Raw genomic sequence first — 55,151 nt, 5'->3', positions numbered from 1 at the left:
CATCGTATTGTTCCTCTGCCTCATGAAGAGCATCAATCAGGTCCCCTTCGTGGTTTGATTGAAAAAAAGTCAATTCAATCTGAATGCCTTCGGCAAATTGAAAAAGTTTTTGCTCCAAATCCGTTAATGTGTCTGTACCGTATACATCGGGTTCGCGTTTTCCAAGCCGGTTTAAATTCGGTCCGTTCAATATTAAAATATGCGGCAACTCTGCCTCCCCCTTCTCATCACGCAAAAAAATGTCCACTTACAGTGAACATTTTATCATATTGCTTCCTGATCAGACACTATTCTCTTGTTTCTCCAAGGGCCCGCGTCAGCTTTTCAGAATTGAGCTCATTGTATTCAAACGAAATCGAATAGCCGACGAATAAACCGTAAAGCAGGTAAATGCAAAGCGTCGTCACAACCGTTTCCCTCTTTAATTCAGCCACAGTCTGAACATCTGGGAACATCGGATTGAACAGGTAAAACACGACTGCCCACAAAACGGCTCCATATACAATGCCTGCCCACATGCCTTTGACCTGCTTCAAAGTGCCGTAGTAAAGCAGGGCAGCCCCAATGGAAATAACTCCGATCAGCAGGATGCTGATAAACGTCCCGAGAAATCCGTTTTTCCAATCGCCGATGACAAAAGGCTGGAGAATCATGTTTGCATTGACTTCGGAGAACTTAAAAAGGTACGCCAGTTCACCGAGTGCACTCCAAAGCACTCCGCCGACAAAGCCAGTCGTGATCACCCTTCCGATGAAAGTCATCGGAGCTTCACGCTTATTTTGCTCAAGCTCTTCCGGCTGTTTTTGATTGTCTTCATTACCCATACAGTCCAGATCACCTCCATTTCCAGTATGTCCAAAAACAGCCTCGCCAACATCCGCTTTCCCGGATTTTTAAGATCCGAGTGTAAAAAGCATGAAAAAGGGTATACTTTAATTAGATTTGGCATTGTAAGAGGTTCGATTTTCTTAAATTTTTGAGCCCGTCAATCTAGAGGTTTCAGCGTTTTTCCTGTACAATAGGTGTAAGGAAATGGTTAATGTACTCATAGATTGATACAGATAGGTTGATGCAAATGTCAAATCAAACAAAACAGCCCGCATACGGAGGGCAGGCTGTCGTCGAAGGCGTTATGTTCGGCGGCAGGCGCCATTATGTAACCGCGATCCGCAGAAAAGACGGAAGCATTGAATTTTTCAAGCTGCCTCGGAAAACCAATCCGGCGCTTGAAAAATTAAAGAAAATTCCTTTTCTCAGAGGGATTATCGCGATTATTGAAGCAAGCGCGAACGGCATCAAGCACTTGAATTTTTCGAGCGAACGCTATGACCTCGATCCTTCTTTAGACGATCAATTGAAAGAAGAGAAGCCGTCCAAGCTGACGATGATTTTTGGCCTCGCCGCAGTCGGCGTCCTGTCTTTTTTGTTCAGCAAGTTTATTTTTACGCTCGTGCCCGTTTTTTTAGCGGAGCTCACCCGTCCGGTCTTTCAGTCGGACGTCGCGCAGATTATGATCGAAAGCTTTTTTAAGCTGCTCCTTCTCTTAAGCTATATTTACGCCATATCTTGCACTCCTTTTATTAAAAGAGTTTTTCAATATCACGGAGCAGAACACAAGGTCATAAACTGTTACGAGCAAAATCTGCCGGTCACGGTTGAAAACGTTCAGCGGCAGTCAAGACTGCACTACCGATGCGGAAGCAGCTTTATTCTATTCACCGTCATCGTGGGCATGTTTGTTTACTTGCTTGTTCCTACTGACCCTCTCTGGGTACGTATTTTGAATAGACTCGCACTGATACCCGTCGTTCTCGGCATTTCATTTGAAGTTCTGCAGCTGACAAACAAACTGAGAGACATCCCCGTATTGAAGGTGCTCGGCTATCCGGGTTTGTGGCTGCAGCTTTTAACAACGAAAGAGCCGTCTGACGATCAGGTGGAAGTGGCCATCGCAAGTTTCAATGAGCTTCTTCATATGGAGACCAAAGCAGAGGACGAACAGAAGGAACCTTCTAATATCGTAATGTAATGCAACGAATTGGTTAATTTTTTGGGAGGTGGACAGTTATGAAGCAACGCGTACATCCTGTCTCAGCTTTAATTATTGCGTTTGGAATTTTTGGGTTTGTCTATTTCGCCGTCACAAGTCCGGGCCGCCTGCTCCAATACTTGGTTGTTTTTGCAGCGGTCGGCGCCATCATTTATTTCGTGATCAGGCGCATTTCCAATCGCGATATGGGCAGTGAAGGAGCCGCTTTTAAGAAAGCAGCCAAGCAATCCAACAAGCGTTTTCAGGATCACAAAAAACGCTCTGTAAAAGGCAAGGTTAATCATCTGAGAAGCGTACCGTCTATCAATAAATCGAAGCCGGTATTGGTGAAGAAAAAAAGCCAGACTCAGCTGACAGTGATTGAAGGCAAAAAAAGCAAAAAGAAAAACAGGGCTTTCTTTTAAAACGTCCACTGTTTCAAAAATAATTCTGTTCGTTTTTTTCCTAGCTCGATTAGAGCTAGTTTTTTTTCTGCCGACATCGCGAATTCAGTCGACAGGACTTCCTCCACAGGTAAAAAAATGATGTTCCGCTCATGTTTTGTGGCAATGTGCCTGGCGTCATGTGCCTCTTTCATCGTCTCAAACAGCGCCCCGAACAGTTCGAACGCATTTTTAATCGTTTTCTTCGGCCTTTCTTTTTCATTGGGCATCAGCGTGATGCCCAATACCGGCCGTTTTTTTTCTGTTGTAAACAGCCACATCGGAAAATTGCTCAGAACTCCGCCGTCTACGACAACGCTGATGCCGCTGGAGGACTTGAGCTTCACCGGCTCAAAAAAATAAGGAATGCTGCAGCTCATCCGGACCGCCCTGGCAACGGAAAAACGTCTTGGATTTAAGCCGTACCTGTTTAAATCGTCAGGCAGCACAAGCATCTTGCCATTCGATAAGTCGGAGGCGATCAACTTCAGTTTTCCCTGTTCAAGATCCCCGAACACTGAAATGCCCTTCGCTTTCAACTTTTCGGAAATCCAGTTTTCCAGTTTATCTCCTTTATATAAACCGAGCCGCCAATAAATCGATGCCCATTGCAGCATTTTCAAAGGCAAGAGTGAAAATCTTGGGTCAAGGAGCTCGCTTTCATTTAATTCTTCCATCATTTGACGGATCTCCGCGCTTGTATAGCCGGCCGCGATAAACGAGGCAATAATCGAACCGGCACTCGTTCCGGCCAGCCTTTTAAATCGGAAGCCCCGTTTCTCAAGCGCCTCGTACGCTCCCACGAGTGCAATCCCTTTCATGCCGCCGCCTGAAAAAACCCCGTCGATGTACATCGCGATCTCCCTCCCTTAAAAGATGGCTTTACACCATTTTAAGAAACGGCCCGAAAAAAAAGACCATGAGACAAAGCGGCAGACGGAAAAACTGACACTGAAAGAGAAAAGCCGCCGATACCCGGCGGCTTTTATTGATTTTCCTGTTCGTTTCTTTTTTGGACGCTTCTCAAATCGTCGATTCTTTTGCTGTCGTCTTCAAAATACTGCACGAGATCTCCGACACGATCAATGCTGTTCCAGCTTAAATGATGCTCGATTCCTTCCACATCATCATAAATTTTCTCTTCGTCAACACCAATGATTCGTAAAAACTGCTCCAATAATTCATGTCTGTATACTAAACGCTTGCCTATTTTCTTCCCTTTAGGCGTCAGCACGAGGCCGCGATACTTTTCATAAATCAAATATTCGTCTTTATCGAGTTTTTGAACCATTTTTGTAACCGAGGAGGGATGGACGGCCAGAGCTTCGGCTATATCTGAGACCCTTGCATATCCTTTTTCTTCAATCAGCATATAAATTTGTTCTATGTAATCTTCCATACTCGGTGTTGTCATCAAATCCCTCCAAATCACACCTATTCAAATCATAACAAGTTTACACTATGTGCATGTAAAAAACAAGCAACGGGATAACGTTTTCACCCGATTACCTTCTATAATTCCATTCATCTGCCGCATACTTCGTCATGGCGAGATCGGCGACAAATGCCGTTTCCTCTTCTGTCAGTTCATAAGGCTCCAAATGAATGTTAAGCCCTTTTTCGAACCCTTTTTTAAAAGCTTCGCTCGCTTCTTCAATCGTGACTTTTTCTTTTGCCAGCTCATTGATGGCGACCGCTTTTTGTTTGAAGTTTCTCTGCATACGCTCTCTGAGGCGGTCATTTTTGTAAATAAACAAATCAAAGAGCTTGTCCTCATCCAGATCAAGAAGGATCGAACCGTGCTGGAGAATGACTCCTTTCTGCCTCGTCTGGGCGCTTCCGGCCACCTTTCTGCCTTCGACAACGAGCTCGTACCACGACGGCGCGTCAAAACAAACGGAAGATCTCGGGTTTTTCAGGCTCTGTTTCTCTTTTTCTGTTCTTGGGATGGCGAAATACGCATCAAGTCCCAGCTCTCTGAAGCCTTCAAGAATACCTTCTGAGATGACCCGGTACGCTTCCGTCACCGTCTTCGGCATTTCCGGGTGTTCTTCAGACACAATAACACTGTAGGTCAGCTCTTGATCATGGAGCACGCCTCTTCCGCCGGTCGGCCTTCTCACAAAGCCTAAACCGTGTTTTTTGACGGCATCCAGATTGATTTCTTTTTCGATATTTTGGAAATAGCCGACTGAAAGCGTCGGCGGATTCCAGCCGTAAAAGCGGATGGTCGGCGGAATCTTATTTTCGCTGTGCCAATAAAGGAGCGCCTCGTCAAGCGCCATATTAAAAGCGGGATCCTGTCGTCCCGAATCGATAAAACGCCATATTTCTTTTTCCATAACCTACCCTCTTTTTCTTTGGTATAAAATAAGTCTACCATTCCCTCTTAAAATTGAAAATAAATTCGGCGAATCAGATGACAGATTTCTGAGGCTTTACTATAATAGTATTTGTCTTAACATATCGTTAAAAATCTCCCGCTTAACAGACGGGATGAATTCAAAAAGGAGTCGGATCAGATTGTCTACCAGCAGCATTATCATTCTCTTGATTTGCGCCGCGCTCATCATCTACGCGGTCGTTTCATACATCTATCAGCAGCGCATTATGAAAACCTTGACAGAAGAAGAATTCCGGGCCGGCTATCGCAAAGCGCAGCTCATCGATGTGCGCGAGCCGAACGAGTATGAAGGCGGCCACATTTTGGGCGCGAGAAACATTCCGCTTTCACAGCTTAAGCAAAGAAAAAGCGAAATCCGTCCTGACAAACCGGTTTACCTGTACTGCCAAAACAACGTCAGGAGCGGAAGAGCCGCCCAAACGCTCCGCAAACACGGCTGTAAGGAGATTTACAACCTGAAAGGCGGGTTCAAAAAATGGGGCGGGAAAATTAAAACGAAAAATTAATAACCGCAGCTGTCTCCAGTTGCAGCCAACATCCTAAAGCGTCTTCACGTTTTAGGATGTTTTTTTAGCATATCCGGCAGTCAATCAAAACAGGCGGGGGCGGTTGACGTTTCAGATAAAAATAAGCCGGCGAAATGGTTTCGCCGGCTTTGTTCGTTATTTTTTCAAGTCTTCGATTGAATTGACATCTTTCATGTATGTCGGAACGACAAGGCCAATTTTTACGCCTGTCATGCTTGTACCGATATCTTCGTATTTGCCTTTATATTTTTCAGCATATGTTTTATGTGTTTGCGGCAGCCATGCAGCAAGTGAAGCATCGACGCTTCCATTTGCAATTCCAGTCCACATCGGGCCTGCTTCTACTTGGCTGAGCGTCACGTTGTAACCTAAGTCTTCAAGAACTTTTGCGATGACATTCGTGCTCGCAATTTCACTGTCCCATGCTACATAGCCGAGCTTAATTTTTTCGCCGTCCGCTTTATCGACGCCTTTTGTCCATTTCTTAACAAGGTCTTGATGTTTTTTTACGAAATCTGCTGCAGCTTCCTCCGCTTTTTTGCCTTCCTGAACGGCAAGCATGACTTCTCCCATATCATCCTCTGTCCAGCTGAATTGGCTGAGCAGCTTGTGTGCGCCCGGATGGTCGTCCTTGAATCCTTTGCGCGTAACAGTATGGATTTCTTCGGCATCGCCGTAAGAACCTTTTGGATCTTTCAAGTATTTGAGATCGTATTTTGCAAACATCCAATGCGGTGTCCAGCCCGTAATGATGATCGGATCTTTTTTATCGTAAGCTTTTTTCAATGCGGCTGTCATCGCTGAGCTTGAGCCTGATGTTACAGTCCACTTGCTGAGATCGTAATCCTTAAGCGCCTGGTCCGTTGCATTCATAATGCCCGCTCCAGGATCAATGCCGGTAATTTTATAACCGACTTGATCGCCAACTGACGCGTTTTTATCATTATTGCTGCTTCCGCAGGCAGCCAGACCCAATGTCAGTACTGCCGCAGTGCCGATTCCCGCTATCTTATTCCACATTATGCATTCCCCCTGCTTTTTTTCAATTTTATATTTTGTGTAACCCGGTCAAGTACGATCGCAATAATAACAATCGCAAGCCCGGTTTCTACACCGGTACCCGTTTGCAGCTGTGTAACAGCCCGGTAAACTTCTTCTCCAAGTCCAGGTGCACCTACCATGGATGCAATAACGACCATTGACAACGCAAGCATGATGCTTTGATTGATACCGGCCAGAATGGTTTTTGTCGCGAGCGGCAGCTGCACTTTAAAGAGCCGCTGGCTTGTCGTTGAACCAAATGCTTCTGTAGCTTCAATCAGATCTTCCGGCACCTGCTGTATTCCTAAGATCGTCATCCGGATTGTCGGAGGCATCGCAAAGATAACGGAAGCGACAACACCCGGCACAACCCCGATATTGAAAAAGAAGATGGCCGGAAGCAAATAAACGAATGCCGGCATCGTCTGCATTAAGTCAAGGATGGGCGTAACGATTCTCCGAACCGTTTTCTTTTGTGAGCCCCAGATTCCGACCGGAATGCCGATAATGACAGAAATCAGAACGGATGTGACGACAAGCGCCAATGTCTGGAGCATGGCGTCCCAATATCCTAAATAATCAATGATTAAAAATCCGATTAAAGTAAACAGCGCAATGCCTCTTTTGCTGATCAGCCAGACGAGCGCGGCAAAGATAACGGTTAAAATAACCGGCGGAACAATACCCAGGCCTTGGACAATCGCATCAACAAACGATTCCACTCCGCTGGCAATTCCGTTAAATACCCCGCCGAACGACACCGTCAGCCAGTCAACAAACTGATCGATCCAATCGGCTAAAGGAATGCGGGGAAGCGATGATAAAGTAAACATTATCTCACCTCCTGAACAACAGTTTCATGAGCTGGTTCATGATCTGAATGTGCATTAATATACCGGTCATTTCCGGCAAGCGCTCCGATTAACGCGCCTTTGACGATGATCCCTTTCATCCGCTGTTTTTCATCGACGACAGCAATCGGGATGCTGGCATCAGAGACCAATTCAAAAATATCCGTCAGGACCGCATTCTCTTCCACGGTTGTAATGTCTCTTGAGATGACGCTCTCCAGCGTCTGGCTTTTTTCGGCTGCTTTTTTAGCTGTTTCAGCATCAACGGAGCCGAGGAGCCTATTGTGTTTGTCAACGGCATAAATCGAGGAAATCCCCAGGTTTTTCATCAGCGTCAGAGCGACGCGCGGCCCTTTGTCTGCGCGTACGGTTTCAGCGCGTTTCATAATATGGCCGGCTGTCAGCACTTTAGACAAGTCGACATCTTCAACGAATTTTTCAACATATTCGTTTGACGGGTTCATTAAGATCTCTTCCGGCGTACCGATTTGAACGATGTTTCCGTCTTTCATCAATGCGATTCGATCGCCGATTCTCAGCGCTTCATCAAGATCATGAGTGATGAAAATAATCGTTTTGCCTACTGATTCATGCAAATCGAGGAGTTCATCCTGCATATCCTTGCGAATCAGCGGGTCAAGCGCGCTGAACGCTTCGTCCATCAGCAGAATGTCCGGATCATTCGTCAATGCGCGGGCAAGCCCGACGCGCTGCTGCATTCCGCCGCTCAGCTGATCCGGATATTGCTGTTCATATCCTTCAAGACCGACAAGCTTTAATGATTCCATAGCTCTTATCCGGCGTTTACTTTTATCGACTTTTTGCAGTTCCAATCCGTACTCTGTGTTTTCAAGAATCGTTTTGTGCGGAAACAGAGCGAACTTTTGAAAGACCATGCTGATTTTTTTCCGGCGTATTTCCCGAAGCTGGTCTTTGGACATATTTGTTATCATGTCACCATCTATGTACACATGTCCTGCAGTCGGTTCAATCAGCCGGTTTAAAAGCCGCACCAAGGTTGATTTACCGCTCCCTGATAGACCCATGATGACAAATATCTCACCTTCATACACGCTAAAATCCGCTTGGTTCACCCCGACGGTCGCCCCGGTTTCTTTCAGAATTTCTTTTTTGGTTTTGCCATCGGCAAGCAGCTGCGTTGCTTTCTTTGCATTTTTCCCAAAAACTTTGGACACTTTTTCTACTTTTATCTTGATTGGATTTTCGTCTGAATTCATATTTCTCCTCCCGTATGAAGCAATCTAATATACCGTAACATTTATGTAACATATGAGACAAACGGCATATTCGCTGTCATTTTGTATCATACCTTCATATTCATCGTTATCACTCTCTACCCTTGTGAATCCTTCTAAATGCTCCATAATCCTCTTCTTTCAAGGTAAATTAAACCATTATCTTTCAATAAAACATTGAAACTATCACGTTTTGCAATGTAATTTTTATTTTCAATTTTAAATTTGATGAATTTACTATTTAATACGGGAGAAATCCTTCTCATTCAATTAGTTAATCGCTTACATAAAGATGTTATGTTTCACAATAAAAAAACCGGCGACATCGATCCGCCGGCTTCTCATCATTTTTCATAACGCAGCACGGGCTTCCGCGCGGCTTTTGTTTCATCCATGCGTTTTACAACGGTTGAATGCGGTGCTTCCTGAACGACTTCAGGCGTTTCCTCCGCTTCTTTTGCGATCTGGATCATCGTATCGATAAACGCATCGAGCGTTTCTTTCGACTCTGTTTCTGTCGGTTCAATCATGATGCATTCCTCGACATTGAGCGGGAAATAGATGGTTGGCGGATGGAAGCCGAAGTCCAAAAGCCGCTTTGCGATGTCAAGCGTCCTGACTCCCAGCTTTTTTTGGCGCCTTCCCGACAGCACAAATTCGTGCTTACAGTGCCGGTCAAACGGCAGATCGTAGTATGGAGCAAGCTTTCTCATCATATAATTGGCATTTAAAACGGCGTTTTCCGTTACTTCTTTGAGCCCGTCCGGCCCCATTGAACGAATGTACGTATAAGCTCTCACATTGATCCCGAAGTTTCCGTAGTAAGGTTTCACCCTGCCGATCGAATGCGGACGGTCATGGTCAAAGGTATAGCGGCCGTCTCTTTTCACCAGCACCGGCTTCGGCAAATACGGAATCAATTCCTTCTTGACGCCGACAGGGCCTGATCCAGGTCCTCCGCCTCCGTGCGGTCCTGTAAAGGTTTTGTGAAGGTTCAAATGGACGACGTCAAATCCCATGTCACCCGGCCTTGCTTTGCTGAGTACGGCGTTTAGATTCGCTCCGTCATAGTACAGCTTTCCTCCGGCTTTATGGACGATTTCAGCCATTTCTAAAATATTTTCTTCAAAAAGGCCGAGCGTGTTTGGATTGGTCAGCATTAACGCGGCTGTTTCTTCATCTACGACACGCTTTAAATCTTCGAGATCAACAAGGCCGTCGTCATTCGATTTGACGGTGACCGTTTCAAATCCGGCAACAGTCGCAGACGCCGGATTTGTGCCGTGGGCCGAATCAGGAACAATGACCTTCGTCCTTTTATGATCGCCGTTTGCCTCATGGAACGCGCGGATCATCATCAGCCCGGTCCACTCGCCGTGCGCACCTGCAGCCGGCTGAAGGGTGACTTCATCCATCCCCGTGATCTCTTCCAAATGCTCGCTCAAGTCGTACAAGAGTTCCAGCGCTCCCTGCACGGTCCGTTCATCCTGGAGCGGATGGATCGCAGAAAAACCCGGGATTCTCGCGATTTTTTCGTTAATCTTCGGATTGTACTTCATCGTGCATGAACCGAGCGGATAAAAGCCCGAATCCACTCCGTGGTTGCGCCTTGATAAAGCTGTATAATGGCGCATAATATCAAGCTCAGACACTTCGGGGAGATCTGCCGGTTCGTCTCTGAGATACGCTTCATCAAGGACATCTGTCACATCTGTTTCAGGGATGTCAAGCTCAGGAAGGCTGTAGCCGACCCGCCCTTCTTTTGATACTTCAAAAATAAGCGATTGATCCTGTTTATTCATGGCGATCCCCCAATTCATTCATGAGTGTATCTATTTCCTCTCTTGTTCTGAGCTCTGTCACGGCAATCAGCATGTGCTGTTTTAAATCCGGATATGAAGCGCCGAGATCGTAGCCTCCGATCATATTTTTCTCAAGCAGGCGTTCATTCGCTTTTTCGACAGGTTCATTGAGCCTGACGACAAACTCGTTGAACATCGGCCCGTCAAACACGACTTCAAGACCGGCCCGTTTAGCTGCTTCTTTTGCATAAGCCGCTTTTTGCAGGTTCTGCCATGCGATTTCCTTGACGCCTTTTTTGCCGAGCGCCGTCATGGCGACTGATGCGGCAAGTGCATTGAGCGCCTGATTGGAGCATATATTTGATGTTGCTTTATCCCGTCTGATATGCTGCTCGCGTGCCTGCAAAGTGAGAACGAATCCCCTTTTCCCGTTTTCATCTTCCGTCTGACCGACGAGACGGCCAGGCACTTTTCTCATCAATTTTTTGGTGACGGCAAAGAATCCGCAGTGCGGACCGCCGAAAGCGGCCGGTATTCCGAACGGCTGGGCATCCCCGACAACGATGTCAGCTCCCAATGCCCCGGGCGGTGTTAAAAGCCCGAGAGCCAGCGGATTGGCGGAAACGATGAACATGCTTTTCCCTTTATGGGCGATCGGTTCAATGTCTTTCAGCGGCTCGATTCGCCCGAAAAAGTTAGGGTATTGGACGATCACTGCTGCTGTATCTTCGCAGACGGCTTCATCAAGAGCCGCAAGATCTGTTGTTCCGTTTTTGGCAGGGACTTCTACCACGTCGATGTACTGTCCTTTCGCATACGTTACTAAAACCTCGCGCGATTCGGGATGGACGGTTTCCGAAACGACGATTTTTTTCTTTTTTGTATGTCCTGAAGCAAGCATTGCCGCTTCGGCTAATGCCGTTCCCCCGTCATACATCGACGAGTTGCTGATATCCATGCCCGTCAGCTCGCAAATCATCGTTTGAAATTCAAAGATCGCCTGGAGCTCCCCTTGAGAAATTTCAGGCTGATACGGTGTATAAGCCGTGTAAAATTCCGACCGCGAAATCACGTGGTCCACGATGACGGGCTGGTAATGATCGTATACGCCCGCTCCCAAAAAAGAGGCGTACGTCACTGTATCTTTATTTTTAGCCGCGAGTTTCGTCAGCTCTTTTGTGAGTTCAGTCTCGGACTTCGCCTTTTTAATCTGGTATTCCCCTTTAAATCTGACGCTTTCGGGTATATCGGAAAATAGCTCGTCGATCTTCTCGACTCCAATTGCCTCAAGCATCTCCTTTTTATCCTGATCTGTAGCTGGCAGGTAACGGTGCTTCATCTTCAGTCTCCTTTCACGGCCTTGGCAAACTTACGGCTGCCGTTTGTAAAATGGGGTTTTCACGATTTTCGCTTTCAAACGCTTATTTCTGATTTCCACTTCAACGACGGTGTCGAGGGCGCAGGCTTCTTTTTTCAGCAATGCGAGGCCGACGTTTTTCTTTAAGGTCGGCGACTGTGTGCCGGTTGTCACCTCGCCTGCTTGTTCGCCTTGATAATAGACGGCGTATCCGTGCCTTGGAATGCCTTTATCGATCATTTCGAGGCCGACGAGCTTTCTGTCCGCTCCATGTTCCTTTTGGCTTGCCAGGACGGCTTTTCCGAAGAAATCCCAGGCTTTGTTTGTTTTGACGGCGAATCCGATGCCGGCTTCGATCGGTGTAATGTCTTTTGAGAGCTCCTGTCCGTACAGCGGCAGCTTCGCTTCAAACCTCAGCGTATCCCTCGCCCCGAGGCCGCACGGCACCAATCCCGAATCCTTGCCCGTTTCAAGGAGCAGCTTCCAAATGTAGGATGCATCTTCACTCCGGCAGTAAATCTCAAAGCCGTCCTCTCCCGTGTATCCCGTTCTGGACACAAGCGCCTGCACGCTGCCGATCGCCGCATCATCCCTGAACGTAAACGGCTTTAACCCGGCAAGATCGCTATCTGCGACCTGTTTTAAAATCGCTTCGGCCTTCGGTCCTTGAAGGGCAAGCAGCGCAACCTCGTCAGACACGTTTCGAACCGAAACGTCTCCTTCTTGGTGCTTGTTCATCCACTCGACGTCTTTGTCGATATTGGCTGCGTTAATGACGAGCATGTAGACATTGGCCGCTTTTTTATAGACGAGGAGATCGTCGATCGTTCCGCCGTCTTCATAGCACATGGCCGTATACTGGGCACCGCCTTCTTTCAGCGTCGAAACATCGTTTGTCAACAGTTTTTGCAAAAACGGAAGGCTGTCTGTTCCTGTGATTTCGACCTCCCCCATGTGTGAGACGTCAAAAAGCCCCGCTTTCGTCCTGACGGCTTCATGCTCCTCTTTAATTGAAGAAAATTGAACAGGCAGTTCCCAGCCGCCAAAATCAATCGTTTTTCCGCCATATTCCTTATAAAGGTCAAATAAAGGCGTTCGTTTAAGCATTCTGCTTCCCCCTTCGCTTTTCAAACTAAAAACAAGTTTGCCAATCATCAGAAAACAAGAAAGATTCCAACGCCATCCGGATGGTTCCGCCGCTTTGGACGGCACAAAAAAGGACAGAGAAGCCCCTTTGTCAGTTCTGAGGCTCTCTGTCCTGGCACCTGAAAGTTTACTTTGCATCAAAAGCAAAGATGTCCCCTTTGGTGGTTTGCTAAAACATCATATGATACAAACTCTCTCCAGAGTTGCGTCAAGCAAGAGTTCTTTTGCCTGAGAGATTCACTGTTTCCCCAGCTTGCTCCTTCGGCGCCGCTTTTAGGTTTCCCGCTACCGGTCTCTCCCCTTGCTGTCATTCGCTCATATTCATTTCTTTTCATGGACATACTATATAAAGCTTATGATTTTTTTACTGATGATCTACAAATATCCTACCATCATCACAACAATTGGGCAACAGGAAAAATCATTAACAATTTATTATTTCAAAATAAGAATGTTCGTGTTTTGTTTATTTGTTAGCAAAATCCGTTTTTTTCACGCAAGATTTTCTTTTAAAAAAGAACATTTGAACCTCAGAAGAGAAAGGCGGCATTAGTGATGAGACCAGACATTCATTTCGACAACGAGTGGCCGGAACAGTTCAAAAAGCACCTTGATGAAGACGGACCGTGGGCGAATTGGGAGCTTTACAAGCTTTCCTGTGAAGTGCAGAAAAGGCTTGCGATTCCGACGTTTGAAGGCTTGCAGGCCCCTTATCACCTCCCAGGCTTCACCCCGCTTCCCCATCAGCTTGAAGTCGCCCGGAAGGTAGTCGAGCAGATGAACGGAAAAGCCATCTTGGCGGATGAAGTGGGCCTCGGCAAAACGGTCGAGGCTGGGCTGATATTAAAAGAATACATGATTCGCGGGCTGGCCAAGAAAATCTTAATCCTCGTCCCCGCCTCGCTCGTCTCGCAATGGGTGAAGGAACTTCGGGAAAAATTTTTAATTCCGGCCGTGGAACAGAAAAAAAGCTATGTCTGGGAGCAGTGCGATGTTGTCGTCTCCTCCCTTGACACGGCAAAGCGGTCGCCGCACAGGGAGACAGTTTTGTCGATCCAGTATGATGTGGTGATTATTGATGAAGCTCATAAACTGAAAAACAATAAAACAAAAAATTACGAGTTTGTCCGCAGCTTAAAGAAAAAATATTGCCTGATGCTGACGGCGACGCCAATCCAAAACAAGATCGACGAAATATTTAATCTCGTTTCCCTGCTAAAACCCGGACACTTGGGAAATGAAAGCAACTTCAACAAAGATTATACAAAACAGATCAATTCAGCTGAAGCGCATGAACGCTTGAAATCCCTTATCAATAAAGTCATGATCAGAAACAGACGGCATGATACCGGCATTACCTGGACGAAGCGCCATGTCGAAACCGTGCCCATTTCCTTTTCTCCTACAGAACAGGCTTTGTATGACGAGATTAAAAAGCTGAAGACAAGTCATCAGCATTCATCAAGCATGTTCTCAATCATGACATTGGAGCGCGAATGCTGTTCAAGCAGAGAAGCTGTCTATATGACGCTGAAAAACATGCTTGACCGAAAGGATCGCGAAGCGCCGGTGATCTCTGAACCTGTCATCCACCATTTGATCGAAAAGGTCAACGAGGTCGCGCAAAATTCAAAAGCGCTGAAAGTTGTTGAACTCATTCAAGAACTCGATGACAAAGTCATCATCTTTACTGAATACAGGGCGACGCAGATTTATCTGCAATGGTTCCTCCAGCAGAACGGCATCAGTTCTGTACCGTTCAGAGGCGGATTTAAAAGAGGAAAGAAAGACTGGATGAAAGATTTGTTCAGGGGCAAAGTTCAAGTTCTGATCGCGACTGAAGCAGGCGGCGAAGGGATCAACCTTCAATTTTGCAATAAAATCATCAACTATGACCTTCCGTGGAACCCGATGCGTCTCGAGCAAAGGATCGGCCGGATTCACCGGCTCGGCCAGGAACGCGATGTTTACATTTACAACATGGCAACAAAGCATACCGTAGAAGAGCATATTTTAAAGCTTCTCTATGAAAAGATCCATTTGTTCGAAAAAGTCGTCGGAGACTTGGATGATATTTTAACAAAAATCGAGGTCGGCAATTTTGAAGACCACCTTCACGACATTCTCTTTTACTCCGCAACAGACGAGGAAATGAAGATCAAAATGGAAAACTTAACCTCTTTCATTTCATACGGAAATGAAGCCGATTCAAACCAAAAACAGATCGGAGGCTAAAATCAAATGCGTCAGGAAGAAATATACCTGTTTTTAGAACGCTTTTTCATCGCAAACAGCTGCACGATCATCGACAAGAGTTCAGGCCACATGACCGTGCAGCTGACTGTTGAAGTCGATAAACAGATTATGAACAGGCCGTTTTACTGGCACTGGCTCGAAAAGACGGGGGGAGAGCCTAATCCGATGAAAATCACGCTGATCACGAATGAAGACGAGGCCCCTTCCGATATCGAAGGTGAGTTTATTCATTTTGGATCACCAAGACTTTTTCAAATTTTCCAGGCCGTGCAAAAAAACGGCAAATTTATTCGCCTTTATGAGAAAATCCGTTCCGATGGACCCCATATTTCCCTGGAACCGTGGCTCGGCATGAATGTGACGATCTCGTACCAATCCGACATGAAAAAAGATAAGCTTTTGTCTCTCGGCCTTCATTTAATCAGCGGTCAGCTGGTCGAATCGTTTCAAGAACAAATGGAGGCCCGCGAGCTCTCTTCACAGATCTCTGACTACTGCTACACGATGTCGCCGTTGATTAAGCCGGAAAGCGGCATTAAACGGCTTGAGCGCTATATCGAACAGGCGGCCAGAAGCGAGCCGCTTGATTGGGCTGAAGCTTCCCTGAAACGTTGGAATAACGACCTGTCACTTTTAAACCAATTTTATGAGGATACTGAAGAAAAACCGGAGGAATACGAAATTGAGAAAAAGGCACTCCAAACGCTTTACGAACCTAAAATCGATATTAAAGTTCAAAACGGGGGGTTATTTTACTTGCACAAAAAAAATTCAGGATAATTTTTCCGATTCGACACCATTCTTGTTTTTATTCAGCGAGCTGGACTTATAATAGAACTAAAGAGATAGGAGGAACTTTCGTAACACCATTTGGACAAGGTTGGTAAAGTGTTGAGTCTCGGGGTTTATCTTTGTTTATCACAACACGGTTGTCTGAAATACATAATCAAGTATTTTGGGGGGGAAATGTATGAATAAAGATAAAAATGAGAAAGAAGAATTGGATGAGGAGTGGACAGAACTGATTAAACACGCTCTTGAACAAGGCATTAGTCCAGAGGATATACGTATTTTTCTCAATTTGGATAAGAAGTCTTCAAAACCTTCCGCATCAATTGAAAGAAGTCATTCAATAAATCCTTTCTGAATGTGCTATAATATCGAAAGGAAGGTGATGACATTGATTGGCCAGCGTATTAAACAATATCGAAAAGAAAAAGGCTACTCACTATCTGAACTAGCTGAAAAGGCTGGGGTAGCGAAGTCTTATTTAAGTTCAATAGAAAGAAACTTGCAAACAAACCCCTCCATTCAATTTCTAGAAAAAGTCTCCGCTGTTCTGGACGTCTCGGTTCATACCCTGCTCGATGAGAAAGATGAAACCGAATACGATGGTCAATTAGATAGTGAATGGGAAAATCTAGTTCGTGACGCTATGGCATCAGGGGTTTCTAAAAAACAATTTCGAGAATTTTTAGATTATCAAAAGTGGAAGAAAAGACAGGAAAAGGAGTAAGGGAAACATATCTTACTCCCTTTGGCATTTTTTACGCTGAATAAGCCGATTCCTCATGAACATAAAAAAACGGATCATATAGATCCGTTTTTTAAATTGCACCATTATTTATCTTCACTGTGCGCTCTTTCGTTCTCTTTTACATAACCTTTTTCATCGGCATGTTTTTTGCCGTCGATTGTCAAGCCGTTCCATTGAGTACCTTCGAATGAGAAGTCAAGCTGCACAGAATCTCCTTGATATTTGTTCTGTACCATTCTGCCATTGGCGTCTGTTGTTTTGTCATTGACGAACTCAATCACCAATTGAACTTTGTCAAAGTCATATGGATCTTTTGGAATGCCGTCGTATTCAGGCGCCGTTTTTCCATTGATTGTCGCTACATTGATTTTGCCATTGTCATGCAGAAACTCTGGCTGGATTGCTTTTTTCACTTTTTCATACGCAGCCTTATCTTTTTTCGCGGACATATTGTACAGATCATAAAGGTTGGCTTCATCTAAAATGATGTTTTTAGGATAGCCGTTTCCGCCTTCAACTCCGACAGTCAGAACGCTGACTTTAAATTGTTTCAGGAAGTCTTCAGCAGAGTTCTTCCCGCCGTTTTTCGTGTTTCCGTCAACGAAATTGCTGTACCCAAGCTGCATAAGCACTTCTTTAATCGCAAGTGATCCGTCATTTTTGAATTCGAAATCTTTAGTGAATTTGTCGCCAGGTTTTAAGTTGGACAAGTTCACCCTTGCAGATGTATCTTTCGCATTCAGGTCAAGCGTACCTGCTGCATAAGTTGCTTGAGTTGTTTCGATGTCGTTAAACGCAGCCCAAGTTCCTCCTCCTACTAATGCCAGTCCAAGCGCAGCAGACGCAACGCCTAATCCGAGTTTTTTCTTTGTACCCATTGATAACTCCTCCTTTTATAATAAGAAAATCTGTATATATGGAGACCTGAATGTTCAGGTGACCAACGAAGATTACATGGAAACTGATTGATCTTTCCCGGCGGCTTCAATTGCTTTAGTTTTTTGGTCAATCTCTCTTAAAGCCGCGGATACAGTAATCACTGCATAAAGAATCAACAAGAGTCCCGGCACGATCAGCAATATGGCTGTGCCGATCGGTTTACTTGCAAAATCCAGCAAATACCCGGCATACGGAACCGTAATGCCCGAATACTTAGCGACAACATTTTCCGCCAGCACCGGATCGGAATCAGGGTTTTGGTTATTGTCACCCTTTGTTTTAAACATGAGATTTGATTTATTTTTTGTTATACCGATAATTCGGTGGGTAACCATGGTGTTTTCGTCTTGCATGAATGTAATGATATCTCCCTTTTTCAAAGACCCGGGATTTTCAATCTTTTGAACGGCTATCACAGAACCTGTTTTAAACTCCGGCTCCATCGAACCGGATAAAACCGTTTTCAATTGATAGCCGAAGAGTTGCGGCTCTCCGCCGGACGACTTTGTCGAAATCACGACGATGACCGCGGCGATGATGAGTGTGAAAATAATCACATATAAGATATTGCTGACCCATTTCATCACATGTTTCATGACGCTTCCCCGCTTTCTAATGAATTTTCTTCTTTTCTATTTTCTTTATCTACGGATTCACTGCTCTTTGGTGTTTTCTCTATGTCCTGTTCAGACTTTTCCCGTGTTTCTGTCTGTTCTGTTTGCTTCGGCTTTGCTGAAGCTTTTTTAGGCGGCTTCGGTGTTTCTTCTTTGCAGTCTTGAAGCTCCATCACATTTGACCAAATGAAAGGCTTGCCTTTTTTCACATCGGGATGGCCTTCGGGCTTAATCAGTTTAAAAGCGTAGAGCCCTCCTTTTGCCGCCCGCTTTGACTCTATCCGGTAGATGCTCTTTTCGGCTTCTTTTTTGAACGCGCCTTTATCGATCACAGTCCCGTCTTCTAGCGGCTTTCTGGCACTGCCGAGTTTATGAAGCTCCCACTTCCATTCAGAGTCGGCGATTTGGCTGCCGCGGTTTTTATATTCTGCAAACAATGTCAGCGGTGCACAGACCGTACCTTTCGTCTTTGTCTGTTTTTGAAGCTTCAAATTGCTCCCGTCCCACTGTTTCTCATCTTGAGGAAATGATGAGGCCGCTTTCATTGTCATGCTGTATGTTTCCACATCGTGAAATGATGCGTTTGTATGCTGTGACAGCTGACTCCCCAATCCAATTAAAAGATAAATGATCAGCAGCGTTTGAAAAACGATGATGTTTTTTCCGGCTCTTTTTCGGCATCTCCTAGTTCGAGATAATCGGATCATGACTACCCTCCTAGCGAGTATGTAATGACTTTATTCGCTCGTTCGTTTTAAAGAACTTGATAGTTAGAGTATAAAGAACAAACGTACCATTTGAAAACTATCAAAATAGTCGATTAAGTTCGTTTTACAGAACATTTTCGTTTAATTCCTCAAAAAATCTCTCAAATTCTCATCTTTTCGAAAAGTTTGAAGTTCTTTATAAAGTACATAATTTCTTCTTCATTTTTGTATAAACACTGTTGACAAGGAAAAAATAGGATAGAAAGGATGATGACCCGTGCTGAAAAACGTCATGTTATGCTCTTTTTTGCTGCTTGCAAGCATTGGGCCGCTCAATGCCCATGCGGCGGCTTACGAAACAGCCCGCATGTCTAAGTGGGAAGAAAAAGCGGTTGAGGAAGCAAAAAAGAGGTATCCGGAAGCAGAAGTGCGTCTCACGAAAAAAGTATGGGATCGAAAGCGGGCGGATGAAGCGGTCAAACAATATCATGTCACATTGAGTGAAGGAAATAAAAATTTCGGAGTGTTTGTCACCATTTCATTTGAACCTGCGACACACAAAATCAACAAAGTCGTCGTTGTGGAAGAATATAAATAAGCCGCTTTGCAGTGAAAGCGGCTTGTCTTTATTTATGCCGTTTAAAAAACATAATACAGCCAAGAGGAAGAATGCCGAACCATTGATATATCCTGGACGGCGGCTTTGATTCTTTGCGTTTTTCTTTCATTTCTTTTCTTTCCTGCTTAGGCGTGTCCATATATTTTACGAGCTGTTCCGTCATATATTTAACATAATCGTTCGTTTTCATCACATCACCTCTTGGGGAGTTCTGTCAGTTGAAGTGTTGTCATGCGAATCTTTTTTTATACATTCTTCATGATCCCGACACACAATTTTTAATATTCTTTCCATTGTGTGATTTTCTTAGTGCTCAAATCATATTGAAATTCAGTGCTCGTTTCTGTGCCGGAAGCTGTCGTTACCTCTATCTTCACTCGCTTGAGCTGCTGATGAGCCGGATTGACAGTATACGATATCAAGCCATGTTGTTTTTGAATTTTCTCTTTTGTCTCTTCGTGAATATGAGACAAAGCATGGAGAATTCCATTTTGAAGTAGGTTTTGCTGAATGTGAAATTCTTTTGTTTGCTGTGCAAACATTCGTTGATTCGTTAATAAAATGGCTGAATGACTCGCGCAGAGCATGCAAATCACAGCTGTGAAAACAGCAGCCGGATAAATGAATCCTTTTGAATTTTTCACGTGATCACCTTTTACATATGATAGAGCGGAATGGACTTCCGGTATGACTTGCCCCTTAAACTTGTCGCTTCAAGGATCAGCAGATGATCTTCAATCACAAACCTCATGTGTTTGACATGTTGTAAAAGCGGCACATGACCTTTTCCATTCACTCTTTTTCGAATAACTGTTTGATATTTCTCATAGCGAACGACGTCACCTTGGCGATTTGTCATTTCCAATGACTGCTGATCGCCGGCCGCTCTTATATCAAGTGAATTCCTGCACTCCTTCAATATTTGCTCGGCAGTAATCGTCCATTCACGTGGGTGAATATCCGCACCGTTTCTTTCCGGGGATAAAAACAGATGAAATATCGAGGCCATCGTTCCTGCAACGAACATATACACCATTAAGGAAACCAGTACATTAAGAAGGGTAAATCCCTTTTGCCCGCAAAATGGTGAAACAACGCCTTTGGCTGTCTCTTTTTTCAATGGAGATGCACACTTCATAATCATCTCCCTGCTCCTTCCATTCAATAAAGTAAGATGTGTTCCGGTAAAGCACGGTTTCTTTAGGCTGAAACTGTCCTGTCAGCGTGTAGCGGCTGATCTTTTCATCCAATATGCGATATGCCTCTTCTTCTTTTTCGGATGTCCCGCGCTGCAAAGACAGCTGATGAACCATAGGAATCAATAACATGGTGATCATGACCCATATGCCGAACGCGGAAACAGCTTCAACTGTTGTAAAGCCTCTATTTTTTTTGCACATTAATCTTTCCGCTTCCTAAATAGATCGTCAGTGCAAAAGAGGCGTGCTGTGTATCGATCACGATTTTCCCCCCTTGATTCGGAGCTCCGCTTGGGTTAAAAGTAAGAGTTCGTTTGAGCGTCGCTTTTTTGACCGCGATATTGCAACTGTATGTCCTGACCAGCTCAGACGATGAGCCTTCGTCCGAATGCTTAATAATATAGCGGCAGCCGGCAAAGTCAAACTGCACCTTAACCGTCGCATGGCGGACGAGAGCTGTCTGCTGAGCGTAAAGCAAATCCTCTTCAAGCTGTGAGACAAAGTGCTGAACGACTCTTTTTTCATAAACGGGAGGCAGTGCGGCAAAGAGAAGAGAGAGCATAATGGAACCGATCATCAATACAGTTAAACTTTCCAAAAGCGTGAATCCTTTTTGATTCATAACCGTCAATCAGCCTGTGCTTTGCCGTTTGAAATTTTAATTGCTTTCCCATTCGGACACTTTAAGTTCTTCTTCACGTAACCTTCAGATTCAAGGTCCGCCCTGCTCGGCATCTTCCCGTCATGATCCATTTGATAAGCCGTGATTTGCGCTTGAACCATATTGATTAACCCTTCGCATCCTTTCTTTTGAATACTTTGATTATGCTTGGTCACATTCGGTATGGTGATCAACAGCAGGATGGAGATGACGAGCATGACGACTAACATTTCTATCAGTGTAAATCCCTTTTCATTCACAGTTCCGTCCTCCTTATAACTGGTTCATCATTTGATACATTGGCAAAAGCATAGACAAATAAAGAATGAATATCATCGCCGCGGTCAGCCCGTAAATCAATGGCTGAATCAGACCTGTCCATTTTTCTGCTTTCCGTTCAAGCCGCTCAATCAAAAATTGACTGTATGAATACAGCTCTCTGTATAAGTGTCCGTTTAATTGGCCGTGAGCAACAGCCTTTGCCAAATCATTTTCATAAAACGGATGCCCGGCCAGCATCTGCTCCAGACTCTCCCCTTGTTTCAGCCGCTCAATCAGGCGCTTCGCTTCATTTTTATGAAATGATAAAAACGGCTGGCTTTCAAATGCTTTTAAACTGTCATATACAGACAGACCCGCTTGCAAAAGATTGCTCAATTGGAGCGATAAAAAATAACTGTTGAACAGTTTGAAGGTTTGGCCCAGCAAGGGAATTCTAATGAGAAAGGTCATTTTGTCTTCTGGAGGTTTATGGCGAAATGAACACAGGTAATAGAGGGATAAAGCTGCGGCAATCAACAGCATTCCTGCGAAAAAAAGATAAAAATGATCAAAAACCGAAAAGATGAGGGTCGTTGCAAAAGACGTTTCAACGTTCATTGATTCATAGATCGCGGAAAATTGCGGGATGATTGCCGATTTCATAATAGAGATAATGACGCAGACCGTTAAAACTAAAAACAAAGGATATCTGGCGGCTTTCTTTAGTTTTTCGGTTTGAGCGATCTTGCGGTGAAGCAGCTCTCCGCTCTGCCGAAAGGCATATGGCAAATTCCCGTGCTGTTCGGCAAAGTAAACAATGGTAACAGCATCCTTATGAAATGAGATCATTTCAAGCACTTGAAACACAGGTCGACCTTCTGTCAGCTTCTCCATCGCAAATGTCAGATCTGCTCTTCGCCTTTCATTCAATTGCAGTTCCAGCATACTTAAAGCATCCAAAATCGTATATCCGCTCTTCATCATGTCTCCGAGCTTTTTCAGAATGTCCGCCTGTTCCCGGACGGGCCACCTCATTTTAATCTTCATGGCCTATCCAGCGTTCATAAGTATTCGACGGCAGATATCCGAGTGCTATTCCCTTCTGGATCAGCGTTTTCAAAGTTTCTGTTTTCATGTCACCGCACCTGCCTTTTGCTTCTTCGATGCAGAGATTGAGGCTTTTTCCGTACAAAAGTTCAAAGACGCTTGCTCTTCTCACAGGCCTCGACAATCTGCAATATAAAGAGCAGCTGTCGCCGCAAAACGGGCAGACGAGACCGACGAGGCGTTGGGCGCTGATTGCGACCAATGTTTGTTCAATTTCTGTCATATCAACGCCGAGCTCGAGCAGTCTGTATATCGCGCCTTTTGCATTTTTCGCATGCATGCTCGATAAAACAAGGTGTCCTGTCAAAGCTGCCCTGACTGCGATTTGGGCTGTTTCGGCATCGCGAATTTCTCCAAGGATGATCATGTCCGGATCGTGGCGAAGCACCGCCTTCAACCCCGCAGAATAAGTCATGCCCGCTTTTTCATTAACTTGCACTTGCAAAATGTTTTCGCTTCTTGATTCGACAGGGTCTTCCAAGGTAATGATATTTCGCTTAAAATGCCGCTTGGCGTATTCAATTAAAGAATAGAGAGTTGTCGTTTTCCCCGAGCCTGTCGGACCGGTGAACAGCATTAATCCGTGGGAATGCTTTAGAAAAGACAGCAGCTTAACTGTTGCACTCGGAAACAATGAAAGCTTTGTGAGCGGCTTGCTGCTCATCTTGGGAAGAAGTCTGATGACCAAGCTTTCATCATGGATGGTGGGCAGAGTGGACATTCTTAAATGAACGGGCTGACGGTTGATATAAAGAGTTAAAGCCCCGCTTTGCGGCAGCCGTCTTTCACCAATGTCCATCGAAGAGAGGAATTTAAAGTGAGAAATGAGCCTTGAGCACTCATTTCTCGTTAATCTGTCTTTTTGAAACAGTTCATCATCAATCCTGAAGCGGACCACCGCCTCTTTTTCACCGGGAACAATATGAATGTCTGACGCCTTCATTCTATATGCCTCGTCAATTAATCTTCCGCTTAATGATTCAATCGTGTACAAACCATTGCGCCTCCTTTCTAAGCGCAGTTTATACGAAAAACATCGGAAGCATCAAGTCCTTAAAAATCGCAAATCAAGCTGAATGCGAAGCAAAAACGGAATTTCCGAATACCGATTTGACTATTTTATTCAGCTTCCAACTGCTGAAATGAGAAATTTAAACCTTCTCTTCAGCCTTGCCGTTTTCACTGATGCAAAAGCCTTTATTGCAAAGCGCCTTAGCAAGGCTCTGTTCTGTTTTAATATGCGAAAAATCCATGCCAAGCTTCACAACTGTTTGGGCAATCTCCGGTCTTAACCCCGAAAGAACCGTCTCAACGCCAAGTAGTTTTGTGCTGTCTACGACTTTGAACAACTGGTAGGCAACCATCGTATCGACGACAGGAACACCGGAAATATCAATAAACAGATGCGAGAGATGAAGCTCAGCAGACTGCTTGAGCGCAGATTCAATGATCACCGTTGCCCTGTGAGTATCAATTTCGCCAATGAGCGGCAGGACACCGATGTGTTCTGATACCGGTATAACCGGTGCGCTCAGTTCGCGTATCATCTCGGTCTGCGCCTTCAATTGGCTCTTTGTCGTATGCTCATATTCAAGAATAAACTGTTCAATAACCTCATCCATCATTGAGTGAAGCTGTTTATTCCAGATAAAAAAATCTTTTTTCGAACAGTCCGGTGCATGTTTATCTGAAAAATGCTCGATTTCATCTATTAAAAGTTCACGGCACACTTTAAAACCCTTTATGCTGTCAGTCACCGGAACTTGGCTGACAGCCCTGTCGTAGGCAATTTCCTTGGCGCATCCGGAGGCTTTATCCCAGCATAGCGCCTGTTCATCCTTGGCAAATACCCTTGAAACAGCCAGTATAAAGTCCTTATATTGCTGTGCCGTTTTTTCTTTTTCAGACGCTGTTCGGGACAGCCATTCACCGGTGATTCTGTCCGCCTGTTTGACCAGATACTCATAAAGGGCTGCATGCTTGTTTTCCATGTCAATCCTCCTCATTGTTTTCCTTTAAAATCAATCGGCTTTATGACCGACATTTTGATCACTATGTATAAAACGAAATCGATTGTCTACACTATGCGTAAGCGCATTGGGCTATAGCCAAGCGGTAAGGCAACGGACTTTGACTCCGTGACGCGCTGGTTCGAATCCAGCTAGCCCAGTTACACAGGCGAAAAAACGAAGATATGCTGAACATGCAATGTGTCAGCAATCTTCGTTTTTTTCAGGAAACAGAACGGTGTAAGGTGTGTTTTTTTAATTTTAAGAGTTCGCCGGGATTATATCCGACAACCAGCTTATCGCCGTTTACGATAATCGGGCGTCTCAGCAGCTTTGGTTTTTGAATTAACAATTCCAGCACTTCGCTTACCGTTAATTCTTCAATATCAAGATTTAACTCTTTAAATGCCTGGCTTCTTGTCGCCAATATCTCATCGATTCCTTCGGTCGTGAGAGACAAAATATGTTTCAGCTCGTCCTGATTCGGCGTTTCCCTGAAAAGATGCCGCTCTGTAAAATCAACCTGGTTCGCTTTCAGCCAATGTTTCGTTTTCCGGCATGATGTGCAGCTCGGGTATGAATAAAAGGTCAGCTCTTCCATGAATGATTCCTCCTTAAAATGTACTGACTTTGTCTTTGTATGTTTTAGTACCCGTGATATTTTCCGTTTAAACACGTGACAGGTGATTTTTTAAAAATGCTTATCACAAAATTGTAAAAAATGAATTGATTTTCCCAAAATGAAAATGTTTACATTTCAAGATAAATTGGCTTATAATAAAATCAAAGGGGCTTTTTGGGAGGGATATAAATGAATCGCATGTTCCGTGTGTTAGGTTTCTGGACAGGTATCTTTGCGGTCATGTTTTATTTAGGAAATATGAAAGATGCATCACTGCTGTTCTTCGGTCAAACTGTATTCTTTGTGTTCTTATCGTATCTCAACTTGACCGAGCGGATGTACATTTATATTTTCGGTGCTTACTTGACAGTCTTTTTTGCCGCATTTACATATTATTCTGTGTTCATTATGGTTCCCGGGCAGGGAGGCCATTAAAAAAGACGATCCATCGGGATCGTCTTTTTTATATTTTACAAAGTAAATCCGTTGATGAACGGGTTTTGTTCCTGTTCTGTTGCTATGTCCGTCTCTGGGCCGTGACCGCTTAACACAAGCGTCTCTTCCGGAAGCGTCAGCAGTTTTTGATGAATACTGTCCATCAGCACCTGTTGATTGCCTCCTGGCAGGTCTGTACGCCCGATCCCTCCTTGAAACAAAACATCTCCGGAAACGATCAGGTTTTCCTCTTCCGCATAATACGAGATGCTGCCCGGAGAATGTCCAGGCGTAAAGAGCATGCGGAGCGTAAAAGGGCCGATTTTAAGATCACCCTCTTCTTCAATCAGATGATCTGCTTTTTCTGCTGTGATCGTCTGTCCCGTAAGCAGTGCTGAACCGTTTAATGAAGGATCAGTCAGCCATTCAGCTTCATTTTTATGTACATATACAGGAATGTTCCATTCTTTTCTGACATTGTCCACAGCTCCGATATGATCAAAATGAGCGTGAGTAAGCAATACAGCAAGAGGTTTCAGCCCTTTTTCTTTTATGTATGCATTCAGCTTCCCTGATTCGCTGCCGGGATCAAATATTAAGCAGGTACCGTCGTCATGGGATAAAATATAAGCATTCGTCTGGATAGGCCCTAAAGGCATTCTTCTCCATTTCATTTTCTTCACCTCAGATTCATCTTTCTTTGTTCCATTATGAAGGTTTTGTGAGAAACTTTCAATGAATCATGTTGTCCTCGACAAACTTGATGAAAACGGTTAAAATAAAATTGGAAATATACTGCAGGGGATCCAAACGAAGGGGGTTTATATTGATGTTGCTCGTGATCATTTTCGGTCTAGTCACGATATTATCTGCTCTTGGAGTTCTTCGTTCTCTTAAACAAATCAACGTTCTTGGCATCTTATTTGGCGGGGCAGCTTTTTTAGTGTTTGGATGGTTTACCGTCATGACAATCATTAACAGCGGGTATCCGACAGTCCACTAAACCCGGTGCCTTTAGACAAAAACAGCCTTATTCCGTTATTCCGGAATAAGGCTGTTTTTCTTATTGGCTGAAATGACGCTGGACGCTTGCAAGCTTGCCTTCCATCGTCGTTTTCTTGTCACGGCGGTCGTCAATCCTGATATTCGTCGCCACTCTGTGGATGCCTTTTTGGAAAGGCGCTTCGTGAATCGTCTGAATTACCTCAAATAAATCGCTTAATTCCCCTTCAATCAAAGTATTCATCGGTGTCAGTTGATAATGGATTTTGCCTTCTTTTTTAAATCCTTCTAAAATGGTTTGAATCTCCGCTACATACGCGCTTACGCTCGGAGTCTCAGTACCGATCGGTATGATGGTGACATCTGCTATGGCCACTGTCCATTCTCCTTTCTATTCCTTGGTTACAAGGGGCGCTGCTGTTTTTGAGCTGAATGAAATGATTTGATCCTGGGTATAACCGTACAATGCATAATCCCCGTCAGGAGATACGGTAATCGGAAGCATCTCCACTTTTTCACGAATGACTTCCCGTTTCCCGGTTTTGAGACTGACGGAAATCAGATCATACAAGGAGCCCGACTCATTCGGCTGATACGTATAAAACAGCTCGTGCCGAGGGTCGTAGCTGTATTCCATCGGTGACAGGCTGCCATATTCCGAGAACAGCGGCAATCTGAAAGAAATTTTCTTTCCCGACGAAGAAACGTCTGAAAATATGTAGGTGCCCTGACGATGATTGGATGAAGGCGCTACGATCAGCCGCATATCCCCCAGAGCATCGAGCAGTACGGCATCACCGGCGAGCTTCTTTTCCCGTCCGTCCGCTGTGTTGTAGGAATAAACAGGAGCCGGTTTTTCCCGGTCCCGTTCATTCCATTTGATATATTCAAAAGTGTCAGCGGAAGTCCAATGAACAAAGGCGGCCTGTGCGATGTCTTTTTCCGTTTGCTCTTTTTTCGCATCAATCAGGCGCGATTCATAATTCCAGTCTTTCGTAAAAGTTGTGACGTATAAAAGATAAGGGTCAAACCGATTCCAGTCCACTTGCAGTTCATGCGTGCGAAATTTTTTTACAAACAGCTGTTTCCCCTGTAAATTAAGCAAAGTTAACTTCATTTCAGGGTCGTTTCCGGCGGTTTGGATGAGAATCATGCCCTTTTCCCTGTTTACTTCCGCCGCTATCAGCCTGTCTTCCGTCTTGTAGATCGTTTCGCCCGTCCCTTTAAATATATCATATGATTTGACTTCACTTCCTGCGACCGGATCGGTTGCGGTGTATATAACGGTTTCATTATCAAGCCATCCTGCCGCCTCATCAAAGTGCCGGTCCTTGAGCGCTATCACTTTTTTATCTTTTACTGCTGCACTGCTTTCTTTTTTCCCTTCCGGCTCCTCATGATGAACGCTTTTTGATCCTTCCTGATGCTGCGGTGTGCAACCAGCCGCAGCCACGGTCATCACAGCGGCAATAAGCCATAACGAAACTCTCAAACCGGCCATTCTCCCTCCATAAATGATTGGCTGTCTAATTTACGATTTTCACCGTGAAAAGTTTCAGCTTTCAAAAAAGCAGGATGCCCAAAGTATGCCTCTGCTTTTACAATATATATCGTCAAATTGTTTGAGCGGTAAAGGATTTTTTCCTTTGCCGAGTTCAACAGTATATCCTTCTCTTCCGAAAAAATGAATAAACCAATCTCTAAATCCTGCATAGCTGTCTATATATCTGACGCCCTTATAACCGCTCAGGCTTTCAAATGTTTGGATCACATCAGCAGATTCAGGAGGCTCCAGCCCCTTGTATCCCCAATAAATTTCCTCTCCCTGTGTGTGAAGCGCCACAAGCCGATCAGGCGGCTCGTTTGCGATTAAATCCTTCATCGCTGCCGCTTCCGGTTCTGTCAGCGGTTCATCTCCGGGGTAGTCCCTGTAGGAAGGGGATTTGGGCGGTTTTCTCTGTTTTTCGATCTCCCAAAAAGACGGAAACTGATTATTTAAATCCACTCCGTTTATATTGGCTTTCCATTCCCGGAAATCTGGCTGATGCTCATTCATCTCATCCAGTGCTTCCCGCGCGATCCCAAGATGACCGGGACCGTTAAGCACAAGATCAACCCCGTCGGGATTAACGATCGGCACGACGGAAAGCTTTGTTGATGAAAAAATGTCAAGCGGTGAAAAACCTAAAGCGGACCGGCCTGTACATAAATGATAACAGTATTCTTTGAGCCATTTCATCAAAACAGAAGTGGTGATCCATTCATTGGCATGAAAAGAGGCATTCATATGCGTTTTTTTTTCGGCATTTTCAGCTCCGAGGAGCAGTTCGTATATAGGCTGGCCCATGGTTGAGCAGCCGATGATGCGGGAAGTAACAAACGGAAAGCACTCCGTCAATCTGTCAATTTCCTTTTTCAGTTCTGCTGAATCGTAAACGGCTGTTTTTGTCAGCCACTGTTCATCTTCAAGTGTGTATTGATTCGCCAATAATTGCAGCTGTTCATATGTTTCGGCTGCTGGAACGTTTTTTCCTGCTTGAAAAGATGCTCCCGGAAAATAAAATTCGTTCGCGGCTGCATTCGCGTTTGCGCTGATTAAAAGCGGTTCGGGTATGTTCAGGATATCAGACAATCTTTCCATATTCTGCTTTAACTCCGGTTTGATGTTGATGAATGCCATCAATGATCCCTCCCACAATAGCATATGATGAAGGCTCGTTTAAAAACTCTCCCGGTTTGCACTTAAAAAACGCTTTTTCAATAAGGTTTCAGCCCGCAAAAAAACTTCCGGCCAAATAGGCGGAAGTTCTTCTATTATTTTGCTAAGCTTTCTGTAATAAAGTCAAGCTGGCCCTCTAATGAAATCGGATCGGAAAAGTAGAAGCCGACAGGGTCGATTTTATAGACATGTTGATGTTTGACCGCGCCAAGGTTCTTCCAAATGGAGGTATTAAGCACGGCGCTCTCGTCTCCGCTTGATTCCCAGGGCCCTATAAAGATATAATCACCGGCGAATTCAGGCAGCTTTTCTAATGAAATGCTCGTGTAGCCCGGCCCTTCGTCGATTGCTTTTTCCCTTCGTCAGCTTTGTCGCCGTTAAGCCGAGATCTTGATAAATAATGCTTCCTCCCCTTCCGAATTGATCGCCAAATACAAAGATTTCTTTGCCGTTCGTTTGCATAATGGAAACCGTTTTGTCCCCGACTGCTTTTTGAATTTTTGATTTTGCCGCGGCAACTTTTTTGTCCCATTCAGCCAACCATTTCTCCGCTTGATCTTCAGTACCTGTCATTTTTGCGAAATCCTTCAGCCGTTCAGTGTTATTCAAGCTGTCATATTTTAAAGCGACCGTCGGAGCGATTTTTTCCAGCTTTTCGATATCAGCGCCTTGGGTCGTCCATACGACAATCAGGTCCGGTTTTAATTGAATAACCTTTTCAGCGGAATTTCCTTATCCAATATTTGTCACACCATCGGTTTTCCCCTTGAAATAAGGATTTTTGAATACCCTGTCAGGGGCACCCACTACATTGAGACCGAGCGTTTTGAAATAGCCGAAATAGTCGTCAGCCATGACAACCACCCGTTTCAGATGCTTCGGAACTTTAACCGTTCCGTTTTCAGCCTTGTATGTAATCGTTTCTTCGCTTTTTGATTTAGAAGAAGAATCTTTGCTCTCTGTTTGATTGCCGCATGCTGTCAATGCTGCGATCAATAATAGTACAAAGCATGCTCCCGCGAGCGTCTTTCCTTTCATATTCACCTTTCATACCTTCCTTCTGGTTTGAATATCGATAAAGAGAATCATTATCAATTATATCATAACCGGCATCGGCTTGGATCATGATTTTGATGACGGACGCTTGTCATTAAAAACAGGCCGGAACGATATCCGGCCTGCTGCATCAGCTTTCTCCGCCAAAAGAAAAGCTTACTCGTCTTTCGGCTTGGCGTCAGATTGCTTTTTTAAGCGCTCGCTGTCATAAAACCTCAGCAAGTCGCCATAAATGATTTGATCTGAATATGAAAGCTCCTGTTTCGCTTTTTCAATGTACGGCTCACAGCCTTTTTTATCTTTAGACGGCTTTCCTGTCGATTTATCATAGCATATGCCGTCTGTGTATACTTTGTCTTTCGTAATAAAGCTGCCGTCGCGAAGCACTGTAAACTCCGTTTTGTCTTTGGCAAACAGGTCGTTTCCAAACTGGATCTGATCGCTTGAATCGATTCCGAGAAGGTTCAGTACAGTCGGCCGAATGTCGATTTGGCCGCCGACGGCGTCAATGGCTTTCGGCTCTTTATCCGTGACTCCCGGAATGTGGATCACAAGCGGGACTCTTTGAAGCTGCACTTCCTCAAACGGGGTTACTTCTCTGCCGAGGAATTGGCTCATCGCTTCGTTATGGTTTTCGGAAATCCCGTAATGGTCACCGTATAACACGATAACAGAATTATCGTAGAGGCCGTCTTCTTTCAGCTTTTCAATAAAACGTTTAAGCGCTTCATCCTGATAGCGGACGGTCGGGAAATATCTGTTTAACGTACGGCTTTTTGAATCAAATTCATCGATCAGTTTATCTTCCTCATCCAGCTCAAACGGAAAATGGTTTGTCAGCGTGATCAGGCGAGTATAAAACGGCTGAGGCATTTCTTTCATCAGCTCTGATGTTTGTTCAAAGAATTCCTTATCTTTCAGTCCCCAGCCCACTGAGTTTTCTTCGTTTACATCATAGGAATTGATATCGTAAAACTTATCGTATTTCAACGTATCGTACATAATATCCCGATTCCAGAAGCTTTTGTTGTTCGCATGGAAAATCGAGGAATAATAGCCGTGGTTTTTCAATATTTCAGGCATTGCCGTATATTCGTTTCCTGCATTCGTAAAGAAGACCGCTCCTCTTCCAAGAGGGTAGAGAGAGTTGTCGACGATGAATTCGGAATCTGCCGTTTTGCCTTGGCCTGTCTGATGATAGAAATTCTCGAAGCTGTAGCTTTTCTTTATCAGGTCGTTTAAATAAGGCGTAATCTCTTTGCCGTTTAACTTTTGGTTCACGACAAAGCTCTGGGTGGATTCCAGGGAAACGAGGATCACATTCCGCCCTTTGGCGATCCCGGCCAGTTTCTTATTGGTGTCCGTGCGGTTTGCGTTGACATAGTTTTCAATCTCCGTGAGGCTGTTGCTGTCGGCCAGCGCACGCTGCGCAGACTGCTTCGACTGGATCAGCCCGTCATAGATATGGAAGTTGTAAAGGCTGATGTTCTTCACAAGAACTTCCCTGTCAAACGATCTTGTCAAAAGCTGAGGTCTTTCTGTTTCAGAAATCCCTAAATTGAAAAAGAAAACGGCAGCGACAAATAGATAGTAAGCCGCACGCTCCTTTCTTGTCGCCTTTCCGCCTGTTTTGGCAGGCTGGCGCTTGTACAGCCAAATTAAAATGGCAATGTCGACGATGAGAAGCAAATCGGTCGGCATAAACAAAGAGTTGATACTGCTTCCCAAATCGCCCATATTATTCGTCTGGAACAATACAGGAATCGTTAAAAAGTCGTTGTAAAAACGGTAGAAGATCATGTTCGCAAGCAAGACAAACGTCAGGACGATGCTTGCCCCGATAATAAACCGGTCCCTGTTTTTTTCTTTGAAAAACAGGCCGATTCCGAATATAAACAGCAAAAAGCTTAAAGGATTGATGAACAATATAAACTCTTGCATGAAGTTTTCAATTTTAATGTTGAAGCTTGTTTTGTAGACGACATACGTTTTCAGCCACATCAGCAATGTCGCAATTAACAAAAACGAAATTTTTAAAAAAAATGACTTTCGCATTCGAAACCTCCCTATGCAGCAAGACGCATGTTTCCGTAAACTGAATTTCCAAATATTGTTTTATTTTAGAAAAATCGCTAAAATTACTAAATCATATCTTAACCTGTCTGTACAAAAAAATCAATCATTTTTCATATTGGCTTAAAAGTGTTAACAATGCTGCAAAGCGGTCCGTAAATGCTTATAAAACAGGCTCCACCTGGCTTTTCAGCCATTGGTTTTTTGCGATCCATGCGCCGCCGATCACGCCTGCGTCGTTTCCAAGTGAAGCGATTACAATCTCAGCCGCCTCGCCGGCCCGCGGAAATACGAAGCGGTTGAAAGATTGTTCAACTTTTGAGCGCAGGATTTCTCCTGCTTTTGACACGCCTCCGCCAATTACGATTTTCGAAGGATTGAGCGAGCTCGCCAAGTTGCCGAGGACCATTCCTAAATGACCCGCCACATAATCGACGACTTCGCAAGCAACAGGATCATTTTCCCGGGCCGCTTCAAAAATATCGCGCGCCGTGATCTCCGGACATGCACGCAAGCTAGTATCTCGATGGCCGGTTTCTATTTTTTCTTTGGCAATCCTGACGATCCCCGTAGCCGAAGCGATCGTTTCGATACAGCCGCTTTTTCCGCAGTTGCACGGCGCTCCTCCTTCAGGAACTGAACAGATGTGGCCGATTTCACCGCCTGCTCCGTTTTGCCCGCGGACGATTTCTCCGTTTACAATAATGCCGCCTCCGACACCCGTTCCCAATGTGACAAGAATCAAATCCTTTGCGCCGTCTCCCGCTCCTTTCCACATTTCGCCGAGAGCCGCGATGTTCGCGTCATTTTCAATGACCGCCGCTATTCCTGTCTCTGCTTCAAGATGGTCTTTTAACGGATAGTTTTCCCAGCCCATGTTCGTCGTTTTATAAACGATGCCGGTCTCCGTATTGACGGGACCCGGAGCGCCCATGCCGATCCATTTTAAGATGTGCTTCGGTTTGCCGAGCTCTTTCAATTTGCCGTCGATGGCTTTTGCGATGCTTACCGTAACCGTTTCCCCCGATTTATCGGTCGGAATTTCCCACTTGTGCAGGATTTCACCATAAGCGCTTACAAAAGCGAGCTTTACCGTTGTTCCTCCAAGGTCGACTCCGACCAGCCAGCTGTCATTCATTCTGCTCCCCCTCTAATCCCTGTTTTATTTTCTCTTTACTTTTGTGAGTTCATTCTGCAAAATTGAAACGCCTTTAAGCCATTGTTCTTTTTCTATCAGATTCGAAAGAAACATTTCTTTCAGTTCGTCCATCATATATTCAAGTTCAAGTTCGCGGTCTCCAAAATAAACATAACATCCAAACTGTTTCAGCAACAGCTGTACATCATAGGCTGTTTTCATTTTATTTCACCATTCTTTAAAGGTCTAACATTAGAGTATTCATAAAGCTGTCCGCCGTCAAGCAAAAAAAAGCCTGTTTTCCTGAAGGAAAACAGACATTCAGCGGTCGGGATCCTGGGGATCCAAAAATACGGGTCTTCTATTTTTCAGCGGCATTGGCGTTCGAATCGCGATATCTCGAAAGGCTCTGTAGTCAAAGGGGATAAACGGCCATAAATACGGCACATGAAACGACTTCATTCTGACCAGATAAATCACCCAGCAGAATATCGCGATGACAAAGCCGATCGGTCCGAATGCACCGGCCGCGATCAGGAGAACGATTCGTGCAAGCCTGTTCGCTATGCTTAGCTCATAGCTCGGCGTAGCAAACGTGCCGATAGCCGCAACAGCGAGATACAAGACGACTTCATGCGAGAAAAGTCCGACCTGCACCGCCACTTCCCCGATCATTAAAGCAGCTACAAGTCCGAGAGCCGTAGCCAGAGACGACGGGGTGTGGATTGCAGCCATCCGCATCATGTCGACGCCTATTTCAATTATGATGAATTGCGCAAGCAGCGGAAGAGCCCCTTTTTTGTCAGGCCCTATATATTCAAGGGCGTCCGGCAAAAGATCGGGATGGACAGAAAGCAAAAACCACAGCGGCAGCAAAAAGATCGATGCCAACACAGATATAAAACGGACCATTCGCAAATAGGCGCCTGCAAGAGGTTTGTTTCTGTACTCTTCGGCATGCTGCAGATGGTGCCAAAAAGTAACAGGGGTAATCAGCGCGCTTGGCGAACCGTCTACAAAGACGAGAATGTGGCCTTCGTACAAATGAACGGCCGCAGTATCAGGCCTTTCTGTATAACGGACCGTCGGATAAGGGTTCCAATGACGGCCGCCGATATATTCTTCCAGTGTCTTTTCCGCCATTGTCAAAGCGTCCGTATCGATCGCTTCAAGCGATTGTTTCAGCTTTTTTACACTTTCCAAATCAGCGATATCTTCCAAATAGCAGATGACGACATCCGTTTTGCTTCTTCTGCCGATCTGAAGGAACTCCATTCTGAGGGAACGGTCGCGGATTCTCCTTCTCGTCAGTGCCGTGTTGAACACGATCGTTTCGACGAAGCCGTCTCTTGAACCTCTGACGACACGTTCATTGTCGGGTTCCTCCGGGTTTCTTGCCGGATATGTCCGCGCATCGATAATAATGGCATGGTCCACCCCGTCGACAAGGAGAACGGCCGGCCCGGACAGCACCTGGGCGGCTGCTTTGTCAAGGTCGTCTTCCGTATCAATTTCGATGTATGGGATGTACGTTTTGATCAGCTTCTCAAGCGGATCGTCTTCCAGACTTTCAGGGGTGAGCCTTGAGAGATTCTTAAGCAAGTAGTGCATAATATCATCTTTTACAAAGCCGTCGACAAGATAAAGCGACATGTCTCTATCAGCATAAACAACATCAAGCCGGATCATGTCGAAGCTTTTGTCGACCCCCAGCTTTTCATTTAAATATTCAACATTTTTTGCTAAATTTTTTTGGACCGCATGCTTTTTTTCCATTGTATATTAAAAGCTCCCGTCAAATGAGTCTATACTAAAGACCATTTTTAACATAACGGAAGCTTTTCATACTTGGTTACCGGGCGGTTTCTTTCTTAAGTTCGTCCCGAAACGCTTTATACATCTCTTCATCAGGCTTTTCCGCCAACGCTCTTTCAACAGACTGTTCGGCTTTGGCGAACTCGCCTTTTTGAGCATAGAGCCTGGCAAGAATATAGAGTGAGGCGTGGTCTGATGGATCTTTTTCAACGACGGCCTCGAACCTTTTCCCGGCGTTTTCATACTCGCCGAGCTGATATTCGGAATAAGCGAGCAGTCTTAAAGTGTCGCTGGAAGCATCCTGCTTTGAGCCGGCTTCCTGCAAAGCATCTTTTACCTTTTCATAGTCTCCCTCTTCAAACCATTTCGCCGCCTGATGCAGCATGGCATTTTCCTGCATCGAAACTGAATGTGTCCCAAAGTACAGGGCTCCTCCTCCGATGACAAAGATGAGAACCCAGCCTGCCAGCCGCTGGAGCGGTCTTTTTTTTCCGGGGATTCCGACCGCCAAGGCTGTCAGGAGTCCGCCGATCAATCCGCCGATATGGCCGGCATTGTCAACATTTGAAATGGTGAAACCGAGGCCGAGGTTCAGAATGATAATCACAATGATATTTGTTCCGATCGTTTTTAAGAAAGCTTTCCGGTTTGAAAAAGCCAGATACAAAAGTGCTCCCAAACAACCGAAGATCGCTCCCGAAGCCCCTGCGGACGGATACGGGCTGAACAGAAAGCTGCCGATCGATCCAAAAATTCCGGCTGATATGTATATAACAAGAAAGCGGAATGATCCAAACACCCTTTCTGCCGCGGCTCCGACAGACAGCAATGCAAATGTATTGAACATGAGGTGGACCAATCCGATATGAAGAACGATCGGCGTGACAAGCCGCCACCATTCCCCGGCTAACAGGAGGCTGTTTTCCTTCGCACCGAACCGGATGAGCGTGTCGGTATTCTGACTGCCGCCCGACATTTCCAGAAGCAGAAACATAAAGACTTGAAGCACTGCAAAAATCCAGGTAAACATCGGTTTGCCTTTCTCAAATACAGCTGCTTCCCGCCGCCTTTCTTCTTCTCTTGCTTTAGCCGCTGCTAATACTTCGGCTCTCTTCTCTTCCACATTCTCGTATCCGGCATCGTGCATGTTGCCTGTCAGCTCATCCGGCCCCATGTTTAATGCAACGGCGAGTTTGCGGAAGCCTTCTTCAGCCGAAGCGTGCTCAATAAAAACCGGAACGATGCTGATCCGTTTATCTTCGACCGGATGACTGACAACATCTTCACACTCATCTACAGGGGCTTCCTGTGACAAATAGACGTTCAATATTGAGAGCTTTCGCTGCCTTGATGCTGCTCTCAGGCGCTCCGCTCTTTCATAAAGAGATTCCAAGTCACCAACGAGATCCTGTCTGAAATCGATATCCTTCCGAAAAACGCGAACCAAATCATACGGCGCGCTCCCCCTTGCTTCAAGCCAAGCTTCTCCGAATGAAGCGGGTGCCTGCACAAGCTCAAAATCCCTGTCTAAGAGGTTCCCGATGAAATTCCAATACAAATAATCGATTGAATACATACCGACGCTCCACAATTGTTTTTGTCCATTATAACAGGAAACGCGTCATTCTGCGCCTTTTAAGCGCTTTTAAAAAAATCCCGTTTTTAAACGGGATTCAGAAAGCCTGCTGTATAAACTTATTGCGAAAAAACGGAATTCTCATCATCAAATGGATAAAATAGTGGCGGATCTGGTTTTGACCAAGAATGAAATTGATGACACGATAACGGTTTTGAAAAAACACAAGAGCGGCAATGACGCCTACTGCAATGAATGTAACTTTTCTCATATGATCCCTCCTATAACCGTATCGTGTCTCATTTTTTAATAATTATTCAGCAGACCCGCTGCAGGTGTAAACGGCGTCTTCGGTAAAAATTTGCTCAACCGGAATGTCGTGCGGTTCTTTTGGGACATGATCGATCACTTGGCACTCGAAAGCCAGCGATGCGGTATCTTTTGTGAAACCGGCCAGGTATCTGTCATAATAGCCGCCTCCATAGCCGATTCTGTATCCTGTCCGGTCATAGCAAATTCCCGGCACAAGGATGAAATCGATGTCTTCAGGCTCCATCCGCCCGGTTTTGTGCACGATCGGTTCCTGCAGCCCAAAATACACAACTTCAAGATCGCTTTCATCCTGATAGCTGCGAAAATGCATCTCTTTTGTATCAGGCATACATTTCGGAATGCACACCGTTTTTCCTTCAAGCCGTGCCTGTTCAATAATCGGTTTTGTCGGAACTTCGCGATTTCTGGATATCGTGAGGGCAATGACAGACGCTTTTTTCCACTGTTTTGATTGAAAAAGCTTCCGGTGAATCGCTCCCGCCTTTAGAAGAAACTCCTGTTCCGGCATGTTTGCAAGCCTCTTTCTGACCTCATTACGTAAAGAACGCTTCACATCTCTTTCCCCCCTTAACAACAGAAAAACAGCAGGAAAATCCCTGCTGCTTACTTTGTTTCGCGGTGTAATGTTGATTTTTTGTCACGTGGGCAATACTTTTTGAATTCAACGCGATCTGGATTGTTACGCTTGTTCTTTGTAGAAATATAGTTACGCTCGCCGCATTCAGTGCAAGCTAAAGTAATATTAACGCGCATTTATTTTTCCCTCCAAACTATATATCATTTCTGTTCAGACTTATCTATAATACCACTTATGATGCCGGAATGCCAGGCGTTTTTTTTAGTTTGTCACGGTTTTTATAAAGACGTGTGATACACATGTTGCAAAAATACATTTTTGATATATCCAGGATCATGCAAATCCAATATATAAGCCTCTGCCGTTTGCCCGACCTTGAGCAGCTGCTCCTTAGCGCCGACAATTTCTGCGAGCGCATATGCAGCCTTATCCGGATCATTAAAATCAACATGAAAGCCTGTCACACGATCGATGACGAAATCGTTCCATCCCCCGTTGATTCCGACGGCGACGGCAGCGCCTGCGGCCATGCTTTCTTGAGCAGCGATGCCGAACGGTTCATAATAACTTGGGAAAACAGCCATTTCACAAAATGCCAGCCAGCTCTCTCTTTCCTCTTCACAAAGGAAAGGAAGAATTGTCACACTTTCCTTAATACCCAATTCTCTTGCCTTGGCCTCGATCCCGCTTTGAAGCGGTCCCTCCCCGGCAATGACAAGTTCAAGATCAGGCCGCCGTTTGCGAAGCTGCTGAAAGGCGTGCAGCAATGCGATAAACCCTTTTTCCGGAACAAACCTTCCGCAGGAAAAAAAGTACGGCGCGCTTTTCATTCGTTTTTTCACTGTGCGGCTTTTTATGCACGGATGGGGAATGACGCGGACTTGCTCGAAAGGAAGTGAAAACGCCTTTTGCATGTCTGACTTCATCATGCTGCTCAGCACGAGGATTTGATCGCTTTTTTCAGACAGAAGCCGTTCGAGGCTTGCTCTGTATGGGTGGACATTTTCGCCTGCTGCCGTTTTCCGGCCGCTTTCAAGGCCGTGTACCGTGGAAATCAGCGGCACAGCCAGCACCTCGCTGAGATAAACGGCGGCAGGCGCGGTAATATCATCATTTGCATGGATGAAATGAAATTGTCCTTTATACGCCAGCACGGTTTTGATCATCTGAAAATTCATGGCGGCCACCGCCTCTTCAAAAGAAGCGAACGCTTTTAAATCAAGCGGAATCTCAAGCGTTTCCCATAAATGGCTGTTTTGCCCGGCAGCCGTCGTGCAGACGGTAAAGCTGACTTCGTTCCGCAATAGTTCAAGGTGACTTTTCACATAGCGCCCCGCTCCGCTTTTCAATAAAAGGGGATTTTCCAGCGACAGCAGCAATACGTTGATCAACGGAAACGCTCCTTTCCTTCTATTAAAGAATAACTCGTATACGCGGAAAATTGAGTCGCCCAATCCTGCTGATTGTCGTGATACAGAAAACAGCTGCTGTTTGAATGGATTCCGTTTTCCCTAAGGTAGAAGCAGCCGGAGGTGAGAACGGCCAGCGACATGTTGAGCGAATTGTATATCCGGTATTCCGCTTTATAGAACGCATTGCCTGCAGCGGGAAAAACCGAGGCTTCCCCTTTAAATGCATCGGTATGGATCGTCCGTACGCTCCGCTCTCCGTTTTTTACGGAAAAGAGAAGAATTCGCTTTTCGACGTCTCTTATCCTTTCAAACAGAACCGCTTCAGCCGCAGAAAGCGCCGCATCTGAGATCTCCCAGCTCAGCCGAACGGTTTCATGATCCGGCGAAGATATTTTTAAAATATCGTTACAAAACGAAGATTCGCTTCGAATACTATGTTGAAAAGGTTTTTTCGAGATGATTATCCTTTTCACCGTGCGCCCTCCCGTTAAGCCCTGTTTGTATCTATCCTATTGGAAATGGCCCCGCAGGCGCAACGAAAATAAAATTCTTCGACAAAATTTTTATTTTTTGCATTAACTCCTTTTGAAGCAAGCGTTTTTATGGTATAAAAAAGAAGGAGAAAATTAGAATTGAAGGTGATGAACGTGGAAATTGCTATCATTGCGCTGCTCGTTGTCAGTATTGCGCTGATTGCATTCTCATATTTTCAAAGAGAACCGATCAAGGAAGTTGAACAGGAGTTGGAAACCCTTCAGCTGTCCGCCATGCAGGAAATCTATAAATTGAAAAAGAAGATGACCGTGCTTGAGGAAGAGCTCCTCGATTCAAATGTGGTCGTCCGCAGACCAAATGCCGGAATCAGCCAGCATATTGCGAAGCAGATTCTTTCAAAATACCAAAACGGCATGTCTGTAGACGCCATCGCAAAAGCTGAGCACGTATCTGTCGAAGATGTCAAAGCGATCATTAAAGACAATGAGAGGGTGCTTGTATGACCAGACAAAGTGTACAAGCATTTGCCGGAGGAATGATTTTGGCTACCGCCGTTCTTGCAGGCGCATTTTATTTGACGGATAACGGAAAAGCTGAAGCTTCTAAAGACGCTCAAAACATCAGCGAAACCGATGTCAAAACCTATTTAAAGGACAATCAGCAGGTTTCGCTGAAACGCGAAGAATACCAGCAGTTGCTCCATTATAAAGAGACCGCTCTGAAGCAGGATGCTTCGTCTCAAAACAAAAAAGAGAAAGAAGCAGAAAAAAAAGATTCCAAGTATAAGCTTGAAATCAAAAGCGGCATGAGCACGGCTGAGATAGCAGACCTCCTTGCAAAAGGAAAAGTGATTTCATCTGCTGATGACTTCAAAGATTATGTGAAAAAGACCGGAAACGAATCTAAAATCCGCGCAGGTAAATACGAACTGAAGCGCGGTGACAGCTTGAAAAACATCGTCAAAACGCTGTCCAAATAAAAAAGCAGGCTGGAACGGGACTGACCCCCGTTTTGAGACAGGATTCAAAAACACCTTTAAACAACCAATTCCCGATAGTTAACCGGTGATTGGTTGTTTAGTTTTGTTTGAATACGAATATTGTTAAAATATTGAATGTATTCTTTAACAGTGCGTTCTACGATGGCAGTCGTAGTTCGATCAATGCTGTTAAGATAGAACGTTCCAGACTTTAGTGAGGCATGAAACGATCCGATGGAGGCATTATATTAATAGCTTTCTGATACTCGTAAGATGTATACACTTAACCTTGGTCGTACAGTAAGCAAGGACTTATATGTAATTTTTACAAGCGGAAGCAGTGCGGGTACAGTTAATAAAAAGGTTGTGGATCCTGCACCGTCTAAGTGTGAGATCATCCCAATTGCAGCTGTCTCCATGGAAAGTGACAACATTCCCCTTTGTCAGCTGTTTATTGCTTTGATTGGTTCAAAGAATCCTGTGTCATGTAAAATGCAAAAAATAAAGTGGCGAAGATAAACATGGTCGCCACTGGCAGTACTTTGATAATCCCTTCTTCAAAGAAGGTTTAAATATCATTGATGCCAAATCCAGCAATAAGCACCCCTATCAGTGGCACCATGGTCGGACTTGCTTTCCCAACATCAGCAAACGTTAACATAAGCCCTCCCCCCTACATTAAACCGTTTACATACCTATACAATAATAAAAAAGATGGAGAACCCATTCGTAGTACGAGGTGGAACTTGTCGAAAAGTTAATTTAAACGATATCAAAAAACATCCATTAAGGATGTTTTTTGATTGAGAATTAAGCACTTAATTTAACCAAAAGAAAGTAACTGTAATTAAAAGTATTAAATATATGGCCGAAAAAATTCTATAAATACCTTTTTTGGTTTGGAAAGGTGGGGATATAAAAGTTACTAAAATGGTCGGGCCAAACAAAGCAATCAAAAAGTACCTGTAATCAAAAAAGAAAGTACAGATTGCTAGCAGTATTGAAAAATAAAATACTATTATAAATGAAGTATTAACTTTACTTTTCGTTTCTTTTTGTTCTTCTTCTGTGTGATCATCCAGTAATTTATCTATCTGCTTTTTATTAAAGAACATAAGAGCCTCCTAATGTTAATTTGTTAAGTAAATAAGGCGTTATTAATGCTTCTGTAACAGCAGCAAGTAATGTCAATAAAAATAGTATAATAACAAAGTACAAAAAATCTAGTAAAAACTGTTTTTTTTGAAAATTAATGCCCCTTATCTTCATATATACGTAATCTAACAATTTGAAACCAAGTGCTCCCGATAAAATCATTGCGGGAATCTCAAAAATACCGTGAGGAACCAAAGCAGTTAATATAAATAAGACATCATTTCCATGGTCGGTGATACTATGTAAAGAAGATAGACCGACTAAGAAGCCATTCAATATTAATAAGATAGATGTCAAAATTCCAAATGTAAACATTGAAAAAATGAGAAATAAATTTGCTGCAAAATTATGTGTAAAATAACCCAATACTGTGATATGTTGAACATTATCTTGACTAAAACTAGGTAGAATATTGTTAAAAATCCCACCAAGAACTAAACCCACTATGTAAAAGGAGCTTGCTATATAGAGTATACGCTTATTTCTTTTTAATAATTCCTTCATTTTAGTATCGTATCCATATCCCTTATAATCAAATCTTCAAAATCCTTTATGTCTGTAAGGTGATTATATTCTTTAACTAAAGTACCATTAATCAGTATTCCAACCTTATCACATAGTTGTTGTGCTATGTTTACAAGGTGTGTAGACATGATGACAGTGTTTCCCTGTTCAGCATAACGTTTGAGAAAACTTTTCATCATCTTTGTAGTTGGAGGATCAAATGCACCTAATGGTTCATCTAATATTAATATTTCTGGTTCATGAAGTATGGCTCCTGCAACAGATAACTTATGTTTCATACCAAAAGAAAATGTAGATATCATGTCATTTTCATTATCTTTCAAGTTAAATTGACTTAACAAAAGATCTATTCTATCATTTTTAATCTCATAAGGGACATCTTGTAAATCAGCAACAAACTCAAGGTACTCTCTAGGTGTTAAATAATGATAGATAAAAGGCGCGTCTGGAACGTATCCTATATATTTAAGGTAAGAGGATCTTTCAGATTCCAAGGTTTCTCCTTTGACAGTGATTTTACCTTCGTAAGGTTTCACTATACCAAGGATACATTTTAAAAGAGTTGATTTACCAGCTCCATTTGGTCCAAGCAAGCCGTACACTTTGCCTTTCTCTATCTTTAAATTAATAGATTTAAGGATCAGTTTATCTTTATATTTGAAAGACACATTTTCAATGTTCATGTTTTCATCTCCCAATTTTTCGTTCCTATTCTTTTAATCCAAAAATAATAAAAGAATCCAATACCTATAACAAATAAAATAGTGCCTGTCACAATGATTAAAAAGAATATTCCCCTATTAATAATATCAAATGTAACGAGAACGCCTGTGATACCATACAACTGAAGATAAAATGCCAGTAACACTCCAAGAATAGTATGTTCAAAAAATGATGCTTTAACAGATGAACCAATATCTTCGAAATTCTCCCAATCTAAACGAGGATAGAGAAATGTTCCAATAATTTGTCCAGAACCTATGATAAGACTGATGGAGTTAATCATGATGAACAATATAAATTGCGTCATAATATCTAAGTTGAATAACAATAAGATAAATAGAAATAACGTATTCATTAAAATAAGAATCACAGATAAGTGCAATAAAGATTTTCCTGCGATCAATTTAAAAATAGAAGCACCCGAACTCTTATAAACATAAAGGTTCTCACGCTCTGCATCTGCTGAAGTTACGCCAAGTAATCCCTCTCCTAATAAAGATGTATTATAAGTCACAGCAAATAAAATTGGGTAGATAACAAAGATATCTGAGAAATCAAACCACATTTGATTTAAACTAAGACCTATCAATACACCTAGTTCTATTGCAATCATATTAATGGAAAGTACCAGTCGTTTTTTTATTGTAAAATTAGCTCTTAATAATGCAGTAAGGTCTTTCTTTAGAATAGCAATATTTTGCCGTGGTAAGGCCTTTTGTAAGAAACTTAAAAAAGGCAACTTAATCGGTTTTAATTTTGGCAAAAGATTATTAGGTACTGCTTCTTTTATAATCAATACTTTCAAAATTAAATGAAAGGTAATAAAGACGCAAAGACAACCTAAAGCAATATAACCTATAGAATATATAAAAAATAAATGTATATCACTTGTTGAAAGCAAAAACCAATTTGTAGGTAGCCAATTGGTGGTTAATATCGTATCTAATTTGAATAGATGTATGAAATTTCCAATAGCTTCAAGGAGATCATTTTGATAAAAATAATTAAGTCCAATCCAGCCAAGAAAAGTAGTTGAAATGGCAGATATACAGGCAATTCCTATAAGGGATAACAAGCTTTTTAATCGTGAATTTAAAATGTTATGTAGAAATTTAGAATAAACGATGTATGTAAGCGAAGAATAAAGACTTGTCAGTCCAACAATAAATATTAGCAGTGATGGAAATGATAACAAAAGATATATACGGTCATGTGTAGAAAAATTTATAAAAAAGAGTATAGGGAATAACACTACTGTTAATTTAAACAGGATGTTTAGAAAAATTGTTGTAAAGAACCTTGATAATAAAATTTTTTTTGGATCCGTTTTTAAAGTATGGAGAAGAAGAAAATCTTCAGGATATACATATCGATGTATGATATCAGTCGATGATTTTAATATATTCAAAACAAAAAAGAGAATGATAAAGTTAGTACCTAGAGTTAGAATATGCTCTGGAACTCCAGTTAAAAGAGTCTGTGAGGCTTTATATAGAATAAATAGATACACTAATAAAAAGGGCGCAAAGACAAATAGAATTTTATTTGATTTAAGTAAATTTTCGCTTGATGGAAAAAAATAAATCAAGCGATTTAAAGTTCGTCTATAGGTTAGTTTAAAGTTTGCAATGAGAACCCTTTTGTTGAGCATGTGTATATTCCTCCTAGAACGAAAATAAGGAGGAGTATAATTATACTCCTCAATCTCTTCCTTTTGGTCATTTTACCATTCAGCAGCATATTTCTTGCCGTATTTTTTAGCCAGCTTTTTCGCTGTAGCAACCATTGCAGCTGTAATTAGACCCGTTCCGCCCAAAACAACAGCCAATAGGCTGAGAATTGTCAATACATCGCCTGTTGTCATAATAACACCGATTGCTACATAGGCTGTTTTTTTACTAATTCCTAGGTTTGTTGCAAGGTCTAAAGCGAACTGATGACCTGAACTAAAGTCAATAGAAGCTAAATCTGCAATACCTTCTGAAGAGCCCATAAGGAAAGTAGCAATGGCAAAGAGAGAAACTACACCTGTAATACTTGCAATTTTAAAAAGATTGCTGTTTTTCATCTTGAAATTTCACCTCCTTTCAGTTTATAAAAATAAACTGGTTGAAAAAAGAGAAATAATACCTAAAGACATTGTAATGCTAATGATTATGATTGTTTTTTTATAAGAAATTTGATGTATTGCTTTTAAGGCAATACACCCTAGAATGGTAGACCACCAAAAGAAAGGGTCGATAATAATATTCAAGATAATATCTAGCGGCTGTTGAGAATTTGGGTAAATAACTGAAAAGGCGAAATCTCTACCTAAAAAGAAAGAAAAAATAATGAGTATTGTAAATTTGATGCCTATGGGTATGATTGAATAAATAAAACTAGGGAAAAATTCTTTGGCTGTAGCGGTTCCGCCAATTAATATCCCAATAATATGTATAATAAAAAAGCTTACAAGAACCATCGAGGTAAATTGAATAATACCTAATACTAATGTAATTATCATAATGAGTGTATTCATATCAGTTGTATAATCAATTCCATTGTCTTGAAATGAATTATTAATCAAGGTAGAGAGCGTTGGGAAGATAGCTAAATAAAAGCCTAAGAACAGAAACAATACAGCTAGGAAGACAAACCAAGAATGACGATAATTCTTATCGCTAGAATACTTGATAGAAAGAAAGTCCTTTGGAGAAAATATGAAATGATGTATGAGAGTAATAAAGTTTTGTTTGTTATCCATAAATGCTCCTTATATAAACAAAAGTATTTTTTGTTAATTCTATTAAATAACGTACCACCTTTTACAATGTTTGGTCAATATGGAATTTTATTTATTGAGGTAAATTTAAGGTTAAATTGTTTCGTAAAAATCGAAAAGAATGCCTCTGGGACTATCCCCTTTTTTTAAAACTTCATTTTGTTGTTTCAGCTAACGACTTTCTGCCTGCAGTCTCTCTAATTCAGAAGAATACTCGGCATCCTTTCCATCAGTATATTGTTTTCCAACAGGCTGTTCGAATCGGTGTTTATCCGCAGCCTTATACCACCTGAACCATGTCTGAACCCGCGCCTTATTCTTGATATTCGATTTCTGCACGATCATTTAGGTACGCCTATCAATCTCATTTCTACAGCCTTCCGTTTGACTTCAACCGGAACTCACTCTTGTCCCATAGAAAAAACACCTCCATGTCTTATTTCGGATAACAGCTATCCGTTCAAACTTGAAGGTGTTTTTTATTTGTCCCATCTTATGGGATCAGTCCTCTTCGTTCCAGCCTGCTTTTTTATTGCCTCCGCCACCGGTGCAAAAAAGACTGCCGCTTTAAAACGGCAGCCTCTTTCTCATCCGAACCGGCCTGTAATATAATCTTTTGTCCGATAATCGTCAGGACTTGAAAACATTTTGACCGTATCGTTGCACTCAATCAGCTCGCCCATGAGGAAAAATGCCGTTTGATCGGAAATTCTCGATGCCTGCTGCATATTGTGCGTGACGATTGCAATCGTATATTTCTCTTTCAGTTTGAGCATCAGTTCTTCGATTTTCAAAGTCGAAACGGGATCAAGCGCGGATGTCGGTTCATCCATCAAGAGAACGTCCGGATTGGTGGCCAGCGCCCTTGCGATGCAGAGGCGCTGCTGCTGCCCCCCGGAAAGTCCGAGCGCCTGGGAATGAAGGCGGTCTTTCACTTCATCCCACAGCGCCACATCTATAAGCGCTTTTTCCACCCTTTCATTCAATTCTTTTTTGTTTTTCAGTCCATGGATCCTTGGTCCGTATGCGACATTATCAAAAATCGACTGGGGAAACGGATTTCCTTTTTGAAACACCATACCAACTTTCTTCCGCAGCTCAACAAGGTCGACTTTGCTGTTGAGTACGTTCGTTCCGTTGTAGCTGATCTCTCCGGTCATTTTGACATTCGGAACCATATTGATCATGAGATTCAGCGTTTTAATGAAGGTCGACTTTCCGCAGCCCGACGGACCGATGATGGCGGTAATTTCGTACTCGGGTATTGTCAAGTTAATGTTCTTTAATGCGTGATGTTCGCCGTACCATAAATTCAAATCGTTGATCTGGTACACATCTTTTGGCTTTACAGCTGTTACAGCGCTCATACCGGCCCCTCCTTATCCAAACCTGCCGTTGATGTAATCCTCTGTCTTTTTTTCTGAAGGATTCATAAAAATCTTTTCCGTACGATCGTATTCGATTAAATCTCCGTTAAGGAAAAATGCCGTTTGATCGGAAATTCTTGAAGCTTGCTGCATGTTATGGGTGACAATGATGATCGAGTATTCCTCTTTTAAACCGACGATTAATTCCTCTATTTTCGCGTTTGAAATCGGATCGAGCGCTGAAGCGGGCTCATCCAAGAGCAGGACTTCAGGCTTCATCGCGAGCGTCCGGGCGATGCAGAGGCGCTGCTGCTGCCCGCCTGACAGCGAAAAAGCCGACTCATGCAGCCTGTCTTTCACTTCATCCCACAGTGCGGCTTTCCTCAAGCTTTCTTCCACGATCTCATCAAGCACGGATTTACGCCGTTCGCCCGCATACTTTAAAGCGTGGGTAATGTTGCTGTAAATCGATTTTGGAAAGGGGTTCGGCTTCTGAAATACCATTCCGATTTCCCTTCTCAGATTGACGACATTGATATTGGAATCAAGGATGTTAAGCCCTTCATATCGTATTTCTCCGGATGTTCTGGCTGATGGAATCAGATCGTTCATCCGGTTGATGCTTCTTAAAAAAGTCGATTTTCCGCAGCCTGACGGACCGATCAAAGCGGTAACGGCATGTTTGTCAACATGCATGGAAATGTCGTTGACGGCCCGCTTTTCTCCATAGTAAATATTTAAATTTTTCACTTCTAAAATATGTTCTTTCGTTTCAGGAAACGGAGCGATTCCGATAGTGTCGCGCACGGTTTCCAAAACCGGCATCTGGACCTGAGCCATATGATTTCATCCTTCCTTCTTATTTGTTTGCCGTTAACTTTTTATGAATAAAAGAGCCGAGCCATCGGGCCGCCAAATTAAAGATCAAGACGGACAGTACGAGAACAGCGGATGCACCGTTTGCGATCGCTTCAGCATCAGGGATGATCCCCTGCGTGTTTACATTCCAAATATGAACGGCCAGCGTTTCAGCCGGTCTGAAAATATTGAGCGGCGATGTCTCAGAAAACGGATTCCAATCGGCGAAATTCAGTCTCGGCGTGGTTAGTCCGGCTGTAAACAGCAAAGCGGCAGCTTCGCCAAATACGCGCCCCGACGCAAGAATCGCGCCTGTGATGATGGACGGCACCGCACCAGGGATCAATACCGTTTTAATCGTATGCCATTTGGACACACCTAAAGCAAGGGAAGCTTCTTTTTGTTCCTTAGGTACAGAGCGGATCGCATCCTCTGTCACCCTGACCATGACGGGAAGGTTGAAAATCGTCAAAGCAAGCGCTCCGCCGATAATGCTGTACCCCCATCCGGTCAGGTTAACAAACATCAGCATGCCGAACATCCCCATAACGATCGAAGGAAGGGATGACAAAACTTCAATACAGACACGGATAAAATCGGTCAATTTGTTGGCGGGCGCATATTCCGCCATATAAATTCCTCCGCCGACTCCAAGGGGAACCGTGATCAGCATCGTCAGCGCGAGAATATAAAACGAGTTGAACAGCTGATCGCGGATTCCGCCGCCGCTTGAAAGCGCACTGGAACGCGAAGTTAAAAAGCTGAGGCTGATATGTGAAACACCATTGATGATGATATAAGCGAACAAACCGACAAGAATGGCGGCGATTACCGCAGCAATCAATCCAAAAACACCGGTTGCTAAACGATCTGTTACTTTGCTGTTCATTACAGTTTCCTCCTGGATGACAGATAACGGATGAGCAGGATGAACAAGAACGACATGATCAGAAGGACAAGCCCCATTGACCAAAGCGTATTGTTTTCCACGCTCCCGTATGTTGTATGGCCCATATTCAACGTTATGATCGTTGTTAATGTCCCCGCAGGGTCAAAAAGGCTCTCAAACAGGTTTCGGGAATTTCCGATGACCATCTGCACGGCCAGCGCTTCGCCGAACGCCCTCGTCATTCCTAAGACGACGGCTGTCAGAAGCGAAGGCAGCGCTGCCGGTATCAGCACTTTGCGGATCGTCTGCCAGCGGGTTGCGCCTAATGCGTATGATCCTTCGCGCAGATTTTTCGGCAGCGACATGAGCGCATCCGTTGAAATAGAAGTGACCGTCGGCAAAATCATGACAGCCAGGACGATCGTTCCCGCCAGAAGGCTGTGGCCCGACCCGCTTGACTTAAACTGTGAAATGAACGGCACTAACACTGTAAGGCCTATGAATCCATAAACGACGGAAGGAATACCAACAAGCAATTCGACAACCGGCTGCAGTACTTTTCTGCCCCATGATGGCGCGATTTCCGTCATAAAAATCGCACCTCCTATTCCAAGCGGTGCAGCAATCAAAGATGCAAGAAGGGTCACTGCAAAAGATCCGAGTATAAACGGAAGGGCTCCGTATTCAGGGTTTTCGTTCGTTGGATTCCAATCTAGACTGGTTAAGAACTCAATTGGACTTACACCATTGGCCAGAAAAGATTGCAACCCCTTATTTCCGAGAAAAATTGTGATCGAAATCGCCGCCGCCATCATGATAAACGCGCACGACGCAACCAAAATCCTCCCGCGGATTTCATCCATTTTGCGATTATGCTTGGAGCTGATCAGCCGCTCTTTCGCGGACAGTTTCTCTATTTTTTGAACCATTTTTTACACTCCTATAAGAACAAGTCATAAGAGGGAAAGTGTCAGGAGCACACTTTCCCGCCTTCTATTGTCAATTATTTATCAGTTTGCTTTCCATTCGCATCGCGCTTTACTTCCATGTCTGTTACTGGAATGTAGCCCTGCTCCGTCACGATGGATTTTTGAATGTCATCGTTCATCAAATAGTCGAGGAATTCTTTCGCCAAGCCTTCAGGCTCGCCTTTCGTATAAGAATGCTGGTATGCCCAGATCGGGAATTTGCCTTTTTGTACATTTTCGGCTGTCGGCTTAACGCCGTCGATTGAAAGCGGAGTGACAGTGTCATCCTTGATATAAGAAAACGCAAGATATCCGATTGCCCCAGGCGTTTCAGCGATTAACTTTTTCACTGTGTTTGATGAATCTTCCGTAATTCCTTCAGCCGGAGTTTCTCCGTCAAGTGCATATTTGACAAAAGTCGCGCGGGTTCCTGAAGAATCAGGACGGTTGACAAGCGTGATCTTTTGATCTTTCCCGCCTAGTTCCTTCCAGTTTTTGATTTTACCTGTGAATACCTTTTTGAGATCCTCTAACGAAATGTCATCGATGCCTACTTCTGGGTTGATGGCTGCTGCCATTCCGACAACCGCAACTTGATGATCGGTAAGCTCTTTGGCAGGAATGCCTTCTTTTTCTTCGGCAAAGACATCGGAGTTTCCGATTTGAACTGTGCCTTCAGACACTTGCGAAAGGCCTGTGCCAGAACCTCCAGCCTGAACTTGAATATCGGCATCAGGATTTTCATCCATGAATTTTTCAGCCGCTGCTAAGACAAGGGGCTGCATCGCCGAAGAACCCGAAATCGTTAAAGAACCTGAAGCCTTATTCTCTGTTTTATCGCTTTGTTTGCCTTCGTCTGCATTGTTGTTTGTACTGCTGCTTCCGCAAGCTGCTGCGAAGACAACTAAAACGGACATGATGAACATCAGTGTGATTTTTTTAAATGGTTTCACTTCTTAATCCTCCCGCGTAAATGTGTAATTTGTCCTACGGGTATAGCGTAACTTTTCAGTATTAATCTTGTTTAAATGAATTATTAAGGTTTTGTAAAATAAGCTTGAACTTTTTATAGATGCACACGAAAGGAACGGGCGCACAAAAAAACACCTGCATGGTTCAATGCAGGTGTTTTAATGAAAAAGTCCTATTCTGTAGCTTCTTTTTCGATTTTGTCTTTATTTTTTTCGGCGGTATTTTCTTTTGATTGTTTTGATTTCAGTTCAAAATACTTATCAAGCACTTTTCGGCCGATTTCGTTTGTAATTGAATATCTTTGACCATAGTCGTTATAAACCCAAGGAACGACGACGGAAATTGCGACTTCCGGATTATCGTAAGGAGCGTAGGCGACAAGCGTTGTATTGTATGTCGGTGTTCCCGTTTTCGATTTGTCCGGTCCGTCATAGAAAGACTGGGCCGTTCCTGTTTTTCCGGCTGGTTTATATGAAGCAGAAGCAAACTGTCCCGCTGCCGTACCTTTTGTCATGACACGCCTGAATCCGTTTTGGACTTCTTTAATATATTGATCGCTCATGTCTAATTTGTTCAATACTTCAGGCTGCACGGACTGTGTAACGGCCCCGATTCCTTTTTTCGAATCAGGCTCTCTGATCTCTTTCACGAGCTGCGGCTTCATGCGGTACCCGCCATTGGCAATCGTTGACACGTACTGTGCCAGCTGCAGCGGTGTGTATGTGTCATACTGTCCGATGGAATAGTCAAGCAAGAAACCAGGCAGTCTTTGAGATCCTTTGTAGCCTGAAGCTTCATTTGGCAGATCGATTCCGGTTTTGACGCCGAGGCCGAACTGGCTGAAATAATACCTGAATGTGTCAAATGCTTTTGTTTGAAGGTTGAGAGGCTGATGCGCCTTATAATGGCCTTTACCAAGGGCGATCGCCGTTTTAAACATGAACACGTTTGAAGATTGTTCAAGCGCTCCCTGGATACCCAGTGTTCCCAAGCCTACTCTCCATGACTTTTTCGCATTCGGCGAGTCACCGATCCAAAGCGGTTCATCAAGAAAAGTCGTATTTAAATTAATGGCTCCTGTCTGCAGACCTGTTAAAACAGTGGCCCCTTTGACAGCCGAGCCCATCGCGTAAGAAGACGTCATCGTGCCGAGCGCATAGTCGTCAACCTTTAATTTGCCGCTTTCGTTTTTAAGCTGCTTGCCGGCAATCGACAACACTTCCCCGTTTCGCGGATCCATCATGACGACGAATGCGCGGTCGAGAAGCGGAGCGCTATGCTGGGCTTTGGCAGATTTCAGTTCATCCTCGATAATTTTTTCAATCGCTTTTTGCATATCAACATCAATCGTCAAGACTAAATCTTTTCCGCTTTTCCCCTCGGAAATGACTTCCTTATCAACGATATCCCCTGATTTGTTGGTAATATTTTTTACTTTCTCTTTCTGTCCCTGAAGCACATTTTCATATTCGGCTTCTAGGTAGCTTTTTCCGACCCGGTCATTCCGGTTGTAGCCGAGCGACAAATAATGATCGAGCAGACTTTTCGGAAGCCCTTCATTTGAATCGGATATACTGCCGATCATCGTTCTGAGCAAACCGTTATAAGGATAATCCCGCTTCCAATCTGACGTCACGTCGACTCCAGGAAGCTCGTCCAGGTGTTCGCTGACAACCGCCATTTCTTTTGCCGATACGTCTTTGTTTTTAATATACTGCGGAGTCAGCGCGTACCCTGAATCCATCTGGCGCTTGATTGCCAAGACTTTCAAATCTTGATCTGTCAGTTCATTCAGTTTATCTTCCGTGATCCTGTCAAGCTGCAGCTGGTATAAATCGTCTTCTTTCAGCTTGCCGTCCTTAACTTTTTTCCGGTCCTGATCGGTGATGAGCTTCTCGGCTTTTTTCGGCCGCGTTAAAATCCAGTAGTCCTTTTTATCGCGCTCCGTTATTTTATCTGTATCGATTTCGATCATTTCTGCAAGTTTTTTTGCTATTTTGAGCCTGTCTTCCTGAGAGGTCGATGATGTCCTTGTGTATGTAATGGCATTCATCGGTTTATTTTTCACGATCGTGTTCAAGTTCCGATCATATATTTTCCCCCGCGGAACGCTTGTCGAGACATCGACTTCTTCCTGCTTCTGCACTTCGTTCGTATAGTCTTCGCCAAAGACGATCTGCACCATGCCGAGGCGCACGACGACGATTGTGAAAATAATAAAAGCGAGCAGGAATAATATGTTCAATCTGATGGGGAGCGATTTGCGTTTTTCGGTTTTCATTTTTTTGTTCATCATTAGCATCACCTTTTTGAAATAAAGAAAAGACACCTTATGAAAAGGTGCCAAATCTATTGTAAAGTTTTTTTCGGCATTTTTCTACTATTTTCCCTTGGGGCTTACCTTTTTCCTTCTAAATAATTCGGTTCAGCTGTTTGTTTATGCGCATCTTTTCCGACCGTTTCGCGGACGGGCTCTGTCAGACGGATATCTTTGACGAAATAGTAGATCAGCGTGTGGCCTGCCCCCAGTAAAACGAGGGAAACCGGAATGCCCAAGTCTTCCTTCAGGAGCGACACGAGCAGCAAAAAAACCAAGATCGAGACAATCCGTCCGATGTTTAAAAAAACTTCTCTGACGACAATGTATTCGATCCGCGCTTTCCTGGCATACCTTGCTTTCCCGATCACATCATATGTGAGCGATGAATACGGTACGAGCAATATCGGATAGCCGATCGCAATCGCAACAGCATACAGCAGCAACGTCACATACGTCATATGAAACAAAATCAGAAAGAGAGCGCCGAACAGGACGAGACCGCCCATTAAAATCGCCTTTTTGCGCGCTCCCTTTTTAATAAGCCGCGTTGCGAAATAGTATGCAAAAAAAGAAACAGCTGAATTAATCAAGCCGAACTTCCCCAATGCCAACTCGCTTTTTGTCGTGATAAAGACAAAGACATTGATTAAAAAAACGAAAATCCCTTCTCTCAGCCCCTGAAAAAAATGAGCATTTGTAATGCTGCGCCAATTCGGGTCTGAATTTCGTTCCGTCCAGATTTTTTTCAAAATGTAGCGGCCGCGCGATTCACGCCTCTTTAAAAAAAAGCTCGTGATGACGGCCACTGAAAATAAAGCCAAGGACAGGCTGAAAATCACCGTGTACCCCGTGTTGTCAGCAAGCCTTGAAATGACATAGCCGGCAACAATCGGACCGATCATTCCCGCGCCGGAATTTAAAATGCCGAGAAATCCGTTAAAAAAATCTCTCGTGTCCGGCTCAGTGATTTCAAATGTCAGGACATTAAACGCAAGCCAATAAAATCCATAGCCAATTCCGAGCACACTGCCGAGCAGCACAAGCCGTGATCCCGCATTCTCCCCCGCCAACAGCACGGTTAAATAAAATACAGCTAAAAACGAAACGCCAAACCTGAGGATAAACACCCTGTCGATTTTTTTGGCAAGGCGGCCGGCAAACATAAAGATGATCGGCTGCATCACGACGATCGACAAATTGTAAATGGCCAAATCGACGAACTGTCCGGACTGCTTCCACAGATATACATTCACAAACGTATTGGAAAGGGCAATGCTAAGAGAATAAAGGCCGCCGACTGCAAGCAGCAGCAGGAGGTCCCTGTTTACTTCAACATCGCCTATTATGTTTTTGATTCTGCTCATAACTGACTCCCCTTTACTAATCACCATTAGTCTGTCTCATCAAAAGTCAGTTATGTACTTCAGAGCAAAAGAAACGAAAAACAACCAGACCTGCTTTTTTGCCGATCCTTCAGCAGACGCTTCGCTTCGCGAACAACACATAAAAAGGCCCGCTATTAAGCGGGCCTCCAGCTTGTCGACAAAGCCATAAAAAGTGGCTTGATCGACAAGCTTTTTTTGTTAAAATGTGAGTGAAATCTAGTTTTTGGA

General features: G+C 43.8%; 63 protein-coding genes, 1 tRNA gene, 3 pseudogenes and 1 riboswitch (1 of these 68 running past the window's edge). Of the genes and pseudogenes, 13 read left to right on the top strand and 54 right to left on the bottom strand.

The genetic code is table 11. The features are described 5' to 3' along the window. On the bottom strand, positions 1-208 hold the 5' portion of the coding sequence (gene aroQ / locus QMZ64_RS00335; RefSeq protein ID WP_020452149.1) for a type II 3-dehydroquinate dehydratase. Its footprint begins 230 nt before the window's first position; the window shows 208 of its 438 coding nt (coding positions 1-208); it begins with the start codon at positions 206-208; its stop codon lies beyond the left edge, outside the window. Between the two features lie 79 nt (positions 209-287). Beyond that, positions 288-824 carry a YqhR family membrane protein gene (locus QMZ64_RS00330; RefSeq protein ID WP_165427543.1) on the bottom strand — a complete coding sequence of 179 codons (537 nt, stop codon included), beginning with the start codon at positions 822-824 and terminating at the stop codon, positions 288-290. A 251-nt stretch (positions 825-1,075) separates the two neighbouring features. Between QMZ64_RS00330 and QMZ64_RS00325 the strand changes: the two genes are divergently transcribed. Continuing rightward, a complete protein-coding gene (locus QMZ64_RS00325; RefSeq protein WP_301441068.1) occupies positions 1,076-2,029 on the top strand; it encodes a DUF1385 domain-containing protein in 954 nt (317 codons plus the stop codon). A gap of 38 nt (positions 2,030-2,067) precedes the next feature. After that, positions 2,068-2,454 carry an SA1362 family protein gene (locus tag QMZ64_RS00320; protein WP_265626353.1) on the top strand — a complete coding sequence of 129 codons (387 nt, stop codon included), beginning with the start codon at positions 2,068-2,070 and terminating at the stop codon, positions 2,452-2,454. Here QMZ64_RS00320 and QMZ64_RS00315 read toward each other — a convergent pair. From QMZ64_RS00315 to QMZ64_RS00305, 3 genes are all read right to left on the bottom strand, one after another. Beyond that, complete coding sequence (locus QMZ64_RS00315; protein ID WP_020452153.1) at positions 2,451-3,326, bottom strand: patatin-like phospholipase family protein; 876 nt, start codon at positions 3,324-3,326, stop codon at positions 2,451-2,453. The genes QMZ64_RS00320 and QMZ64_RS00315 overlap by 4 nt on opposite strands. A gap of 131 nt (positions 3,327-3,457) precedes the next feature. Further along, a complete protein-coding gene (gene mntR / locus QMZ64_RS00310) occupies positions 3,458-3,886 on the bottom strand; it encodes a transcriptional regulator MntR (protein WP_020452154.1) in 429 nt (142 codons plus the stop codon). Positions 3,887-3,977: 91 nt separating this feature from the next. After that, positions 3,978-4,814: a lipoate--protein ligase family protein gene (locus tag QMZ64_RS00305; RefSeq protein WP_265626350.1), complete on the bottom strand. Its 837-nt coding sequence runs from the start codon at positions 4,812-4,814 to the stop codon at positions 3,978-3,980. Between the two features lie 181 nt (positions 4,815-4,995). Between QMZ64_RS00305 and QMZ64_RS00300 the strand changes: the two genes are divergently transcribed. Continuing rightward, positions 4,996-5,382, top strand: coding sequence for a rhodanese-like domain-containing protein (locus QMZ64_RS00300; RefSeq protein ID WP_020452156.1), 387 nt, complete (start codon positions 4,996-4,998; stop codon positions 5,380-5,382). Between the two features lie 156 nt (positions 5,383-5,538). Here QMZ64_RS00300 and QMZ64_RS00295 read toward each other — a convergent pair whose 3' ends face one another. The 6 genes from QMZ64_RS00295 to gcvT all read right to left on the bottom strand — a co-directional run bounded on the left by QMZ64_RS00295 (position 5,539) and on the right by gcvT (position 12,817). Beyond that, entirely contained in the window at positions 5,539-6,423 is an 885-nt protein-coding gene (locus QMZ64_RS00295; RefSeq protein WP_301441067.1) for a glycine betaine ABC transporter substrate-binding protein, read from the bottom strand. Continuing rightward, the gene (gene opuAB / locus QMZ64_RS00290; RefSeq protein WP_165427547.1) at positions 6,423-7,277 is read right to left on the bottom strand and encodes a glycine/proline betaine ABC transporter permease subunit OpuAB; all 855 of its coding nucleotides are present in this window, start codon (positions 7,275-7,277) and stop codon (positions 6,423-6,425) included. The genes QMZ64_RS00295 and opuAB overlap by 1 nt, the downstream gene beginning before the upstream one ends. After that, positions 7,277-8,533 carry a glycine/proline betaine ABC transporter ATP-binding protein OpuAA gene (gene opuAA / locus QMZ64_RS00285; RefSeq protein WP_165427548.1) on the bottom strand — a complete coding sequence of 419 codons (1,257 nt, stop codon included), beginning with the start codon at positions 8,531-8,533 and terminating at the stop codon, positions 7,277-7,279. Before opuAA ends, opuAB begins: the two co-directional genes overlap by 1 nt. Positions 8,534-8,895: 362 nt before the next feature. Further along, entirely contained in the window at positions 8,896-10,353 is a 1,458-nt protein-coding gene (gene gcvPB / locus QMZ64_RS00280) for an aminomethyl-transferring glycine dehydrogenase subunit GcvPB (protein WP_301441066.1), read from the bottom strand. Next, a complete protein-coding gene (gcvPA, locus tag QMZ64_RS00275) occupies positions 10,346-11,692 on the bottom strand; it encodes an aminomethyl-transferring glycine dehydrogenase subunit GcvPA (protein ID WP_243943161.1) in 1,347 nt (448 codons plus the stop codon). The genes gcvPB and gcvPA overlap by 8 nt, the downstream gene beginning before the upstream one ends. 30 nt (positions 11,693-11,722) lie before the next feature. Further along, on the bottom strand, positions 11,723-12,817 hold the full coding sequence (gcvT, locus tag QMZ64_RS00270) for a glycine cleavage system aminomethyltransferase GcvT (protein ID WP_301441065.1): 1,095 nt from the start codon (positions 12,815-12,817) through the stop codon (positions 11,723-11,725). Between the two features lie 245 nt (positions 12,818-13,062). Beyond that, a riboswitch (glycine riboswitch) is annotated at positions 13,063-13,167 on the bottom strand. Positions 13,168-13,411: 244 nt separating this feature from the next. Between gcvT and QMZ64_RS00265 the strand changes: the two genes are divergently transcribed. The 4 genes from QMZ64_RS00265 to sinR all read left to right on the top strand — a co-directional run bounded on the left by QMZ64_RS00265 (position 13,412) and on the right by sinR (position 16,628). Beyond that, positions 13,412-15,091: a DEAD/DEAH box helicase gene (locus tag QMZ64_RS00265; protein ID WP_243943158.1), complete on the top strand. Its 1,680-nt coding sequence runs from the start codon at positions 13,412-13,414 to the stop codon at positions 15,089-15,091. Positions 15,092-15,097: 6 nt separating this feature from the next. Then, positions 15,098-15,892: a YqhG family protein gene (locus QMZ64_RS00260; protein WP_265626343.1), complete on the top strand. Its 795-nt coding sequence runs from the start codon at positions 15,098-15,100 to the stop codon at positions 15,890-15,892. Between the two features lie 190 nt (positions 15,893-16,082). After that, the gene (gene sinI / locus QMZ64_RS00255; RefSeq protein ID WP_243943156.1) at positions 16,083-16,259 is read left to right on the top strand and encodes an anti-repressor SinI; all 177 of its coding nucleotides are present in this window, start codon (positions 16,083-16,085) and stop codon (positions 16,257-16,259) included. Positions 16,260-16,292: 33 nt separating this feature from the next. Beyond that, complete coding sequence (sinR, locus tag QMZ64_RS00250) at positions 16,293-16,628, top strand: transcriptional regulator SinR (RefSeq protein WP_006637528.1); 336 nt, start codon at positions 16,293-16,295, stop codon at positions 16,626-16,628. 104 nt (positions 16,629-16,732) lie between these two features. Here sinR and tasA read toward each other — a convergent pair whose 3' ends face one another. From tasA to tapA, 3 genes are all read right to left on the bottom strand, one after another. Then, positions 16,733-17,527, bottom strand: coding sequence for a biofilm matrix protein TasA (gene tasA, locus QMZ64_RS00245; protein ID WP_265626340.1), 795 nt, complete (start codon positions 17,525-17,527; stop codon positions 16,733-16,735). Between the two features lie 72 nt (positions 17,528-17,599). Continuing rightward, positions 17,600-18,184, bottom strand: a complete 585-nt coding sequence (sipW, locus tag QMZ64_RS00240) for a signal peptidase I SipW (protein ID WP_075752363.1) — start codon at positions 18,182-18,184, stop codon at positions 17,600-17,602. Then, a complete protein-coding gene (gene tapA, locus QMZ64_RS00235) occupies positions 18,181-18,909 on the bottom strand; it encodes an amyloid fiber anchoring/assembly protein TapA (protein ID WP_265626339.1) in 729 nt (242 codons plus the stop codon). Before tapA ends, sipW begins: the two co-directional genes overlap by 4 nt. Before the next feature lie 277 nt (positions 18,910-19,186). Between tapA and QMZ64_RS00230 the strand changes: the two genes are divergently transcribed. After that, entirely contained in the window at positions 19,187-19,507 is a 321-nt protein-coding gene (locus QMZ64_RS00230) for a YqzG/YhdC family protein (RefSeq protein ID WP_165427557.1), read from the top strand. Positions 19,508-19,535: 28 nt separating this feature from the next. Here the strand turns inward: QMZ64_RS00230 and QMZ64_RS00225 are convergent, their stop codons facing one another. The 9 genes from QMZ64_RS00225 to QMZ64_RS00185 all read right to left on the bottom strand — a co-directional run bounded on the left by QMZ64_RS00225 (position 19,536) and on the right by QMZ64_RS00185 (position 24,747). Next, positions 19,536-19,718, bottom strand: a complete 183-nt coding sequence (locus QMZ64_RS00225; protein ID WP_020452171.1) for a YqzE family protein — start codon at positions 19,716-19,718, stop codon at positions 19,536-19,538. An 88-nt stretch (positions 19,719-19,806) separates the two neighbouring features. After that, positions 19,807-20,172 carry a competence type IV pilus minor pilin ComGG gene (comGG, locus tag QMZ64_RS00220; protein ID WP_265626336.1) on the bottom strand — a complete coding sequence of 122 codons (366 nt, stop codon included), beginning with the start codon at positions 20,170-20,172 and terminating at the stop codon, positions 19,807-19,809. A gap of 11 nt (positions 20,173-20,183) precedes the next feature. Next, complete coding sequence (gene comGF, locus QMZ64_RS00215; protein ID WP_265626335.1) at positions 20,184-20,648, bottom strand: competence type IV pilus minor pilin ComGF; 465 nt, start codon at positions 20,646-20,648, stop codon at positions 20,184-20,186. Then, positions 20,581-20,928 carry a competence type IV pilus minor pilin ComGE gene (comGE, locus tag QMZ64_RS00210; RefSeq protein WP_243943148.1) on the bottom strand — a complete coding sequence of 116 codons (348 nt, stop codon included), beginning with the start codon at positions 20,926-20,928 and terminating at the stop codon, positions 20,581-20,583. Before comGE ends, comGF begins: the two co-directional genes overlap by 68 nt. After that, positions 20,912-21,349, bottom strand: a complete 438-nt coding sequence (comGD, locus tag QMZ64_RS00205) for a competence type IV pilus minor pilin ComGD (protein WP_301441064.1) — start codon at positions 21,347-21,349, stop codon at positions 20,912-20,914. The genes comGE and comGD overlap by 17 nt, the downstream gene beginning before the upstream one ends. A gap of 5 nt (positions 21,350-21,354) precedes the next feature. After that, positions 21,355-21,648 (bottom strand): competence type IV pilus major pilin ComGC, encoded by a 294-nt coding sequence (gene comGC / locus QMZ64_RS00200; RefSeq protein ID WP_165427561.1) that lies wholly within the window; start codon positions 21,646-21,648, stop codon positions 21,355-21,357. A gap of 13 nt (positions 21,649-21,661) precedes the next feature. Next, positions 21,662-22,696, bottom strand: coding sequence for a competence type IV pilus assembly protein ComGB (gene comGB / locus QMZ64_RS00195; protein WP_265626330.1), 1,035 nt, complete (start codon positions 22,694-22,696; stop codon positions 21,662-21,664). Next, positions 22,686-23,750: a competence type IV pilus ATPase ComGA gene (gene comGA, locus QMZ64_RS00190; RefSeq protein ID WP_265626327.1), complete on the bottom strand. Its 1,065-nt coding sequence runs from the start codon at positions 23,748-23,750 to the stop codon at positions 22,686-22,688. The genes comGB and comGA overlap by 11 nt, the downstream gene beginning before the upstream one ends. A 157-nt stretch (positions 23,751-23,907) precedes the next feature. After that, a complete protein-coding gene (locus QMZ64_RS00185) occupies positions 23,908-24,747 on the bottom strand; it encodes an STAS domain-containing protein (RefSeq protein ID WP_265626326.1) in 840 nt (279 codons plus the stop codon). A 107-nt stretch (positions 24,748-24,854) separates the two neighbouring features. On the opposite strand from QMZ64_RS00185, the gene QMZ64_RS00180 reads away from it, so the two are divergent. Beyond that, a tRNA-Gln gene (locus QMZ64_RS00180) sits at positions 24,855-24,926 on the top strand. Positions 24,927-24,988: 62 nt separating this feature from the next. Here the strand turns inward: QMZ64_RS00180 and QMZ64_RS00175 are convergent. After that, positions 24,989-25,366 carry a Spx/MgsR family RNA polymerase-binding regulatory protein gene (locus QMZ64_RS00175; RefSeq protein WP_003183482.1) on the bottom strand — a complete coding sequence of 126 codons (378 nt, stop codon included), beginning with the start codon at positions 25,364-25,366 and terminating at the stop codon, positions 24,989-24,991. Between the two features lie 210 nt (positions 25,367-25,576). Here QMZ64_RS00175 and QMZ64_RS00170 point away from each other — a divergent pair, with 210 nt between their 5' ends. Next, positions 25,577-25,822 (top strand): DUF2626 domain-containing protein, encoded by a 246-nt coding sequence (locus QMZ64_RS00170; RefSeq protein WP_020452180.1) that lies wholly within the window; start codon positions 25,577-25,579, stop codon positions 25,820-25,822. Between the two features lie 35 nt (positions 25,823-25,857). Here QMZ64_RS00170 and QMZ64_RS00165 read toward each other — a convergent pair whose 3' ends face one another. Further along, positions 25,858-26,496, bottom strand: coding sequence for an MBL fold metallo-hydrolase (locus QMZ64_RS00165; RefSeq protein WP_265626325.1), 639 nt, complete (start codon positions 26,494-26,496; stop codon positions 25,858-25,860). Positions 26,497-26,651: 155 nt separating this feature from the next. On the opposite strand from QMZ64_RS00165, the gene QMZ64_RS00160 reads away from it, so the two are divergent. Next, positions 26,652-26,825, top strand: a complete 174-nt coding sequence (locus QMZ64_RS00160; RefSeq protein WP_003183486.1) for a DUF2759 domain-containing protein — start codon at positions 26,652-26,654, stop codon at positions 26,823-26,825. Between the two features lie 60 nt (positions 26,826-26,885). On the opposite strand, the gene QMZ64_RS00155 is transcribed toward QMZ64_RS00160, so the two are convergent. From QMZ64_RS00155 to QMZ64_RS00090, 14 genes and pseudogenes are all read right to left on the bottom strand, one after another. Then, positions 26,886-27,200: an MTH1187 family thiamine-binding protein gene (locus QMZ64_RS00155; protein WP_075752339.1), complete on the bottom strand. Its 315-nt coding sequence runs from the start codon at positions 27,198-27,200 to the stop codon at positions 26,886-26,888. 15 nt (positions 27,201-27,215) lie between these two features. Then, the gene (locus QMZ64_RS00150) at positions 27,216-28,325 is read right to left on the bottom strand and encodes a YqgU-like beta propeller domain-containing protein (RefSeq protein ID WP_265626323.1); all 1,110 of its coding nucleotides are present in this window, start codon (positions 28,323-28,325) and stop codon (positions 27,216-27,218) included. A 54-nt stretch (positions 28,326-28,379) separates the two neighbouring features. Beyond that, on the bottom strand, positions 28,380-29,504 hold the full coding sequence (locus QMZ64_RS00145) for a M14 family metallopeptidase (RefSeq protein ID WP_265626322.1): 1,125 nt from the start codon (positions 29,502-29,504) through the stop codon (positions 28,380-28,382). Between the two features lie 134 nt (positions 29,505-29,638). Next, positions 29,639-30,581, bottom strand: a pseudogene (locus tag QMZ64_RS00140) (iron-hydroxamate ABC transporter substrate-binding protein). 174 nt (positions 30,582-30,755) lie between these two features. Beyond that, complete coding sequence (locus tag QMZ64_RS00135; protein WP_265626321.1) at positions 30,756-32,654, bottom strand: LTA synthase family protein; 1,899 nt, start codon at positions 32,652-32,654, stop codon at positions 30,756-30,758. Positions 32,655-32,835: 181 nt separating this feature from the next. Continuing rightward, entirely contained in the window at positions 32,836-33,810 is a 975-nt protein-coding gene (locus tag QMZ64_RS00130; protein WP_301441063.1) for an ROK family glucokinase, read from the bottom strand. Positions 33,811-33,834: 24 nt separating this feature from the next. Then, positions 33,835-34,032 carry a YqgQ family protein gene (locus QMZ64_RS00125; protein ID WP_020452188.1) on the bottom strand — a complete coding sequence of 66 codons (198 nt, stop codon included), beginning with the start codon at positions 34,030-34,032 and terminating at the stop codon, positions 33,835-33,837. Between the two features lie 99 nt (positions 34,033-34,131). Further along, positions 34,132-35,586 (bottom strand): spore germination protein, encoded by a 1,455-nt coding sequence (locus QMZ64_RS00120; protein ID WP_243943130.1) that lies wholly within the window; start codon positions 35,584-35,586, stop codon positions 34,132-34,134. 76 nt (positions 35,587-35,662) lie between these two features. Beyond that, a complete protein-coding gene (locus tag QMZ64_RS00115) occupies positions 35,663-37,201 on the bottom strand; it encodes a rhomboid family intramembrane serine protease (protein ID WP_301441062.1) in 1,539 nt (512 codons plus the stop codon). Between the two features lie 97 nt (positions 37,202-37,298). Beyond that, complete coding sequence (locus QMZ64_RS00110) at positions 37,299-37,472, bottom strand: hypothetical protein (protein ID WP_020452191.1); 174 nt, start codon at positions 37,470-37,472, stop codon at positions 37,299-37,301. Positions 37,473-37,514: 42 nt separating this feature from the next. Continuing rightward, positions 37,515-38,087, bottom strand: a complete 573-nt coding sequence (locus QMZ64_RS00105; protein WP_243943126.1) for a 5-formyltetrahydrofolate cyclo-ligase — start codon at positions 38,085-38,087, stop codon at positions 37,515-37,517. A 50-nt stretch (positions 38,088-38,137) separates the two neighbouring features. Next, the gene (gene rpmG, locus QMZ64_RS00100; protein ID WP_003183500.1) at positions 38,138-38,287 is read right to left on the bottom strand and encodes a 50S ribosomal protein L33; all 150 of its coding nucleotides are present in this window, start codon (positions 38,285-38,287) and stop codon (positions 38,138-38,140) included. A 102-nt stretch (positions 38,288-38,389) separates the two neighbouring features. Beyond that, on the bottom strand, positions 38,390-39,502 hold the full coding sequence (locus QMZ64_RS00095) for a glycosyltransferase family 4 protein (protein WP_301441061.1): 1,113 nt from the start codon (positions 39,500-39,502) through the stop codon (positions 38,390-38,392). Continuing rightward, positions 39,499-39,996, bottom strand: a complete 498-nt coding sequence (locus QMZ64_RS00090) for a hypothetical protein (protein ID WP_301441060.1) — start codon at positions 39,994-39,996, stop codon at positions 39,499-39,501. Before QMZ64_RS00090 ends, QMZ64_RS00095 begins: the two co-directional genes overlap by 4 nt. Positions 39,997-40,170: 174 nt before the next feature. On the opposite strand from QMZ64_RS00090, the gene QMZ64_RS00085 reads away from it, so the two are divergent. Both QMZ64_RS00085 and QMZ64_RS00080 read left to right on the top strand, forming a co-directional pair. Then, positions 40,171-40,521, top strand: a complete 351-nt coding sequence (locus QMZ64_RS00085) for a hypothetical protein (protein ID WP_011198121.1) — start codon at positions 40,171-40,173, stop codon at positions 40,519-40,521. Beyond that, complete coding sequence (locus tag QMZ64_RS00080; RefSeq protein WP_023855204.1) at positions 40,518-40,997, top strand: endolytic transglycosylase MltG; 480 nt, start codon at positions 40,518-40,520, stop codon at positions 40,995-40,997. The genes QMZ64_RS00085 and QMZ64_RS00080 overlap by 4 nt, the downstream gene beginning before the upstream one ends. Positions 40,998-41,053: 56 nt before the next feature. Here QMZ64_RS00080 and QMZ64_RS00075 read toward each other — a convergent pair. From QMZ64_RS00075 to QMZ64_RS00005, 15 genes and pseudogenes are all read right to left on the bottom strand, one after another. Then, positions 41,054-41,280 (bottom strand): annotated as a pseudogene (locus QMZ64_RS00075) (IS3 family transposase); the annotation flags it as partial. Between the two features lie 535 nt (positions 41,281-41,815). Continuing rightward, positions 41,816-42,112 carry a methyltransferase gene (locus QMZ64_RS00070; RefSeq protein WP_243943119.1) on the bottom strand — a complete coding sequence of 99 codons (297 nt, stop codon included), beginning with the start codon at positions 42,110-42,112 and terminating at the stop codon, positions 41,816-41,818. Beyond that, positions 42,102-42,656, bottom strand: a complete 555-nt coding sequence (locus QMZ64_RS00065; protein ID WP_301441059.1) for a stage II sporulation protein M — start codon at positions 42,654-42,656, stop codon at positions 42,102-42,104. Before QMZ64_RS00065 ends, QMZ64_RS00070 begins: the two co-directional genes overlap by 11 nt. Continuing rightward, positions 42,653-43,360: an ABC transporter ATP-binding protein gene (locus tag QMZ64_RS00060; protein ID WP_243943117.1), complete on the bottom strand. Its 708-nt coding sequence runs from the start codon at positions 43,358-43,360 to the stop codon at positions 42,653-42,655. The genes QMZ64_RS00065 and QMZ64_RS00060 overlap by 4 nt, the downstream gene beginning before the upstream one ends. Further along, positions 43,357-45,051, bottom strand: a complete 1,695-nt coding sequence (locus QMZ64_RS00055; RefSeq protein ID WP_265626314.1) for a hypothetical protein — start codon at positions 45,049-45,051, stop codon at positions 43,357-43,359. The genes QMZ64_RS00060 and QMZ64_RS00055 overlap by 4 nt, the downstream gene beginning before the upstream one ends. Before the next feature lie 72 nt (positions 45,052-45,123). Next, positions 45,124-45,468, bottom strand: a complete 345-nt coding sequence (locus QMZ64_RS00050) for a circular bacteriocin, circularin A/uberolysin family (protein WP_265626313.1) — start codon at positions 45,466-45,468, stop codon at positions 45,124-45,126. 24 nt (positions 45,469-45,492) lie between these two features. Beyond that, a complete protein-coding gene (locus tag QMZ64_RS00045; RefSeq protein ID WP_301441058.1) occupies positions 45,493-46,146 on the bottom strand; it encodes a YIP1 family protein in 654 nt (217 codons plus the stop codon). Between the two features lie 192 nt (positions 46,147-46,338). Then, a pseudogene (locus tag QMZ64_RS00040) lies at positions 46,339-46,611 on the bottom strand (hypothetical protein); the annotation flags it as partial. Positions 46,612-46,751: 140 nt separating this feature from the next. Next, positions 46,752-47,531: a phosphate ABC transporter ATP-binding protein PstB gene (gene pstB / locus QMZ64_RS00035; protein WP_265626312.1), complete on the bottom strand. Its 780-nt coding sequence runs from the start codon at positions 47,529-47,531 to the stop codon at positions 46,752-46,754. A gap of 12 nt (positions 47,532-47,543) precedes the next feature. Further along, positions 47,544-48,356, bottom strand: a complete 813-nt coding sequence (gene pstB / locus QMZ64_RS00030) for a phosphate ABC transporter ATP-binding protein PstB (RefSeq protein WP_243943432.1) — start codon at positions 48,354-48,356, stop codon at positions 47,544-47,546. 34 nt (positions 48,357-48,390) lie between these two features. Next, positions 48,391-49,278, bottom strand: coding sequence for a phosphate ABC transporter permease PstA (gene pstA, locus QMZ64_RS00025; protein WP_152846954.1), 888 nt, complete (start codon positions 49,276-49,278; stop codon positions 48,391-48,393). Next, positions 49,278-50,207, bottom strand: a complete 930-nt coding sequence (pstC, locus tag QMZ64_RS00020; protein WP_265626311.1) for a phosphate ABC transporter permease subunit PstC — start codon at positions 50,205-50,207, stop codon at positions 49,278-49,280. The genes pstA and pstC overlap by 1 nt, the downstream gene beginning before the upstream one ends. A gap of 74 nt (positions 50,208-50,281) precedes the next feature. Continuing rightward, the gene (locus QMZ64_RS00015; RefSeq protein ID WP_301441057.1) at positions 50,282-51,199 is read right to left on the bottom strand and encodes a phosphate ABC transporter substrate-binding protein; all 918 of its coding nucleotides are present in this window, start codon (positions 51,197-51,199) and stop codon (positions 50,282-50,284) included. A 191-nt stretch (positions 51,200-51,390) separates the two neighbouring features. Next, complete coding sequence (locus QMZ64_RS00010; protein WP_243943112.1) at positions 51,391-53,514, bottom strand: peptidoglycan D,D-transpeptidase FtsI family protein; 2,124 nt, start codon at positions 53,512-53,514, stop codon at positions 51,391-51,393. Between the two features lie 101 nt (positions 53,515-53,615). Further along, entirely contained in the window at positions 53,616-54,902 is a 1,287-nt protein-coding gene (locus tag QMZ64_RS00005; protein ID WP_301441056.1) for an MFS transporter, read from the bottom strand. Positions 54,903-55,151 lie beyond the last annotated feature (249 nt).

Origin of the sequence: Bacillus sp. LB7, assembly GCF_030449715.1 — a bacterium.
Classification (GTDB): domain Bacteria; phylum Bacillota; class Bacilli; order Bacillales; family Bacillaceae; genus Bacillus; species Bacillus paralicheniformis.
This window is presented reverse-complemented; position numbering and strand designations above follow the sequence as displayed.

Excerpts from the sequence above, each read along its gene's own strand:
- pstA (WP_152846954.1), bottom strand. The coding sequence starts at position 49,278 with ATGAACAGCAAAGTAACAGATCGTTTAGCAACCGGTGTTTTTGGATTG.
- mntR (WP_020452154.1), bottom strand. The coding sequence starts at position 3,886 with ATGACAACACCGAGTATGGAAGATTACATAGAACAAATTTATATGCTG.
- QMZ64_RS00135 (WP_265626321.1), bottom strand. The coding sequence starts at position 32,654 with ATGCGAAAGTCATTTTTTTTAAAAATTTCGTTTTTGTTAATTGCGACA.
- QMZ64_RS00330 (WP_165427543.1), bottom strand. The coding sequence starts at position 824 with ATGGGTAATGAAGACAATCAAAAACAGCCGGAAGAGCTTGAGCAAAAT.
- pstB (WP_265626312.1), bottom strand. The coding sequence starts at position 47,531 with ATGAGCGCTGTAACAGCTGTAAAGCCAAAAGATGTGTACCAGATCAAC.
- QMZ64_RS00170 (WP_020452180.1), top strand. The coding sequence starts at position 25,577 with ATGAATCGCATGTTCCGTGTGTTAGGTTTCTGGACAGGTATCTTTGCG.
- QMZ64_RS00150 (WP_265626323.1), bottom strand. The coding sequence starts at position 28,325 with ATGGCCGGTTTGAGAGTTTCGTTATGGCTTATTGCCGCTGTGATGACC.
- tapA (WP_265626339.1), bottom strand. The coding sequence starts at position 18,909 with ATGATCCGATTATCTCGAACTAGGAGATGCCGAAAAAGAGCCGGAAAA.
- QMZ64_RS00320 (WP_265626353.1), top strand. The coding sequence starts at position 2,068 with ATGAAGCAACGCGTACATCCTGTCTCAGCTTTAATTATTGCGTTTGGA.
- QMZ64_RS00110 (WP_020452191.1), bottom strand. The coding sequence starts at position 37,472 with ATGAGAAAAGTTACATTCATTGCAGTAGGCGTCATTGCCGCTCTTGTG.
- gcvPB (WP_301441066.1), bottom strand. The coding sequence starts at position 10,353 with ATGAATAAACAGGATCAATCGCTTATTTTTGAAGTATCAAAAGAAGGG.
- QMZ64_RS00295 (WP_301441067.1), bottom strand. The coding sequence starts at position 6,423 with ATGTGGAATAAGATAGCGGGAATCGGCACTGCGGCAGTACTGACATTG.
- QMZ64_RS00305 (WP_265626350.1), bottom strand. The coding sequence starts at position 4,814 with ATGGAAAAAGAAATATGGCGTTTTATCGATTCGGGACGACAGGATCCC.
- QMZ64_RS00125 (WP_020452188.1), bottom strand. The coding sequence starts at position 34,032 with ATGAAAACAGCCTATGATGTACAGCTGTTGCTGAAACAGTTTGGATGT.
- QMZ64_RS00120 (WP_243943130.1), bottom strand. The coding sequence starts at position 35,586 with ATGGAAAAAAAGCATGCGGTCCAAAAAAATTTAGCAAAAAATGTTGAA.
- QMZ64_RS00265 (WP_243943158.1), top strand. The coding sequence starts at position 13,412 with ATGAGACCAGACATTCATTTCGACAACGAGTGGCCGGAACAGTTCAAA.
- QMZ64_RS00050 (WP_265626313.1), bottom strand. The coding sequence starts at position 45,468 with ATGAAAAACAGCAATCTTTTTAAAATTGCAAGTATTACAGGTGTAGTT.
- QMZ64_RS00225 (WP_020452171.1), bottom strand. The coding sequence starts at position 19,718 with ATGAAAACGAACGATTATGTTAAATATATGACGGAACAGCTCGTAAAA.
- QMZ64_RS00145 (WP_265626322.1), bottom strand. The coding sequence starts at position 29,504 with ATGGCATTCATCAACATCAAACCGGAGTTAAAGCAGAATATGGAAAGA.
- QMZ64_RS00130 (WP_301441063.1), bottom strand. The coding sequence starts at position 33,810 with ATGAATGACAGCTGGCTGGTCGGAGTCGACCTTGGAGGAACAACGGTA.
- gcvT (WP_301441065.1), bottom strand. The coding sequence starts at position 12,817 with ATGCTTAAACGAACGCCTTTATTTGACCTTTATAAGGAATATGGCGGA.
- opuAA (WP_165427548.1), bottom strand. The coding sequence starts at position 8,533 with ATGAATTCAGACGAAAATCCAATCAAGATAAAAGTAGAAAAAGTGTCC.
- tasA (WP_265626340.1), bottom strand. The coding sequence starts at position 17,527 with ATGGGTACAAAGAAAAAACTCGGATTAGGCGTTGCGTCTGCTGCGCTT.
- sinI (WP_243943156.1), top strand. The coding sequence starts at position 16,083 with ATGAATAAAGATAAAAATGAGAAAGAAGAATTGGATGAGGAGTGGACA.
- gcvPA (WP_243943161.1), bottom strand. The coding sequence starts at position 11,692 with ATGAAGCACCGTTACCTGCCAGCTACAGATCAGGATAAAAAGGAGATG.
- QMZ64_RS00175 (WP_003183482.1), bottom strand. The coding sequence starts at position 25,366 with ATGGAAGAGCTGACCTTTTATTCATACCCGAGCTGCACATCATGCCGG.
- QMZ64_RS00005 (WP_301441056.1), bottom strand. The coding sequence starts at position 54,902 with ATGAGCAGAATCAAAAACATAATAGGCGATGTTGAAGTAAACAGGGAC.
- pstB (WP_243943432.1), bottom strand. The coding sequence starts at position 48,356 with ATGCCGGTTTTGGAAACCGTGCGCGACACTATCGGAATCGCTCCGTTT.
- QMZ64_RS00165 (WP_265626325.1), bottom strand. The coding sequence starts at position 26,496 with ATGAAATGGAGAAGAATGCCTTTAGGGCCTATCCAGACGAATGCTTAT.
- QMZ64_RS00325 (WP_301441068.1), top strand. The coding sequence starts at position 1,076 with ATGTCAAATCAAACAAAACAGCCCGCATACGGAGGGCAGGCTGTCGTC.
- comGD (WP_301441064.1), bottom strand. The coding sequence starts at position 21,349 with ATGAATCAAAAAGGATTCACGCTTTTGGAAAGTTTAACTGTATTGATG.
- QMZ64_RS00070 (WP_243943119.1), bottom strand. The coding sequence starts at position 42,112 with ATGTTCTTTAATAAAAAGCAGATAGATAAATTACTGGATGATCACACA.
- comGB (WP_265626330.1), bottom strand. The coding sequence starts at position 22,696 with ATGAAGATTAAAATGAGGTGGCCCGTCCGGGAACAGGCGGACATTCTG.
- QMZ64_RS00045 (WP_301441058.1), bottom strand. The coding sequence starts at position 46,146 with ATGGATAACAAACAAAACTTTATTACTCTCATACATCATTTCATATTT.
- QMZ64_RS00115 (WP_301441062.1), bottom strand. The coding sequence starts at position 37,201 with ATGTATTCAATCGATTATTTGTATTGGAATTTCATCGGGAACCTCTTA.
- comGE (WP_243943148.1), bottom strand. The coding sequence starts at position 20,928 with ATGTGCAAAAAAAATAGAGGCTTTACAACAGTTGAAGCTGTTTCCGCG.
- QMZ64_RS00185 (WP_265626326.1), bottom strand. The coding sequence starts at position 24,747 with ATGGAAAACAAGCATGCAGCCCTTTATGAGTATCTGGTCAAACAGGCG.
- QMZ64_RS00080 (WP_023855204.1), top strand. The coding sequence starts at position 40,518 with ATGACCAGACAAAGTGTACAAGCATTTGCCGGAGGAATGATTTTGGCT.
- QMZ64_RS00160 (WP_003183486.1), top strand. The coding sequence starts at position 26,652 with ATGTTGCTCGTGATCATTTTCGGTCTAGTCACGATATTATCTGCTCTT.
- QMZ64_RS00010 (WP_243943112.1), bottom strand. The coding sequence starts at position 53,514 with ATGATGAACAAAAAAATGAAAACCGAAAAACGCAAATCGCTCCCCATC.
- QMZ64_RS00065 (WP_301441059.1), bottom strand. The coding sequence starts at position 42,656 with ATGAAGGAATTATTAAAAAGAAATAAGCGTATACTCTATATAGCAAGC.
- sipW (WP_075752363.1), bottom strand. The coding sequence starts at position 18,184 with ATGAAACATGTGATGAAATGGGTCAGCAATATCTTATATGTGATTATT.
- opuAB (WP_165427547.1), bottom strand. The coding sequence starts at position 7,277 with ATGTTTACTTTATCATCGCTTCCCCGCATTCCTTTAGCCGATTGGATC.
- QMZ64_RS00055 (WP_265626314.1), bottom strand. The coding sequence starts at position 45,051 with ATGCTCAACAAAAGGGTTCTCATTGCAAACTTTAAACTAACCTATAGA.
- pstC (WP_265626311.1), bottom strand. The coding sequence starts at position 50,207 with ATGGTTCAAAAAATAGAGAAACTGTCCGCGAAAGAGCGGCTGATCAGC.
- rpmG (WP_003183500.1), bottom strand. The coding sequence starts at position 38,287 with ATGCGCGTTAATATTACTTTAGCTTGCACTGAATGCGGCGAGCGTAAC.
- QMZ64_RS00060 (WP_243943117.1), bottom strand. The coding sequence starts at position 43,360 with ATGAACATTGAAAATGTGTCTTTCAAATATAAAGATAAACTGATCCTT.
- QMZ64_RS00315 (WP_020452153.1), bottom strand. The coding sequence starts at position 3,326 with ATGTACATCGACGGGGTTTTTTCAGGCGGCGGCATGAAAGGGATTGCA.
- QMZ64_RS00260 (WP_265626343.1), top strand. The coding sequence starts at position 15,098 with ATGCGTCAGGAAGAAATATACCTGTTTTTAGAACGCTTTTTCATCGCA.